Raw genomic sequence first — 55,593 nt, 5'->3', positions numbered from 1 at the left:
AACTCCGCCGAATACACCTTCATCACCATGCGTGACATCTCTTCCTCTGGACCCTCAAGGTCCAGTGTCCAAGGTGTCCACGCCCAAGGGGAAAGGCCCAACGACTGGTGTCCGCCCCGGCCTGCGGCGGCCCGAACCCGCTGCCCTGCCCGGCGTCCACCGAACCCGGCGGCCGGCGCACCCGCCTGATGATCGCCCGCCTAGTCGACCGCGAGCCCGTGCACCGCCGGCCGGCCGCGACCGCCTCCGACACGGTGCCGTGGGGCACGCCCTACGTCCCGGGCAGCCCCGTCCCGCAGCGGCCCTACCCGCCGCAGGGCACCTACACCCTGCGCGGCAAGGCGTCCGGCAGCGCGCGGGTCGCCATCGCCTGGGACGACGCGCGGACCGCCGTCCGCACGGTGTCCGTGCACTACACGCGCTACTCGGACGACGGGACGGGCTTCCTCGACGGCACCGAGAGCGTGACCCGCACGAGCGTCACCCCCACGCTCACTGCCCTCGACTGGACCTCCGACCTGGTCACCACCGGGCACGGCGGCAAGGTCCTGGCCACCAAGAAGACCAGCCCCGACGGCTTCCACCTCACCATCGACCTGTGGCAGACCGTCTTCCAGGCGACCGGCGCCCTCACCACGACGGTCGGCCCACGGACGTACACCCAGCCCGCGAACGGAACCTGAGCACCATCACCCGCGCCGGTCCACCGGCTTCACGGCCCGGCGCGGGGCGGGGTCGGCACCGCGGGCGGCGCAGGGTCCGCTCACCGATGAGGCTCGCGCGGTGGCCGCGGCTTTCCCGTCCCGCTGATCGTCGTTCCTGTGCGGCACGGCCGTCGGCCTGTGGGTCACTGCCTGCCCTGGTGGGTCTGGCGGAAGGTGCCGGGGGTCGTGCCGGTGTGGCGGGTGAAGAACTTGCCGAAGTTGGTGGGTTCGGCGAAGCCGAGGCGGCGGGCGACGGTCGCCACCGGCTCGTCGGTGTGGGCGAGCAGGCGCTGGGCCTCCAGGGCGACACGGGCGTCGATGACGTGTTTGACGGGCCGTCCGGTGGCGGCGGTGCAGGCGCGGGTGAGGGTCTTGACGGTGTAGCCGAGGCGGTGGGCGTAGTCGGCGGCGCGGCGGGTGGTGGCGTAGGAGCGTTCCAGTTCGGCGCGGAAGCGTGTGTAGACCTCGCCGCCCGCCTGCGGGTCGCCGCCGTTGCCGGGACGGGGCAGCCGGTGGATCTGCAACAGCACGGTGGCCAGGAGGAGTTGGAGGATCTCGGCGGACACCGCCTGCCGGGGGCGGCCGTACTCCGCCCGCAGTTGGCCGAGCAGGGTGGACAGGGCGGCGTACTCGGGGCGGGCGCCCAGCTGCCAGCACCCCGGGCCGTACCACTCCTTCGCCCACCGGTCGGCGCTGCTGGTGTGGGGCGGGAAGGCCGGCGTGAACAGCAGGTGCGTGCCGTTCGTGGTGCCCGGTCGTACGAAGCTCTGCACCTGGCCGGGCTCGACGCCGAGGGTTGAAGCCGAGCCGAAGGATCGCGTCGCCCGGTGCAGGGGCACCGCCGCTGTTCCCCACGGGAGGCATCACCATCTCCAGATGTCCTCGAATTACCATGCCCCGCCGTCAGCACATCTCGTCTGCCTGCGGCTTCGCGACGAGCGTGGAGGCACCAAGAAGGCGCAAGGCCGCCGCTACCACTACTGCACGGCCAGGTGCACCCCATGAACGGCACGGTGACGGGCCTCGGCAAGCCGCTGGACCGTCTGATCGTCACCCACGCCCATCCAGGCCACTAGAACAGCGGCGACGGCCGAGACCTGCTGATCGTCAACTTGCGGTTCCAGACCACTGATCCGGTGCTCCCGTTCGACGGGGTGGGTGCTGGGGCAGGTGCGGAGGTGGCGGAGGTAGGTGCGGGCGCGGTTCAGGCGGGTGAGTTGTTCCGCGCAGTCCGCGAGACGGCGCTCGGCGAAGGTGTGCCAGTCCTGGTCGTCGCGCCCGCCCGCGATGAGCGCGGCGATGTCGGGCAGGCTCATCATTCCCGGAAGGCCCGGGTTCCCTCGGCCGCGTCGGGGCCGCTGAGCGTCTCGTCGGCGAGGGCGGCTTGGACGGCTGCCAGGCCGTCGGCGTCCTCGTCGTGGACGGGGGGCGAGGGGTTCCGGACCGTCGGCGTCGAGGGCCGCTTCCGTGACTCCGTAGGTCCGGCTCCCGTGCGGTGGCCGACTCCCCCCTACACCGCCGTGATGCCCTCCATGCCGGATTCGGCGAAGGCGGGAAGCCCGGTGACGGTCGTGACCTTCGTGAGGGAGCCGTCGCGGCCGATCCGGAAGCCGTCGACCGTGCCGGAGGTGGCGTTCTGCACGTACAGGAACCGGGCGTCGGCGGTCACGGCCAGGTCGATGACGCCCTGGGAGCGGGGCGAGGGGGGTGTGGCGACGCCGGTCTTGTCGGTGAGGGCGAGTTTCCCGGCCCGGTCGGTGCGGTAGCCGGTGACCGTGGAGTTGCCGGTGTTCCCGCCGTAGAAGAAGTCGCCCGCGCGCTCCAGCCAGCACAGGGTGTTCTGGCCGTTGGGGAGGGGCTTCTGGACGACCTTGAGGGTGCCGTCGTGCCGTACCCGGTAGGTGCTGACGGTCGACTTCTCCGCCTCCGCGACCAGCATGCGGCCGGCCTTGTCGAAGGTGATGGCGAACGGGACGCCGCCGGCCGAGGGGGTGGTCACCGCCCGGTGCGCGGGGCGGCCGTCCTTGCGCAGGGGGAACACCTCGATCGTGTTGGCCGACTTGGTCGTCACCACCAGCTCGTGCCCGCCCGGGGTGAACGCGATCTGGCCGGGCGAACCGGTGAACAGCGGGACCTTCTCGTTGCGCAGTCCCAGGGAGCGGTGCGAGCCGCTCAGCGGGGTGAGTCCCCGGGCCGTGAGGCGGAAGCCCTGGACGCTTCCCTCGCCGCCCGCGTTCATCACGTACGCGAGGCCGCCCGACACGGTGATCGACGCCGGGAAGTCGCCGCCCGAGCGCACCACTTGACGGTCGGTGAGCTTCTGGCCCGTGACCCGGAACGAGGTGACCGTGCCGCTGCCCGCGTTGACCGCCAGCAGCCGCCCCGACGGGGCGTCGTAGACCAGCGAGCCCTGGGAGGCGAGGGAGTCGGTGGGGGCGTCCACCTGGTCGCCGCCCTTGCCCCCGGTGGCGTAGGTGCCCGCACCGGTCAGGGTGCCGTCGTCGCCCCGCCGGAAGACGTGGATGGTGTTGCCGGCCAGCTCGTTGCCCTGGACGAACACGGCGTGGTCGGCTCCGGCCCGCGCCGGGGTCCCCTCGCGGTGCGCGGGCTCCCCCGCCGAGGCGAGGTTCATCGTCGCGACCGCCGCGCCCGTCGCGAGAACGGCGGCTCCGGCGATTCCCAGCCGGGTCTTGAGAGGTGAACGACGCCTGGTGTGCCTGCTCATGGGGATTCCTCCAGTCCTGGCCGGCCGCCGATGGCGAGTGGCCGGCGGAGCCAGAGTGGCCTGTGCGACGGGGGAAGTTCGAGGATTCCGGGGCCGCGTCATGCTCTCGTAAGAAGTGGTGAGGAAGACACGGAACGCGTCGGGGCCCACGGCGACGGGACCTACCAGGCCCTCAGACACCCGTACGCCCTTGGCCGCTCCGGTCAGGGAGGGCGGGCAGGGGGCGGTCGACGGCACGCTGTCGGTCACGGCCGGGGCCAGGAGGAGGACATCGATCGGGTGCTGGTGACCGTGCCCTACACCGACGCCCAACTCGACCAGTTGCGCGCGGCGTTCGCGCCGGCGCGGTTCATCACGGTCTCCGCGCGGGACGACGGGGCGATCAGCGCTGCTCCGCCCAGGTCCGTGGCCTGCTCGGCACCGCCTTCCACGCCCCGTCCCGGTCCGTGGCATTTCGGTGGACCTGGCCACCGGCCGCGCAGCGCTGCACGCGCCCGCACCGCGCACCGGCGTACCGCTCTCGCGCGGCGGGAATGTCCGTGTTCCGTAAGGGTTCGGTTGTTCCGGTGCGGCCGTGGGCGCAGTGGGATGGAGAGTATGAAATTCAGGCTCTCCCCGCCGGTGTTCAAGGGCGCTCTGCACGACGCCCGTACGGCGACCTCGATCGGCCGGTGGCTGGGCGCGGCGTTTGCCGTGTGCTTCGTCACCGGGTTGGTCAGTCATGTCATGCAGCATCCGCCGGGCTGGCTCGCGGGCGGTGTCCCGAGCCGGCCGTCGTGGGGGTACCGGCTGACGCAGGGACTGCACGTCGCTTCGGGTATCGCGGCGGTGCCGCTGCTGCTGGTGAAGCTGTGGGCGGTGTATCCGCGGCTGTTCGCGTGGCCGCCGGTGAGGTCGGTGCGGCACGCTCTGGAGCGGGTCTCGGTCGCGGTGCTGGTGGCCGGTGCTCTGTTCCAGCTGGCGACGGGGCTGCTGAACACGGCGCAGTGGTATCCGTGGCCGTTCTCCTTCGTGCCGGTGCACTACGCGGTCGCGTGGCTGGTCGCGGGGGCGTTGCTGCTGCATGTCGCGGTCAAGGCGCCGCAGATCGCGGCGCACTGGACGCGCCGGTCGCCCGGAACGGTGGCCCTGCCCGCGCCGGACGGGCCCGACCGGCGCTCGTTGCTGGCCGCGGTGGGTACGGCCGTCGGGGCGGTCACGCTCACCACGGTGGGCCAGTCGTTCACCCCGCTGAAGGACTTCATCCTGTTCGCGCCCCGGCACCCGGACCACGGTCCGCAGGGGCTGCCGGTGAACCGGACGGCCGCAGCGGCCGGGGTGGGCCGGATCGCCGCCGAGGGGTACCGGCTGACGGTGGCCGGTCCGACGCCGTACACCCTGACGCTGGACGACCTGCGTGAACTGCCGCAGTACCAGGCCGAGTTGCCGATCGCCTGCGTGGAGGGCTGGAGCGCGTCGGCGCACTGGTCCGGCGTACGGGTCGTCGATCTGCTGGAGCGAGCCGGGGCGCCGGCGGGGGCGCGGGTGCGGGTGGTGTCGTTGCAGGTGCGGGGCGCCTACCGGGTGTCCGAGCTGGGGCACGAGCACGCCCGTGATCCGCTGACCCTGCTCGCCCTGCGCCTCAACGGCGAGGACCTCGACCCCGACCACGGCTACCCGGTGCGGCTCATCGCCCCGAACCGGCCGGGCGTGCAGCAGACCAAGTGGGTCGGCCGGCTGGAGGTGCTGGTGTGAGGACGCTGCGAGTGACGGCGGGTGTGGCCGGCGTCGTGCTGATGGGTGTCGGGGTGTCGTTGCTGGCGGAGGTCCGTGAGCTGCCGGACGTGCTGCTGTGGCTGGGCGGGGCGGTCGTCCTGCACGACGCGGTGGTCGTCCCTGCGGTGCTGCTGGCCGGGCTGCTCCTGGTGCGCGGCGGTGTGCGCGGGCCCGTCCGGGGTGCCCTGCTGGTCGCGGGCGCGTCGACGGTGGTGGCGCTGCCGGTGCTGCTGCGGCCGGGGCGGACGGCGAACGCGTCGGTGCTGCCGCTGGACTATCCGCGCAACTGGCTGATCGCCATGGCGGCCGTGGCGGTGGGGACGGTCCTCGTGCCGGCCGTGCGCGGGGCCGTGCGCCGTCGCCGGTCGTCCGGTCGCGAGAGGAAAAGGGTTACGAACCCCTGACGTCCCCGGTGCGCACGGCCCACGGGCGGGGTCGCGGCCCTACGGTCGGGGGCATGCTGATCCTGGTCACTGGAGGTGCGGGCTTCATCGGCTCGCACATCGTCACCGCTCTCACCGGCGCCGGGCACGAGGTGCGCGTCCTCGACGCCCTGCTGCCCGCCGCGCACCGTACGCCTCCGCCGGTCCCCGCCGGGGTGGACTGGCGCCACGCCGACGTCCGCGACGGGGCGGCGGTGGCCGACGCGCTGCGCGGCGTGGACGCCGTGTGCCATCAGGCCGCGATGGTCGGCCTCGGCAAGGACTTCGCCGACGCCCCGGAGTACGTCTCCTGCAACGACCTCGGCACCGCCGTCCTCCTCTCCGGCATGGCCGGGGCCGGGGTGCGGCGGCTGGTGCTGGCGAGTTCGATGGTGGTCTACGGCGAGGGGCGGTACGTGTGCGCGCGGCACGGCGTCGTGCGCCCCGGGGCGCGCCGGGTGCCGGACCTGGAGGCGGGGTGCTTCGAACCCCCCTGTCCGTCCTGCGGCGATCCGCTGGTCTCCGGGCTGGTGGAGGAGGACGCGCCGGCCGATCCGCGCAATGTGTACGCGGCCACGAAACTGGCCCAGGAGCATCTGGCGGCGTCCTGGGCGCGGGCGACCGGCGGCCGGGTCGCGGCCCTGCGGTACCACAACGTGTACGGGCCGCGGATGCCGCGGGACACGCCCTACGCCGGGGTCGCCTCCCTGTTCCGGTCCGCGCTGGAGCGGGGCGAGGCGCCGCGTGTCTTCGAGGACGGCGGGCAGCGGCGGGACTTCGTGCACGTCCGGGACGTCGCCGGCGCGAACCTCGCGGCCCTGGACGGTGTGGCCGGGGTGCCGGGGGGCTCTCTGCGGGCGTACAACGTCGGCAGCGGGGACCCGCGCACAGTGGCGGAGATGGCCGGCGCCCTGGCCCGGGCCCACGCCGGTCCGGAGCCCGTCGTCACGGGCGAGTACCGGCTCGGCGACGTCCGCCACATCACCGCCTCGTCGCAGCGGCTGCGCGAGGAGCTCGGCTGGCGGGCGGGCGTCGGTTTCGCGGAGGGGATGACGGAGTTCGCGGCGGCGCCCCTGCGAGCGGGGTGATCCTTGCGCGCAGCGGCGACCCTGCGCGCGACGTGATCCTTGTGCACGACAGCACCCCTGCGGGCGGGACCGGAGCCGGTGCGGGCCGGTCCCGTTCGCTCGCGGTCAGACCGCCGCGGGCAGGCGTACCTCGAACCGGCAGCCGCCGGGCACGTTGCGTACCGCCGCGCGCCCCTGGTGGGCCTCCACGATGCCGCGCACGATGGCCAGTCCGAGTCCGGCGCCGGCCGGCGGGGTGCGGGCGTCCGTGCCGCGCCAGCCGGTGTCGAAGACGCGGGGCAGGTCCTCGGGGGCGATCCCGCCGCAGCCGTCGGTCACCGACAGGACGACGTGGTCGGCCTCGCGGCGGGCGGCCACGGCGACCGTGCCGTCGGCGGGTGTCCGGCGGATCGCGTTGACCAGCAGGTTGGCCAGGACGCGGGACATCTCCCGGCCGTCGACCTCCACGGGGACGGGTTCGACTCCGTGGCCCACGAGCCGTACGCCGTGTTCCCTGGCCAGCGCGTCGACGCCGGCGATGGCGTCGCCCACGAGGTCGTAGACGGACATCCGGGCGAGGGACAGGGCGAGCACGCCGGCCTGGATGCGGGAGAGTTCGAACAGGTCGCCGACCATGGCGCTCATGCGTCCGACCTCGGAGCGGATGCGGGCGAGGTAGACGCGGGGGTCGTCGGCGATGCCGTCCTCCAGGGCCTCGGTCATCGCCTGGAGGCCGGCCAGCGGTGTGCGCAGGTCGTGGGAGATCCAGGCGACGAGTTCCCGCCGGGAGGCTTCCAGGGTCCGCTCGCGTTCCCGGGAGGCGGCGAGCTTGCTGCTGGTCGCGGCCAACTGGTGGGCGAGGTGGGCGAGTTCGCTGGTGGGGGCGGCGGGGGGCGGGGTGAAGGCGCCGTGGTCGCCGAGGGCGCGGGTGGCTTCGGCGAGTTCCCGGCTGCCTTGTACGACGCTGCGGCCCAGCAGGAACGCCACGGCGAGCGAGACGACCGCGGCCATGGCGCACACCATGGTCACGACCCACAGGTCGTGGTCGGAGAGGAACATCGCGTGGGCCACCAGCATGGTTCCGGCGAGCATCGCGGCCACGGTGACGCCGGCGACGACGGCCAGGGAGGCGGCGACGGACCGTCGGCGCAGCGCCCGCAGCAGCACGGCTCCGACCAGGCCGGCGCTCACGGCGCCGATGGCCGCGTAGAGGGCGATGAGGAGGGTGTCAGCGATCATGCCCGGGCTCCGTCCCGTGTGCGTGGGGAGGGTCGAAGCGGTAGCCGACGCCCCACACCGTGCTGATGAGGCGGGGGTTGGCCGGGTCGTCCTCGACCTTCTCGCGCAGGCGCCGCACGTGCACGGTGACGGTCGACAGGTCGCCGAACTCCCAGCCCCACACCCGCTGCATCAGCTGCTCCCGGCTCGTGGCCTGCCCGGGGTTGCGCAGGAAGAACTCCAGGAGGTCGAACTCCCGGATGGTCAGGGACAGTTCGCGGCCGTCGCGGGTGGCGCGGCGGGCGGCGGGGTCCAGGGCGAGCGGGCCGGACCGCAGCCAGGGTCCCGCTTCCGGGGCTGGGGCCGCGCCCGCCCTGCGGAGCACGGACTCCACGCGCAGCACGAGTTCGCGGGGGCTGAAGGGTTTGGTGACGTAGTCGTCCGCGCCGACCTCCAGGCCGAGGATGCGGTCCTCCTCGTCGCCGCGCGCGGTGAGCATGATCACCGGTACGGGGCCGGCGGTGCGGATGCGGCGGCAGACCTCCAGCCCGTCCATGCCGGGCAGCATCAGGTCCAGCACCACGAGGTCGGGGGGCCGCGCGGCGGCCCGGGTCACGGCGGTGGGGCCGTCGTCGGCAACGTCGACGGCGAATCCGGCCCGGCCCAGATATCCGGCGACGACCTCGGAGACCGTGGGGTCGTCGTCCACGACGAGTACGTGTTTCACGCCCCGAGTCTCACATTGGCGGAGCGCGCTGACGGGCGGCCGGGAGCGACGTCAGGGTTCCGTAAGGACACCAAGTCCGTTATGCACCTTTCGGGTTCGTAGGGTGAGTGACGTGACCGAGACCCCCTCTTCTTCCGTGGACGTCGTGCTGCCCTGCCTCGACGAGGCCGAGGCCCTGCCCTGGGTGCTGGAGCGGATTCCGCCCCGCTGGCGCGCGATCGTCGTCGACAACGGCTCCACCGACGGTTCCCCGGACATCGCCCGCCGCCTGGGCGCCCACGTCGTCCACGAGCCGCGGCGCGGCTTCGGCGCCGCCTGCCACGCGGGCCTTTCCGCCGCCACCGCCGACACGGTCTGCTTCTGCGACTGCGACGCCTCCCTCGACCCCGCCCTGCTGCCCGCCGTCGCCGGCCCGGTCCTGGACGGCACCGCCGATCTGGTCCTCGGCCGCCGCCGGCCCACCACGCGCGGCGCCTGGCCGGTCCACGCCCGCCTCGCCAACCTGGAGCTGGCCCGCCTCGTCCGCCGCCGCACCCGGCTGCGCCTGCACGACCTGGGCCCGATGCGCGCGGCGCGCCGGGAGGCGCTGCTGGCCCTGGAGCTGACCGACCGGCGCTCCGGCTACCCGCTCCAGATGGTGGTCCGCGCCGCCGACGCCGGCTGGCGGGTGACCGAGACCGACGTCCCCTACCTCCCGCGCACGGGCCGCTCGAAGGTCACCGGCACCTGGCGCGGCACCTGGCAGGCCGTACGCGACATGCGCGGCGTCCTCGCCGAGCCCCCGGCCGCCCGCACCTCGGGAGCCGCCCGGTGAACTCCCCTTCCGCGACCGCGAGTCCGCTCACCCTGCTGGTCATCGCCAAGGAGCCGCTCCCGGGGCGGGTGAAGACCCGCCTCACCCCGCCGTACTCCCCCGAGGAGGCCGCCGCTCTCGCCGAGGCCGCGCTCACCGACACGCTCCACACGATCCTCCGGGTGCCCGCGCGGCGCCGGATCGTCGTCCTCGACGGCGCCCCGGGGCCGTGGCTGCCGCCCGGGTTCGAGGTCGTGCCGCAGGCGCCCGGCGGTCTCGACGAACGCCTCGCCGCCGCGTTCGAGGGCTGCGCGGACGGTCCGGCGCTCCTGGTCGGCATGGACACCCCGCAGCTCACGCCCGGTCTGCTGGCCGGCGTGGGCGGCGCCGGGCACGACGCCTGGTTCGGCCCGGCGGCCGATGGCGGGTTCTGGGCCCTCGGCTTCGCCGACCCCGCCCGCTACGGCGCCCTGATCCGGGGCGTGCCCATGTCCACCGACCGCACCGGCGCCGTCCAGCGCCGCCGGCTCGTGGCGGCGGGCCTGACGGTCGGCGACCTCCCGATGCTGCGCGACGTGGACACCGCCGCCGACGCCGCCTCGGTCGCCGCCGGCTGCCCGTCCCGGTCCCGGTTCGCCACCGCGTTCACCTCGCTCGCGGCGGCCGTCCGATGACCGGCGCCGCGCCCGTGGCCGTCCCCGGGAGAACGGCACCGCGGGACGTCCGGGAGGAGCACGGCCCGGCGAACCCGGCGGCCACCTGGGCGGAGGACCTCTACGGCCACGCCCTGCGCACCGGCCGGGGCCCGCTGTTCCTGCGCCGCCTGCCCCCGCGCCCCGCCGACGCGGCGGACCTGCTGCCGCTGGACGTGGAGCGCTTCTGCGCCCCGCCCGACGCCGCCGACGAAGGCGTACTGCGCCGCTGCGACGGCCCGGTCCTGGACGTCGGCTGCGGCCCGGGGCGCCTGGTGGCCGCCCTCGCCGCCAGGGGCGTACCGGCGCTCGGCGTGGACGTCAGCCCGGCCGCCGTCGCCCGCACCCGCGGGCACGGCGCGAGTGCCCTGCTGCGGTCCGTCTTCGAGCGGCTGCCCCAGGAGGGCGGCTGGGCGACGGCGCTCGTGATGGACGGCAACATCGGCATCGGCGGCGACCCGGCGGCGCTCCTCGCCCGGCTGCGCGCCCTCCTGCGCCCCGGCGGACGCCTGCTGGCCGAGGCCGCCGCGCAGGACGTGGACGAACGCCTCGTGGTCCGGGTCGAGGACGGGGCCGGCCTGTACGGGTCCGCCTTCCCCTGGGCCCGCGTCGGTCCCGGAGCCCTGCTGCGTACGGCCGAGGCCGCCGGGTGGGTCCTCACCGGCCGGTGGACCGCAGCGGGCCGCCCGTTCCTGGAACTGCGCAGCCCCTCCCGGGCCCGCGTGCCGTACGGAGGGCCGGCCCGCCCATGACCGACGCCGCCACCCTGCCCCGGCCGCAGCCGCTGGCCCCGCCCACGCGCAAGGCGCACCTGCGCACCGCCGTGGTCGCGCTCCTGCTCGCGGCGCTGACCGCCGTGGTCGCCGTGACGCTCCAGGCCGGGGACAGCAGGAGCGCCCCCGGCCGGCTGCTGGCCGGATACGCCGTGGCCTGGGCCTTGTTCGCCGCCGCCGTGTGGGCCGTGCGCGCGGTGCCGGTGCGGGCGGCGACCACGCTCGTGGTCATCGGTTCGGCCGCCGTCGCCCTGGCCGGGCTCGCCGCGCAGCCCCGCACCAGCGACGACATGTATCGCTACGCCTGGGACGGCCGTGTCCAGGCCGCCGGGATCTCCCCCTACGCCCATCCGCCCGCCGCGCCCGAACTCGCCCGCCTGCGCGACCCGTGGCTGTTCCCCACCAGGGAGGACTGCGAGGGCTGGGGGCTCACCCGCACCGGCAGCGGTCTGTGCGTCCGCATCAACCGGCCCGCCGTCCCCACGATCTATCCCCCGGTCGCCGAGGGCTGGTACCTCGCCGTGCACACCCTGTCCCCGCCCGGCAGCCGCCACAAGCCGCTCCAGGTCGCGGGGGCGGTCCTGGCCCTCGGTACGACCCTCGCGCTGCTGCGTGTCCTGCGCCGCCGTGGTGATCCGCAGCGGGCTCCGGCCCGGGCCGCGCTGTGGGCCTGGTGTCCGGCGGTCGCCCTGGAGGCGGTGAACAACGCCCACATCGACACGCTCGGCGTCCTGCTCCTCGTGCTCGCGCTGGGCACGGCCACCGCTGGGGTCCGGCGCGGCGCGCTGCTCGGGGCCGCGATCGCCGTGAAACTCCTGCCCGTCCTCGCCCTGCCGGGAGCGCTGTCGGGGGCGCTGTCGGGCCGGCGGGGACCTGCCCGCGTCCTGCGCGTCGCCGGGGCCGCGCTCGCCGCCGTCACCCTGGCCTACGTCCCCTATGTCGTCGCGTCCGGTCCCGACGTGCTGGGCTATCTGCCGGGCTACCTCCACGAGGAGGGGTACCAGCCCGGCGACGTACGCCGCTTCGCGCTGTTCCAGCTCCTGCTGCCGGGCGTCGCCGCGGAGGTGGCCGCGGCCGGTGTGCTCGTCCTGACCGCCCTGTACGTGGTGCGGCGCGGGGACCCGGACCGGCCCTGGCGGGGCGCCCTGCTGGTCACCGGCACCGCGCTGCTCGTCCTGTCCCCCAACTACCCCTGGTACTCCCTGCTGGTGATCGCGCTGGTCGCCCTGGACGGCCGCTGGGAGTGGCTGACCGTCTCCCTGGCCGGCACGGTCCTCTACCTCGCGGGCCCTCTCCTGCCCGGTTTCCCCGTCCAGGCCACGGCCTACGGCGTCGCGGCGGCATCGGTCGCCGCCGGCGCGTGCCTGCGCTTCGGCTCCGGCGGGGTACGCGGGATGCTCCGGAAGCCGTGAGTTGAGGGGTGCCCCGCCGTGTGCCGGGACGATCGGAGGCCGGGGGGATATCTGCGTGCGCACTCCGGACCCGGTGAGGCCCTGTGCGGCCCGGCCTGCTGTGGCGCCTCGACGCGGACGCCTGGCTGTCCAGCAGGGTCTTCAGCGCGGCCTCCTGGTCCTCGATGCCGGGGACGCGGACGGTCTCACCCAGGCGCAGGCCCGCGAGGCCGGCGGCGGCGACATCCTGCGGGGACGTGGCCGAGGGGACGCCGTGGCCATAGCCGTCGTTCCACTCCGTCGCCACGATCCCGGGGCACACGACGAGGGCGCGCACCCCGGTGCCGGTGAGTTCGCCGGCCAAGGTGCGGGTGAAGGCGACGGTGGCCGCCTTCACGGCGGCGTACAGGGTGCGGCGCGGCATGTGCGGGTTGTCCTGGCCGGCGCTGAACGCCAGCAGCGAGGCGACGGTGACGACGGCGCCCTCGCCAGCGGCGAGCATGCCGGGCAGCGCCGCGCGGGCCAGCTGGACGGGGGCGACGGCGTTGAGAGTGAGCAGCCGGTCGGCCTTGTCCGGGGCGACGTCCGCGAGCGAGGCGTAGCTGCCGACTCCGGCGTTGCTGATCAGCAGCCGTACGTCCCCGGCGGCGAGGCGTGCGGTCACCGTGGCGAGGCCGTCGCGGCAGGAGAGGTCGGCGGCGAGGACCTCCGCCTTGGCGACGGCCATACGGACTTCGCCGGCGAGGTCGTCGAGGCGGTTCGTGCGGCGGGCGACCAGACCGAGGGTGTGGTCGGGCGCGAGGAGGCGGGCGAACCCGTGGCCGCCGACGCCCTGGAGCGCGTGATCTGGGCCCTGCGCCGGACCGAGGTCGCGGTGCAGGGGCTGAAAGAACAGCGGCTGCGCCTGCTCGGCATGGCCGTCGCGCACTACCAGTTGCTGGTCCTCGTCTACTCCGAACCCGGCCTGACCGGAGCGGAGGCGGCCCGCCGCCTCAACGTCACCCCCAGGCCGTGGCCTCCCTCGCCGCCCGCCTGGAGAGCCGCGACCAGATCGAGCACCGCGCCCACCCCCGCCACCGCCACGTCCAGGAACTCCACCTCACGAACACCGGCCGCCCGGCACTGCGCGCGGCCGAGGCCGAGATCACCGCCGTCGAACAGCGGGTCACCACCGCGCTCGGTCCGGACGGATCCGCACGGCTCCGGACCCTCCTCGACCAGGTGACGGACACGGTCACCGGGCTCTGAGGGGCCCGCCTGCACGACCCCGGCAGCGCCGGACAGGCGGACGCGGGGGGTCACCTCAGCTGTCGGCGGACCTGTTTCACCTCGCCGTCGACGGCCCAAGCGTCGGCGACCGGTCCGAGGTGGCCGAGCTTGTCGGGGTTGATCACGGAACGAATGGTCTGGATCTGCCCGTCGAGCACGTCGAGGGCGAGGGCGTGCAGGACCTTGCCGTCCCGGTCGCGGAAGATCGCGCCGGGCTGGCCGTTGACCTCGTGCGCCTCGAACGTCACATCGATCCGCGCCAGCAGCGGGACGACGGACGCCAGCAGCTTGGCCACGTTCCCGGCGCCGGTCACGGCCCTGGCCAGCTGTGGCGCCTTGCCGCCGCCGTCCCCGGCGAACTGCACGTCGGCGGCCAGCAGATCCCGCAGGCCGTCGACGTCGCCCTCGCGCAGGGCGTCGAAGAACCGCGTCGCCAGTTCCTGCCGCTGCCGGCGGTCCGCTTCGAACCTCGGCCGCCCGGCCTCCATGTGCCGCCGCGCCCGTACCAGCAACTGCCGGCACGCCTCCTGCGAACGCCCCACCGCCGAGGCGATGTCGTCGAACCCGAAGCCGAACACCTCCCGCAGCACGAACACCGACCGCTCCAGCGGGCTCAGCCGCTCCAGCAGCAGCAACGCCGCCATCGACACCGAGTCGGCCAGCTCGGCCGAACGCGACGGATCCTGGTACGGATCGCTCAGCAGCGGCTCGGGGAACCACGGGCCCACGTACGCCTCCCGGCGCACCCGCGCGGAGCGCAGCACGTCGATCGAGATCCGCGTCACCGTGGCGGACAGGAACGCCTTGAGCGACGTGGGGACGGTCGTCGAGCCGTCGAAGCGCAGCCATGTCTCCTGCACCGCGTCCTCGGCCTCGCTCACGCTGCCCAGAATCCGGTAGGCGATCGAGAACAACAGGGGCCGCAGCTCCTCGAACTCCTCGGCCTTGTCCATTCAGCGTCCCCCTCGAAGCTTTCCTGTACGGCACATTCTGCTGATCCTTCTGCAGGGCTGTACGACATCCCGTGCCCGGGGCCTGCCCCAGCGCCCCGGGCGGGTCGTCGACCGCCGTTCAGTGGAACTGCCCGACCTCGTAGTCGCCGGCCGGCTGCCGGGCGATGATGTTCAGCCTGTTCGCCGTGTTCATGAAGCCCACCAGGACCACCAGGGCGGTGAGCTGCTCCTCGTCGTAGTGCTTCGCGGCACGTGCCCAGACCTCGTCACTGACCCCGCCGGCGGCGTCCGCGACCCGGGTCCCCTCTTCCGCCAGCTCCAGCGCGGCACGCTCGGCCTCGGTGAAGACGGTCGCCTCCCGCCACGCAGCGACCAGATGCAGCCGCACCGGCGTCTCGCCCGCCGCCGCGGCGTCTTTGGTGTGCATGTCGATGCACATGGCGCAGCCGTTGATCTGGCTCACGCGCAGGGCCACGAGTTCCTGCGTCGCGGCCGGCAGCGGCGACTCCTTGAGTACCTTGCCCGCCGACATGAGGTGCTTGAGGGCCTTGGCCGCGGTCGGGCTGGCGAAGTAGTTCAATCGCGCTTCCATCGTGTTCTCCTCGCTCGTCGGTGACTACACCCCCTGGGACGAGACAGCCCGGCCCCCTGTGACACGGGCCCATGTGATCCACGTCTCCCCGACCCCGGGCCCGCGTGCGAGACTGCGCGGATGACAGAAGTGGCCTTCACGAGCGTCGCCCCCGTCGTCCCCGTCCGTGATCTCGACGCCGCTCTGGAGCGATACCGTCGCCTGGGCTTCGCGGCGCACGCCTACGAGGGTCCGGATCGTTACGGCTTCGTCGAGCGGGGGTCGGTATCGATGCACCTCACCGAGTGGGCCGAGCACGATCCCGCCCGTACCGGTGCCGTGGTCTACCTCTACGTGAGCGACGCCGACGCGGTCCATGCCGAGTGGCGGAACTCCGGTGTCGAGGGCCGTTTCGGCGAGCCTGAGGACACGCCGTACGGGCTCCGGGAATTCACGTACGTCGACGCCGACGGAACGGCTCACCGCGTGGGGTCACCGCGGTCGGCCTGACGGGTGCCGGCCCGGCGCCCTCGACGGCTTCGCGGCGGGTACCGCGCCGATCGCCGTCGTCCTGGGCGGCCGGAGTCAGTGGGTACCGGGCTCGGTCCGGGTGAGTGTGCCCGCGATGAGGGTTGTCAGCGTCTCCTCCAGGGTGGTGGTGAAGTCCATGCGCAGGGCGGCGAGTGAGGGGTCGGCCTCGTAGGCGGTGAGCATGGCGGCGGACGGCCGGGCGTGGGTCCACACCGCGCCGCTCACCATGACGGCCTGGGCGCAGAACCGGTCGGCGTGGTCGCCGAGTTCGGGCAGGTGGCGGCGGGCGAGCGCGGAGAGGGCGGCGACGTTGTCGAGGGCCGCTCGTTTATAGCGGGCGGCCACGTCCGGGGAGACGTTGTGCTCCAGGACGCCCGCCTGGGCGCTGAGCAGGTCGCACAGCACCCGGTGGTGCGCGAGGGAGTGCGCCAGGACGGCGGCGAACTCCTCACCGCGCCGGATCAGCGGGGCGCCGGGGGTGACGGAGGCGGCGAACTGGTCGGGAAGGGTTGCCGTCCACTGTCGCCAGTCGCGGTCCAGCAGTTCCAGCAGGACGGCTTCGCGTGACTCGAAGTAGCGCAGCACGTTGGACTTCGCCAGGCCCACGCGCCGGCTCAGCTCGTTCAGGCTGAGCGCGCCCACGGGCATCTCGTCGAGCATGGCCGCCGCGGTGTCGAGGATCGCCCGCCGCCGGATCTCCCGCTGTTCCTCGCTGCGCGCCCGCTGGAAGGTCGTCATGCCCCCATGTTACAGACTGCCGGTCTTTTGACATCAGACCGATGGTCTCTTACTCTCAACGCAAGAGACCGGCGGTCTCCTGGAGGGGGATCGCCGGCTGCGCTCCCCTGTCCGCGAGAGAGGTCCACCGTCATGAGCGTTTCCAGCGTCGCCCTGGTCACCGGTGCCACCACCGGCATCGGCAAGGAGACCGGCCTCGCGCTGGCCCGCGCGGGCCACGCCGTCGTCGTCTCCGGCCGCCGCGAGGAGGCGGGCGAAGCCGTCGCCCGCGAGATCCGCGACAACGGCGGGCGAGCCGCCTTCGTCGCCGCCGACGTCGACTCCGAAGAGTCCGTCGCCGCGCTCGTCGCGGCCACCGTCGAGCGCTTCGGCCGGCTCGATGTCGCCGTCAACAACGCCGGGATCTCCCTCGACGCCGGCCGCATGGCCGACGAGCCCACCAGCCGCTTCCGGCAGATGCTCACCACGAACGTGCTCGGCGTCTTCTGGGGCATGAAGTACCAGATCCAGCAGATGCTGGCCCAGGACACCCCCGGCGGCTCCATCGTCAACCTGGCCTCGATCGCGGGCCTGGGCGGCATGCGCTACGCGGCCAACTACTCCGCCACCAAGCACGCCGTGGTCGGCCTCACCAAGTCCGCCGCACTGGAGTACGCCACCGACGGCATCCGCATCAACGGCGTCGCCCCCGCCGCGATCAAAACCGACATCCTCAACACCGCGATCGAGGCCGGCACCTGGGACGAGGCCGGCATCGCCGCCCTCCAGCCGCTCAACCGCATGGGCCGCCCCACCGAGGTCGCCGAAGCCATCACCTGGCTCGCCTCTCCGGCCGCGTCCTTCGTCACCGGAACCATCCTGAACGTCGACGGCGGCTACAAGGCGCGGTGACGGCCCTGCGGCAGCGCGTTGTGCGCGGCCCCGCCGCACGCGCGCCTTCCGGCGTCGGTACGTTGACCCGAGAGAGCGAGAACAGGGGGACGACGAGGATGCAGCCGGAGGTTTCCGAGGCGTACCGGAGTGCCGTCGACCGCTTGACCGGACCGGATATCCGTGAACACCGCCCTGCGTTGCGGGAGTTGGAGGAACTGGCCCAGGCGCGTCCCGCGCAGCGGCAAGCCGTGGCCGACGCCGTCTGCGCCTATCTGCGGACTCCGGTCGTACGAGCCGCTGAACAGGCCGCGGCAGCCGCCGCGCTCGCCGACCTGACACGCCGTCCGACCACCGACGACGCCGACCGCGACGACCATGGCGTCTGCCTCGACATCGACCTGACCGGCGCCGTACTGCCGGACGTCGGCTTCGGCGGCTGCCGTTTCGGCCGGGCCCGTTTCACGGACGCCCACTTCCGCGGCGTATCCGTGTTCGACGGCGCCCGTTTCGCCGGGGAGGCGCTGTTCGAGAGGGCGGTCTTCGAGGGCGATGCGCGCTTCGCGGGGGTCCGGTTCGGCGGCGCGGCCGTCTTCGGGCGTACCCGGTTCCGGGCGGGTGCCGATTTCTCGGGTGCCGTCTTCCAGGGGCTCGCCTGGTTCGGCCGGGGCGAGGAGACGCTTCCCGAGGACGAGGAGGCGTGGGAGGAGGCCGAGCGATGGCGTCCCGTCGTCTGGGACGAACTCAACGAGGACGACCCGCTCTGGCCTGTGGCCGTACCGGAGGAGGACTACCAGAGCTGGGAGGAGGGCGGCGACGGGGCCCGTTTCCACGGCCGGGTGTCGTTCGCGTACGCCCGGTTCGAGGCAGCCGCCTGGTTCTGGAAGGCCCGCTTCGGCGGTGAGGCGGTGTTCCACGCGTCCGTCTTCGGTGGCCGGGTCCACCTCGTGCAGCCCGCGGCCGACCTCACCGCCGCCAGGCTCTCCGACACGGCACGCGGCGAGGACCAGGTCTGGCCCCTCGACTGGACCACGGTCGGCGACGGGGGCAGCCTGGTCCCCGACGAGTCCGTCGCGCCGTACCACCGCCAGCTCGCCGACCCCGGGACCCGCCTCACCGGACTCCGCCTTCTCGGCGAACTCGGGGACGCGAAGCCCGAGTTGAGGCAGCGCGTAGCGGACACCGTGTGCGCGTACCTGCGGACGCCGCTGCCCTTCGACCTCCGCACGCCCACCCCGTCCCAGTCCGCCGACGTCCGGACACGGCAAGAGGCCCAGCGCCTCCTGACCGGCCGTACGCGCCCCTCCCCCGGCCGCCCGTTCTGGGAGGACCTCCACCTGCACCTCTCCGGAGCCACACTGATCGACTTCGACGCGCGTGCGTGCCGTCTGGCGTACGGGGACTTCACCGGTACGCAGTTCCACGGGCGCACGACCTTCGCGGGCGCGGCGTTCGGCCACGTGTCGTTCACCCTGCCGCACACGCGCGACGGGCGCGCCTCCTTCCACGGCCCCGCCGACTTCTCCGACGCCCTCCTCCCCCACGGCCCCCTGCACCACTGCCTCTTCCACGCGGACAGTGCCGTACGAGCGACCGGCACCGCCCAGGACCTGGTCCGGACTCTCCTGGCAGCCAGAGCCGCCCCGGCCCCCGCCGACCTCACCGCCGCGTTCCGCGCGGCCCTGCTGGCGGCCGGCTCGCAGACCCCGGACAACCTCGCCGCCGCCCGGCACCTGGAGTACGGCACGGTGCCCGGCCCCTCGTACGCGCCCGAGCGGGAGAGGTCCGGGCTGAAGCTCACCGGCACCGACATCCTCGTCTCCGACCTGGCGTGGCGCATCGAGAACCTCCCCATCCCGCCCTCCGTCACCGAAGCCCTCCCCGGCCTCACCTCCGAACAGTGGTCCGCCGCGACCCGCGTCATCACCCTCCTCCTGTCCGCACTGGAAACGGACTGACCTGCGGACGGCAGGCGACACCGGGCTCATGACGTGTCGTCTCGTGACGGTGCACGGCCGACCGATCGGGCCTGTGCGCCGGTGTTCTGGAGGCGGACCGGCCCCGGGCCCTGGCGGCCGAGCGTGTCGTCGGGATTGAGCAGCAGGCACGCCTTCATGGACAGGCATCCGCATCCGATGCACCCGGTGAGTTCGTGTTCCAGGGCCTCGATCGCCCGGCGGCGCTCTTCCAACTGCCGTTTCCACGCGAGCGAGACGCGTCGCCAGTCCTCGTGGGCGGGGGCGCAGTCGGCGGGGAGTGTGGCGAAGACCACGGCGACGTCGCGGAGCGGGATGCCGAGACGGCGGGCCACGATGATCAAGGAGATGCGGCGCAGCATGTGGCGGGGGTAGAGCCGCTGGTTGGCGGCGCCCCGTGCGGAGAGGATCAGGCCCTTGCGCTCGTAGAAGTGCAGCGCGGAGGCGGATACGCCGGTCCGGCGGATGACGTCGCCGATGGGGAGGTGGTCCTCGGGACCGTGTTGTCACGTCGGCACTCAGGCCGCCCGCTGCCGGGCGCGGTGGCCGTGGACGAGCACCGCGACCACGGCCGACAGGACGAGGCACAGCAGGCCGATGCCCAGTTGGGTGACGTGCCATGACCAGGTGAGGGCGGCCAGCTCGGCGTCCCGGTGAGCGTCGGTGAGCCGTCCGGCGCCGACGGCCGCGGCCCGGCCGCCGTCCCCCAGGCGATGGCCGAGGAGACCGAGCAGGGCGGCCCCGAACCCGGCGATCACCACGGCCTCGGCGGCCCCGCGCAACGTGTTGAGGAAACCCGCCGCCGTGCCCACGGATCCGGCGGGCACGAGGGCCATCGCCTGTCCGTCGGCGATGCCGAAGGACACGCCCATGCCGATGCCGATCAGCAAGAGCGGGCCCGCAGCGACCAGGACCGTGCCGTCGGGTCCGAGCGCTGTCAGCGAGAGGTTTCCCGCAGTGACCAGGAGGAGGGCCGGCACGATCAACAGGCGTGCCGGGGCACCCTTGTTGACGAGCGCGACCGCAGCGAGGGGCGCGGCCAGGACAGGAGCGGTCAGGAACAGCATCGCCGCGCCCGCCGCCGCGGGGGTGAGGCCGGCGGCCGTCTGGAGATACGTCGGCAGGAAGACCAGTACGCCCAGGAATCCGGCCGAGGTCGTCAGGGTGGCCAGACTCCAGCCCAGGAAGCCGCGGTTCGCGAGGAGGGCCGGGTCCAGGAGAGGGGAGGCGCCGCGGCGCTGTACGGCGGTGAAGACGGCGAGCGCGCCGAGCCCGCCGACTGCCGCGGCGAGGACCCCGGGGTGGGTCCAGCCCAGCGCGGGGGCCTCCAGCAGCGCGGCCATCAGGAGGGTGAGCGCGGCCACGAACAGGACGCTGCCCAGCCGGTCGGCGCGGCCCGTGACGGAGCGGGACTCGCGGGTCCGGGTCGCACCCAGGGCCACCAGCAGGCCCACAGCGGTGAACACGGCGAAGCTTCCCCGCCACCCGGTCGCGGAGATCAGCAGGCCGGACAGGGTGGGTCCGACGGCGATGCCGGCCCCGGCCATGGTGCCCATGAGCGCGAACGCCCGGTTGCGGGCCGCCCCCGCGTAGGCGGAGGCGAGGACCGCTCCCCCGGCGGCCATGATCCCGGCGGCGCCCGCGCCGGAGACGACGCGCGCGGCGTCGGTGACCACGATCGACGGGCTCGCGGCGGTCGCGAGGAATCCGCCGGAGAAGACCAGCGCCGAGGCGATGAACGTCCGGCGGTGTCCCACCCGGTCGGCGGTCGCACCGGCGAGGAGCGTCATCGCCGCGAACGCCAGGTTGTAGCCGGCCACGACCCAGTTCAGGGCCGAGCCGGAGGTGTCCAGCTCACGGCCGATGGCCGGCAGGGCCACCGCTGTCCCGGAGATCGACATGGCCACGAGGGCCACGCCGGCCAGGACCACCGGAAGAGTCAGGGCCGACGGCCGTGATCCGGTTTCGGGCGTGCCTGTTTCGGCTGCTGCGGCTTCCACGTCGACTGCTCGCTCTCCTCGGCGGACGGGGTGGCGAGCAGCCCACCAGCTCAACCACGGTTGAGGGCAAACGGCCTGGCTGACCGCGGTACTTGGGACCCGTTGCCGTGTTGCAGGCCGTTAGCCTGTCGGTATGTCGGAGCGTGTCATGCCCGGTCGCACGGACGGCCTGATCCCCCTGGCTGCCGCGGACGCGCTGTGGGTCCGTTTGACGGCCGCCAGTGCCGTGCCGACGGCTTCTGGGGCGTTCACTCATGCCCGGGTGGGGTACGTCCTGCTCGGCAGCCGGGTGGTGGCGACGGTGGGGGCGAGTGCCGGTCCGTGGAGCGTTCGGGAGGACGAGGTGCGGCGGGCGGCAGCGGAACTGGACGCGGTCGAGATGGATCGGCGGGACCTGGTCCGTGTCGGTCCGTTTCGTGAGGCGCCGGGGCGGGAGTGCGACGAGGGGACGCCGCTGCGTTGGCGTCAGCGCATCTCGGGGGAACTGGGCGGCCCCGAGCGGGCTGAGCGACGTGACGTCCACCTGGCGGGGATCGACTGGCGCCAGATGCTCGTGGAGCGGACCCGCGCCGGGACGCAGCGCACGTGGTGGTTGCCGCGCGCTGTGGTGAGGCTGCTGGACGCGGCCGAGCACGCCGAAACGCAGTGGGTACGAGCCGCGCGGACCCGCCAGGCAGGCGCGGCCGTCACCGAGGCCCGAGAAGACGCCGACGGTCGGCGGGCGACGGGCCCCAGCACCTCACCGCGCCCGTACGACAAGGAACTGGAAGGCCAGCTGTACTCGGTGCTCAGCAGGAAGCCCGGCACCTCCCGCAAGGTGGCGCAGTGGGCGTGCGCCGTCTGCCGTACCGCGCCCGCCACCGTCCTCGACCACTGCCACGAACACGGCTACGTCCGCGCCCCCGTCTGCCAGTCCTGCAACACGCAGGAACGCCCCGACCACCTGTACAGCAACGACATCCGCGTGGCGAACCGCTACACACGTCTCTTCGACACCGACGCAGGCGACTGGCTCCGGCACTGGCACCGCTGCCCCGGCTGCCGCGCACGCACCACCCTGCCCCTGCCGCACCTCGCCGCGTGGACCGCCCACATAGCCTGCCGGTCGCTGCGCCCGACCCACCGCGCCCCTCGCGGGCGCAAGCCCTGCGGTGTCCTGCGCGTGTCCTGGACGGGCAGTCAGAACGCGCCCCGTTCCTGCCTGCTCACTGTCTCCGTCGACTTCTGTCCGTCGGGCGAGCACCGTGTCCTGGCGCGAGTCCCCTACCGCGAAGCCTCCGACCGGTTCCGTGCCTGGCTGGCCGAGACGGCCCCTGCCGTGGCCGCCGCAGCTGGTCCCGACCGCTTGGACGGCCTCCCTGCCCAGTCCCGGCCGGTCGTCGCGGACACCAACGGCGGGGACCTGGAACTGTTTTGAGCGGACGTCCGGAGAGAACTGGCCGCGGGGCGGTAGCTGCCGGAGCCGCTCTCCGATAGCGTACCGACCAGGCGGTACGACGGGGCGTGCCCCACGCGCCGTCGTGTGCTCGATGAACAGCGACACTTCATCCACCACAGGACGGCAAACCCCGCATGACGCAGAACACGGACCACGACAGCCTGGCCTTCGCACGCCAGACCTGGAGAATTCTCGAGCCCTACCACGGGGCCGTCTACTTCTCGCCCGAATCCGCAGCCCAGTACGCCGAGTTGGGCGTGGACGCCAGGACGGGCTACTTCGCGTCCCGCTCCGCCGCGCTCGGCGCCGCTCCGGCGGAGCTGGTCATCGCCACGTTCTACAACTTCAATCCCCACCTGGTACGCCGCGCCATACCCGCGGCATGGGAAGCCGCCACGCCGCAGCAGTTCACCGCCGCCCGGCTCGCCGGGATCGACGCCACGCTCCGCCGCATCCTCGGCGCGGACATCTCCTCACCGGCGCTGGCCCGCGCGGCGGAACTGGCCCGTACCGCCGCTGAAGCGACCCTGCGCCATCCACAAGGCCGCCCCCTCTTCGCCGCGCACGCCGCGCTGCCGTGGCCGGACGCCCCCCACCTCGTGCTCTGGCACGCGCAGACCCTGCTGCGGGAGTTCCGTGGCGACGGCCACGTGGCAGCGCTGCTGGCCGGCGGACTGAGCGGGCTCGACGCCCTCGTCACACACGCCGCCACCGGCGACCTCAGCGCGGCGACGCTGCGCGACTCGCGGGCCTGGACGCCGGAGCAGTGGGAACAGGCCGTCCAGGACCTGCGCGAGCGCGGCTGGCTCGACGACGGCCCCGACCTGGCCCTGACCGAGGACGGCACGCGGCGCAGGGCGGAGATCGAGCACACCACCGACAAGCTGGCCGCCCTCCCCTACGTCACGCTCGGCCCTGCCGCCTGCGCCGAACTCCGTTCCCTGGTCCGGCCGTTCAGCCTTGCGCTGGCCAAGGAACTTCTGCCGTGGGCGGTCGCCCGGCTCAGCGAAGAGAGCGCATGAAGGAGCTGCCGCATGGACAAGCGTGACCGCGGTCCTCAAGCCGTTTCGAGGAAGGGGTAGTCGGTGTACCCCACGGCGCCGGGCCCGTAGAACAGTTCCGGTCGCGGCTCGTTCTGCGGGTGGCCGCCCCGCCGGCGCTCGACCAGGTCGGGGTCGGCAATGAGGGACCGGCCGACGACCACGGCGTCGGCGTGCACCGCCTCGAACACCCGCTGCCAGCCGGCCGCCTGCTCGTCGGTGGCGATGCCCGGCTCACCGACGTACCCCTGCGACGCGTGCCCGGACCCGGGTTATCGGCGCCAGGACGATGCCGGGTCGACATCGGTGAGCACGGTCGGTGCGATGAACAGGTCGTCGCGGTCGTACCGGCCTCCCACCGCCGCCCGGCCGGAGTCCAGCAGAGCGGTGAGCCGGTCGAAGTGCCGCTCGTTGATGATCCGGCCGAAGTCGGCCGAGGTCTGCGGGCTGGTGCCGAACTGAGCCTCGATCGCCGCACGCAGGGCGGGAACCAGCGCGGCGGCGGTGGCGGGATCGGCCAGCACGTAGTCCGGGGCCACGCACTGCTGCCCCGCGTTGCCGAACTTGGCGCCGACCAGCCGCTTCGCGGTCTCGTCCACGTCGGCGTCGGGCGCCACGAAGACCGGCGACTTGCCGCCGAGTTCCAGCGTGACCGGGGTGAGGTGCTTGGCTGCCGCAGCCATGACGATCCGGCCCACCGTGCCGTTGCCGGTGTAGAAGATGTGGTCGAAGCGCTGCGCCAGGAGGGCCGTCGTCTCCGCGGCTCCCCCTTCGACGACGGTGAGTACATCGGCGTCGAAGTACTGCCGCAGGAGGCGTGACGCCACTGCCGAGGTGTGCACCGAGATCTCGCTCGGCTTGGCCACCACGATGTTTCCGGCGGCCAGCGCGCCGATGATGGGGTCGATGAGGATGTGCAGCGGGAAGTTCCACGGGGCGATCACCAGGACGACCCCGAGCGGGTCGTACGTGGTGTCGGCCGTGGCCGTAGAACCGAAGTGGGCGGTGTACTCCGTTCCTAATGCGAACCACGCGCCGGCTGCCTGCCAGCCGGGCACGGCCTCCAGCGTGCTGGACGATCCGGTATTCACCCAGGTCACGGCTCTATGCACCTCCGCTGTGCCTACCACTGGCTGGTGCAGGCTGATGTGCGTCCGACCGGGGATACTCGGAGGCATGGACGAACACCCCGAACCGGTGTACGAGCCCGCCGGCGGCGCTCTGGACCCGCGTGCCGAGCTCAGCGAGTTCCTGCGCACCCGGCGGGCCCGGCTGAAGCCGCAGGACGTGGGCCTGCCGGACTTCGGGCGCCACCGGCGGGTGCCGGGGCTGCGCCGTGAGGAGCTGGCGCAGCTGGCCGGGGCGTCGGTGGGGTACTACACGCGCCTGGAGCAGGGCAACGGGCAGTACGTGTCGGCGGAGGTCCTCGACGCCATCGCCCGCGCCCTCAGGCTGAGCGACGCCGAGCGCGCCCACCTCACGCACCTGGCGAAGCCGAAACAGAAGAAGCCGCCGGCCGGGCGCATCCAGCACGTACGGGGCCCTCTGCGGACGCTGCTGGACACGATGGAAGGCGGCCCGGCGGTCCTCGTGGGGCGGCGCTCGGACATCCTCGCCTGGAACCGGATGGCCGCGGCGGTCTTCGGCGACTGGGCCGAGTTGCCCGAGCACGAGCGGAACTGGGCCCGGCTGGTGTTCCTCAGGCCCGAGTACCGCGACCTGTTCGCGGACTGGGATCACAAGGCGAACGACGTCGTCTCCCAGCTGCGCATGGACGCCGGCTCCCATCCCGACGACCCCCGGCTGTCCGCGCTGGTGGACGAACTCTCCGTTAAGAGCGAGGAGTTCAGGCGGCTGTGGGCCGCCCACGACGTCAAGGACAAGTGCCACGGCGTCCAGCGCCTGCGCCACCCGCTCGTCGGCGAGCTCGAACTCCGCCTCGAGTCGTTCCACCTGGCCGACGACCACGAACAGACCCTGGCGACGTACCACGCCGAACCCGGTTCCCCGTCCGCCGAGGCACTCCGGCTGCTGGCCAGCTGGGGCACCGACGCGACAACGACGGGAGCAGGGCTGCCGCCGTCACGGACGGCTTGAGCAAGTCGATCACTGGTGGTCGGCTGTCAGCCACGCCCAGCGTTCGTTTTCGAGGGCCAGTCGGCGGCCGGGGCACGGACGGCGGCGACTCCGGCGCCCTCCATATCCACACGGTGGACAACACCGAGACGGTTCCGTGGATCGTCATGCGTTCAGCCTCGGCCCGTGGCACGACGGCAGCCAATGCCCCGGGCGACAGAAGGACAGCCAGTACCAGGTACAACGGCTGTCCCACGGACACAATGGGCGAGCAACCTTTGGTGGGGCGTTGAACCACCTGCCCGCCCCATGCATCGCATCCTGTCCACGGAGGTCCAAGTGCTCGACATGGCCGAGGAGTTGAACCACCGGCTGGAGGAGGGGCGGGAGTTCGTCCTGGCCGGCGTCGTCGGCGTCAGCGGTGGGGCAGGGGCCGCGCTTGCCGTCGACGGCGAGGGCATCGCGATCGGGTCGGTCTCCGGCGGTTGCGTGGAAGGAGTCGTCCAGGACCTGTGCGCGCAAGCGCTCGATGACGGCGGGACCGTGGTCGAGTGGTTCGGCTACCACGACGAGGACGCCTCCGCCGTCGGTCTCACCTGTGGCGGGGTCATCGACGTCCTGGTCAGGGCGGTGTTCCGGTCAGCCCTGGCCGACGCCCTTCGGGGCGAACCGGTAGCCCTCGCCCGGGTGATCCGCGGTCCGCCAAACTCCTGGGCAAGAGCCTGCACTTACGCCCCCACGGCACCAACGAAGGAGCGTACGGAGGCGACCGCGCCACCCTGGACCGGACCGTGGCCGCCCAGGCGCGTGCCTTGCTGGAAGCCAGCCGTACCGGCACGGTCGAGATCTCCGCGAGCGAAGCGAGATGGAGGCTCTTCGGGACGGAGTCCTGGGGAGGATCCCACCGGCCCGACGGCCTCACCCTGCTCGGCGCGGTGAACACGCCTTCGCCCCGCGTGATCGACTTCGCTGCGGCACTGGTCCGGGCAGCACATTCCTCGGCTATCACGTCACTGTGTACGACGCCCGCACCTCCTTCGCCACCCGGGATCGCACTGCGCGAAGCCGGTCTGGGTGAACGGGAGTTGGCCCGGCTCTGCTCACCCATCGGGGCTCGCCCCGGGGTCCCGTACCCCCGACGTGTCCACCCTGTCCATCACCGCCGAGTTCATCGCCGCCCGGCACGGCATCCCCCTCACCGGCACCCAGACGCCCCACCACCGCGCCGGGGCGGGAGTCGACTGAAGGCCGAGCCCCATCTCCACGAGCGACTGCACCACCGCGTGCCCGCGCCCCAACCATCCGTCCCCCACGAGGGAGTGGACATGTCCACCGAAGTTCCCGCCCCATCTCCATCAGCCGAATCCGCCTCGGCGCCGACCCGGCGTACCTTCATCGCGGCGACCACTGTGGCCGGCGGTCTGATCACCGCGCCGCCCGCGACCGCCGCCGCCGAGGCGCCGCCGGGCAGCCGGGTCTCCCTGACGGTCAACGGCGTCCGGCGGACCGTCACCGTCGACAACCGCACCTCGCTGCTGGACCTGCTGCGCGAGCACCTGGACCTCACCGGCAGCAAGAAGGGCTGCAATGCCGGTGCCTGCGGGGCCTGCACCGTCCTGGTCAACGGACGCCGGGTCAATTCCTGTCTGACGCTGGCCGTGCGGCTGGAGGGCGCCGAGGTCACCACGGTCGAGGGCCTGGCCGACGGCGACGAACTCCACCCCCTGCAACAGGCGTTCATCGACCAGGACGCCTACCAGTGCGGCTACTGCACCTCCGGCCAGATCGTGTCCGGTACCGCGTGCATCCAAGAAGGACATGCCGGCTCCACGGACGAGATCCGGGAGTGGATGAGCGGCAACCTGTGCCGCTGCGGCTGCTACGTCAAGATCGTGCGCGCGGTCGAGCAGACCGCCGCGCGCGGGAAGTGAGGCCCCGGTGTACCCCTTCGCCTACAGCAAAGCGTCCACGACCCGCGAGGCACTCGACGCGGGCACGCGGGGCGGCCGGTACATCGCCGGCGGCACGACCCTGGTCGACCTGATGCGCGAGACCGTCGAACGCCCCGGGACGCTGGTCGACATCAGCGCCCTGCCGCTGCGCGAGGTGACGGCCACCGGACGCGGCGGGCTGCGGATCGGCGCCCTGGTGCGGATGGCCGAGGCCGCCGCGCACCCCACGGTCCGCGCCCTGTTCCCCGTCGTCTCCCAGGCACTGGAGCTGAGCGCCTCGCCCCAACTGCGGAACATGGCCACGATCGGCGGCAACCTCATGCAGCGCACCCGCTGTGCGTACTTCCGCGACGTGTCCGCGGCCTGCAACAAGCGCGAGCCGGGCTCCGGCTGCGCGGCCCGCGAGGGCGTCAACCGTACCCACGCGATCCTGGGCACGTCCGAGGCCTGCGTGGCCACGCACCCTTCCGACGCCGCCGTGGCCTTCGCGGCACTGGAGGCGAGCGTGCACCTGCTGGGCCCGGACGGCGCACGCACCGTCCCGCTCGCCGCCTTCCTCCTGAAGCCCGGCAGCACACCGCACCGCGAACAGGCCCTGCACGAGGGCGAGTTGATCACCGCCGTGGAGATCCCCGCCCTGCCGCGCCCCCTCAGGTCCGGCTACCTGAAGGTCCGTGACCGGCAGTCCTACGAGTTCGCCCTCACCTCCGCCGCCGTCGCCCTCCACATCCGCGGCGGCGTGATCCGCACGGCGAAGGTCGCCGCAGGCGGCGTGGGCACCGTCCCCTGGAAGCTCCCCGCCGTCGAACGCCGCCTCGTCGGCGAGCGGCCCTCGAAGGCCCTGTGGGCAGAGGCGGCCGGACACGCGGCGGACGGAGCCCACCCTCTCCAGCACAACGGTTTCAAGGTCGAGTTGCTCAAGCGCACCGTCGAACGCCAGCTGCGCACCGTAGGAGGCACCAAGTGAGCCAGCCCCAGGCAGCCGTCGGCGCGTCCGTCGCCCGGGTCGACGCACGGCTGAGGGTCACCGGCAGAGCGAAGTACGCCGCCGACAACAGCCCCCACGGGGTCGTGCACGCGGTCATCGTCAACAGCACCGTCAGCCTCGGCCGCATCACCGGTATCGACGCCCGCGCCGCCGAAGCCCAGAGCGGCGTTGTGAAGGTGCTCAGCCACCTCAACGCGCCCAAGCTTCCGCCCCCGCAAGGGGGTGGATTCCCACCGGGTGAGCCGCTGCGGGCTTTCCAGGACGACCGGGTCCGCTTCTTCGGACAGCCCGTCGCCGTCGTGGTGGCGGCCACCCTGGAGGTCGCCCAGCACGCCGCGAGCCTGGTGAAAGTCACCTACGACGCCCGGCCCTCCACGACCGACATGGCCGTCGCCGACTCCGAGAACGAGCCCGAGACCTATGCGCGCGGCGACGCGGCCAAGGCCCTGGAGACCGCCGACGTCACGCTGGACCTGACCTACAAGACGGCCCGCAACCACCACAACGCGATGGAGGCATTCGGCACCGTCGCCCGCTGGGACGGGGACCGGCTCACCCTCTGGGAGAAGACCCAGTGGGTGTTCGGCACCGTGAACGCCATGGCCGCCGAGTTCGGCATGGCACCGGACAAGGTCCGTGTCATCGCCCCGCTCGTCGGCGGCGGCTTCGGCAGCGCCGGGCATACCTGGGTGCACTCCGTCATCGCGGCCATGGCCGCCCGCGAGGTGAAGCGCCCTGTGAAACTCGCGCTCACCCGCAAGCAGACGTACGCCGGTGTGGGCTACCGGCCCGCCTACGAGTACGCGCTGCGCCTCGGCAGCGACCGGCGGGGCCGCCTCACCGCGTCGGCGCACGACGTCCGCGGCGAGACCTCCCGCTACGAGAATTACAGCGAACTCGTTCTCGTCCCCGGCCGGATGCTCTACAGCACGCCCAACGTCCGCCAGGTGTACGCGACCGTGCCGCTGGACGTGAGCACCTCGTATTTCATGCGCGGCCCCGGGTACACCAACGGAGCCTTCGTCATGGAGACGGCGATGGACGAACTCGCCCACAATCTGGGCATCGACCCGATCGAACTGCGGCTGCGCAACGAACCCTCCGACGACGAGTCCACCAACCTGCCGTTCTCCACCCGCCGCCTGCGCGACTGCTACCGCGTCGGCGCCCGCGAGTTCGGCTGGCACCGCCGCAACCCTAAGCCCCGCTCGACGCGCGACGGCGACTGGCTCATCGGCATGGGCATGGCCGCCGACGTCTACGACACCCAGCGCGGCGAGGCCCAGGTCTCGGTCCGGCTCGACGCCGACGGCACCGCCCTGCTCCAGTCCGCCACCAGCGACATGGGCCCCGGCACCGCCACCTCCATGACCCAGGTCGCCGCCGACGCCCTCGGCCTGCCCATGCGCAAGGTCACCTTCCGCCTCGGCGACTCCCTCATGCCCCCGACCACCTTCCACGCCGGCTCCCGCACCATGGCCAGCGTCGGCTCCGCCGTCCAGGACGGCTGCGACAGACTGCGGGGCCGGGCCATCGCGCTCGCGGTCGGGGACGAAGCATCACCGCTGCACCGGGCAGATCCCGCCGACGTCGTGGTACGCGGCGGCCGGCTGTACGCCAAGGACGACCCCGCGCGCGGGGAGACCTACCGGCAGTTGCTGGACCGCCACCACCTCACCCACCTCGAAACGCTCGGCTCCTACGCCGGCGCGCCGCAGACAGAGAGGTACTCCCTGTACGCCTACGCCGCGACCTTCGCGGAGGTCGCGGTCGACGCGCGGCTCGGGCTGGTCCGGGTGCGGCGCATGGTCGGCGTGTACGACGCGGCCCGGATCATCAGCCCGAGACTCGCCGACAGCCAGGCCATCGGCGCCATGGTCGGCGGCATCGGCCAGGCCCTCCTGGAACACACCGTCACCGACCACCGCGACGGCCGCATCGTCAACGCCAACCTCGCCGACTACCTCGTACCCGTCCACGCCGACACCCCCACCGACCTCAAGGCCGTCTACATCGACGGGGAGGACTACAAAGCCGACCCCATCGGCGTCAAAGGACTCGGCGAGATCGTCATCGTCGGCGTGGCCCCCGCCATCGCCAACGCCGTCTTCAACGCCACCGGCCGCCGCATCCGCGAACTGCCCATCACACCGGAGGCGTTGCTCTGAGCGTCGGCCGCCGTGCGGCAACTCCGCTCCCCCAGCGCCGGAATCGTCAACCGCCCGTGCCTGGAGGATGTCCTCCACACGGTCCTTGGCGTCCCCGCACAGCATCGCGCTGCTCTCGCGGAAGAAGCAGGACAGTCGGTGCGCGCCGGAACAAGCCGCCGGCCGGGCCGATCCGGCCCGCTCACCGCACGGAGCCGAGGTGAGCGTGATCGGCGGGTGAGGAGACCGCTGGGACGGCACAGCCGCTGGCCTCTACCAGTCGATGGACAGCCTGCCCGGCCACCACCTCACCCCACGCACCACGGCGCGGCGGCTCACCGGTATCCCCTTCGCCGGCCGCACTCACCGGCCGGCGAAGGGGATGCCGAGGGGAGCCGTCAGTGTTCCTCGGGGCGGGTGTCCGCCGGGACCGCCGCCGGGCGTGCGCAGTCGCTGGAGACCGTGACCGAGGAGCCGCTGTCGGCCGCGGCGAGCAGGGACTCCATGATGTCGAGGACGTGGTAGGCGAGTTCGCCGTCGGCGCGGTGCGGTTCGCCCCGGGAGAGGGCGCGGGCGAGGTCGGCGACGCCGTAGCCCCGGGCGGCGTCGCGGTAGCCGCCGAGGACCGGAAGGTCCGCCCACTCCTGGGCGCCGGCCCGGAAGAGTTGGACCGGTCCGTCGAACCGGTTCGGGTCGGGTACGGACAGCGAGCCGTCCGAGCCGTGGACCTCGATGCGGGGAAGCGTGCTGCCCCACACGTCGAAGCTCATCACCAGCGTGGACAGGGCGCCGGAGCGGTGTTCGAGGACTCCGGTGACGTGGGTGGCGACCTCGACGGGGAATCTCGTCCCGGCCCGGTACCCCTGGCCGATGAAACGTTCGGTCTGGGGTGTCGAGGACATGCCGACGACGCGGTGCACCGGCCCCAGCAGGGTCACCAGCGAGGTCAGGTAGTAGGGGCCCATGTCGAGGAGCGGCCCGCCGCCGGGCTGGTAGTAGAACTCCGGGTCCGGGTGCCAGCGTTCGGGCCCCGAGCTGACCATGAACGCGTTCGCCGCGACCGGCACCCCGAGGTCCCCCGCGTCCAGTGCCGCCCGGGCGGTCTGTACGCCGGTGCCGAGGACCGTGTCCGGCGCGCAGCCGACCCGGACGCCGGCCTCGGCGGCGGCGTCCAGCAGCGCACGGGCGGCGGGGGTGGTGGTCGCGAGGGGTTTCTCGCCGTAGACGTGCTTGCCGGCGGCTATGGCCGCGTGGGCGACCGTCGCGTGGGCGGCGGGGATCGTCAGGTTCAGGACGAGGTCGACGTCCTCGGCGTCGTACAGCTCGTCGAGGGTCGCCGTACGGGCGCCGGGTGCCTTCGCGGCGGCGGCGCGGGCGCGTTCGGGGTCGAGGTCGGCGACGGCCGTCAGGCGCAGGTTCTTCAGCTCCGCGAGGGTCGTGAGGTAGGCGTCGCTGATCTTGCCGGCGCCGACGAGGCCGACGCGGAGCGCGGGGTGCGGGGTCAGCGGGTCGCCCATGTCATGCCCTTCGTGATCATCGAGTGGACCTGGGGTACGGCCAGGTCGTCCAGGGTGTGGCCGATCGCGGTGACGAACACGCGGCCCGCGCCCCAGGAGCGGGTCCAGGTGACGGGGACGACGGTGCCGGCGAGTTCGGGGTGCTCGGGGTCGTCGAGGTAGTCGGTCACCGCGAGGACCTCCACGGCCGGGTCCATGTGCAGGTAGTACTGCTCGGTGGTGACGAGGAACGGGGTGAGCCCCTCGACGACGGGATGGCCGGCCGCCCCGGGCAGCGGCCTGACCTGGTAGGTGCAGTACTCACGCGGGTGGTGGACGAACTGGCCGCCCGTCATCAGGTGGTATCGCGGCTCGGCGCGGAACGCGTCGACGATCCCGCCGTGCCAGCCCGCGAACCCCGTCCCGGCGCGGACCGCCCGGGACAGGCCGGTCATCTGGTCGCGGGTGATCTCGCCCATCGTCCAGCACTGCACGATCAGATCGGTGCCGGCGAGGAGGTCCTCGTCGAGATAGCTGTCGAGGGAGTCGGAGACGGTGACCTGGTACCCGGCTTCCTTGAGGTCGGCGGCGCGCAGATCGGTGGCCGGGACCGGGACGTGCCCCTCCCAGCCGCCGCGGACGACGAGGGCGTGCTTGGTGGTCACGTCAGCCGTCCTTCAGGCCGCTGAGGAAGCCGAGGCTCCTCGCGACCGGGTCGAGGATGTCCCCGTCGAAGTCGTCGAGTTCGACGACGCGCAGCGCGTCCGGGGCGGCGGCGAGGATCTCCTCGACCGGGAGTACACCGTCGCCGACGGCCACCTGCGCCTTGGTGTTCAGCGTGCGGTCCCCGTCCTTGACGTGCAGGGCGGCGACCCGGTCCCCGAGCCGGCCCAGCAGCGCCGGTACGTCCGCGCCGCCGACGGCCGCCCAGTACGTGTCGACTTCGAGGACCACCCCGTCCGCCAGGCGGTCGGCGAGGATCTCCAGGACGTGCGTGCCGTCCTGGTGGAGTTCGAGTTCGAAGTGGTGGTTGTGGTAGCCGACGGTGAACCCGTGGTCGGCGGCCTCGACGGCCACCCGGTTCAGGTCCGCGGCGAGGCCCTCGATGCCCTCCCTGGTCCGCCAGCGCTCGGGCGCCACCATCGGCACGACGAGCGTGCCGACGCCCAGGCGGCGTGCGGCGGCGTAGACGGTGGGCCGGTCGTCCGACAGCAGCGGCACGTGCGCGGTCGGCGCGGACAGCCCGTGCGCGGTCAGCGCGTCCGCTATTCGCTCCGCCCGGTGGACGAAGCCGTAGGGCTCGACGGTGGTGTAGCCGATCTCGGCGACGCGGGCGAGCGTGCCCTCCACGTCCTCTTCGAGGAGGGAGCGAAGTGTGTAGAGCTGAAGGGATACCTCACGATTCGACATGCGACTCCTCAACAGTGTTGATCTGCAAGGAGGTTCACACGAACCGGGGATCCCGCGACAGAGGGCGCCGGATACCCGCTGCCGTTGGAGCGGGACCTTGACTCGGAGCGGCCCGGCGCCCGTGCAGGGGCGCCGGGCCGCGATGTGCCAGCACCTCAGCTCACCGCGAACGTCAGTTGATGTTCCACACGGTCGGCAGAGGGGACGGAGCCCTGAGGAAGTCGATCCGCAGTGCCGATCCGGCGCAGTCCCTTCCGTGCCACTCGAAGGACAGGTTGTCACCCGAATTGATACCCATCCTGACCGTGACGCTCCTGCCCTGTGTAAACCGGACACCGCCCGCGTTGGCGGTTGCACCGGTCGTAATGTCCGTCACGTAAACACAGGCCGCCCCCTGAGGCATTCGATTGGCGGCGACGTTGATGGAGACCGAAGCGGCCGACGCGGGAGCAGCGGTCAGAGCGACGGCGGCTATCGCGGATGTGAGGGCCATTGGCACGAAAAGACGTTGAGCTATGTTCTTCTTCATCGTTTACCTAATCCTTCTGGAACCGATTTCCCGGCATGTTCAGTATGGAAATTCCACACCCCGAAAAATAGAGTCATTCAACTCTTTTTTTTCGTGCGCACACAGGACCGGGTCGAGCAGGCTGCGGAAGGCGGCGGCCTCCGTCGGGACGGAGTGGCGCAATTTTTCACGTACGTGCACAATCGGCTGGCGTCGCCGTAAGCAGGTGACACGGTAGGTGAAGGTCGTTGGGGGAAAGACATGGGGCGGCGCGAGAGCCGTATCGATCCGACGCTGGGGGTCCTGGAGCGGTTCGCTCACGACCTGCGTGGGCTGCGGCGGCAGGCGGGGTCACCGTCCTACCAGCACCTGGCCGCGCACACGCATTTCGCCGCCTCCACCCTCGCCGCCTGCGCGTCCGGCAAGCGGCTGCCGAGTGCCGCCGTGCTCGCGGCGTATGTGGGGGCGTGCGGGGGTGATGTCGAGGAGTGGGAGGCCCGGCGCGTCCGTACGCGGGTGGAACTGGAGACGGGGAGGCACGCGGAGCCCGTTGTGGTCGCCGGGTCCGGGCCTGTCGGGGAGCCCGCGGAGCCGTCCGCGCGGGTGGTGCCGTTTCCCGGTGGTGCGCGCGGAGCGGGTGCGTTGGGGTGGCGTTTCGCCGTGCTGGGGCTGATCCTGTTCGGCTGTTGCGCCTCGCAGGCGCACGCGGTGCACAGCCCGTCCGCGACGGCGCCGGCGATCACGGCGCGGGCGGCGGCCCCGGCCGACGACGCCAGGTGGCTGAATCCCCGGGCCGCGATACCGGCCCGGTTCCGGCCCGCCATCGTCCGCGCCGGGACCATGTGCCCGGTCCCGCAGATCACCCCCGCGCTGGTCGCCGCCATCCTCGCCGCCGAGAGCGGCTTCGATCCCGATCTGGCCGATCCCGCCGCCCAGGAGTACGGCATCGCGCGCTGGACGCCACGCGTCCTGCGGTACTACCTGCCCCCGGACCGGCAGGACCGGGTTCCGGTGCCGCCGCTCGACCCCGAGGAGTCGATCCTGGCCCTGGGCCGCATGCTGTGCACGCTGGCTCCGCAGCTGGAGGGCGTCGCCGGGGACCCGGCGCTGAACCTGGCCGCCGCGTACCGGACGGCGACGTTCGTCGTGCAGAAGGCGAACGGCGTACCGAGCCGTCTGCTGCCGTACATCCGCCGTGTACGCGGCCACCTGCTGGACTACGCGCCCGTGCCCGGGACGTGTCTGCCCTACGAGGTCGAGCAGAGTTCGTACCCGGCGCCCTGTGGGGGCGCCGGCGCACGGAGCTGATGTCCCGGGACATCAGAGGAGGTCAGAGCATCTCGGGCGGGTTGCCGGGACGGCTGATCCCGCACGACGGTACGCCGTCGAGCCAGGCCGGCCCCTGGATGTAGATGTTGTTGACCCAGCCGCCGAAGTCCGGCAGGTAGGACCACGCGCTGTTGGTGATTCCCTCGGCGGTCACCGACTCGCCGCGCTCCTGGCAGCGGATCCGGACGTTGGTCGGCCCGCTGAAGGTGTGCACGGTCGCGGTGGACGTCGAGGAGTCGGCGTGCACCTGCACTCCGGAACCCCAGGTGCTGAAGCCGGGGTCACCGACCGGGGCGCTGCTCGGCCCGCACGGCGGGACGCCGTCGAGCCAGGCGGGGCCCTGGAGGAAGATGTTGCTGATCCACGCCTTCTGGTCGGGCAGGTAGGACCAGGCGTCGTTGGTGACGCCCGCGGCGGTCACGGACTCGGCGTGCTGCTGGCAGGAGACCGTCACCTTCGTGGGGGCGGCGAAGACGGGTCCGAGCGGTGCCGAGGTGCTGGGCCGCTGGCGGGTGTTGACGTCGGTGCCCCAGGTGGAGAACCCGCCGCTGCCCGCGCCCGTGTTGCCGTCGCACGCGGGCACGCCCGCGAGCCAGTCGGCTCCCTTGACGTAGATGTTGCTGATCCAGCCGCCGTAGTCGGGCAGGTAGGACCAGGCGTCGTTGGTGAGGCCCTCGGCGGTCACGGACTCGGCCCGCTTCTGGCACTGGATCACCACCGACATGGGCGCGGAGAAGGTGGCCACGGGCGTTCCCGAACGGGCCGGCAGCGGACGTACGTTGACTCCGGTGGCCCAGGTCTCGAACCGTCCGGCTCCTCCGGTCGCGCCGCCCTCCGAGCCGTCGCAGGACGGTACGCCGTCGAGCCAGGCCGGGCCCTGGACGTAGATGTTGCTGACCCAGCCGCCGTAGTCGGGCAGGTAGGACCAGGCGTCGTTGGTGTAGCCCTCGGCGGTCACGGACTCGCCGTGCTGCTGGCACTTGACCTTGATGGCCGTGGGGCCGTCGAAGGTGACCACGACGGGGGCGGACAGCCCGGCCGAGGCGCGCACGTTCACGTGGTCGCCCCACGTGCTGTGGTCACCGCCGCCGCCCGCTCCGCCGGAGGCGGCGAGGCGGATGGCCCCGGTGTAGCCGTTGTGGCTGGAGAACTGCGACACCATGATGTGGGTGTCCGACTCGCGCGCCTCGACGATCTTCCCGTCGCCCAGGTACATGGCCACGTGGTGGATGGGTGAGCCGAAGAAGACCAGGTCGCCGGGTTGCAGCGGCGCGGTGCCCTGGGCCGCGGAGAAGCGGTTCGTGGCCGGCAGCTGGAACTCCTGGGCGGCGGTGCGCTGCCCCATGACGTCGTACCCGACGGCCTTCGCCCAGGCGTAGCGCACGAAGCCCGAGCAGTCGAAGCCCTTGCGGCTGGGGTCGTTCCTGCTGCGCTCGGGGTCGGAGCTGTCCACGAATCCGTACGTCGGGCCGGGCGCCGGGCCGTGTCCGCCGCCCCAGCTGTACCAGGTGCCGACGCTGACCTCCCGGCACGCCCAGTCGACGGCCCTGGCGGCGGCGTCGTTGGGCGCGACCACCGTCATGCCGCAGTCGCGGCCGGGGTTCCAGGCGGGCGCGGGCGGCGGCCCGCTGATCCCCTGCATCTGCCGGGCGAACCAGCTGCCGAGGCTCCGCTTGTGGTCGATGCTGCCGCAGCAGGACTGGTAGCTGCCGTGGATCTCGGAGCCCAGTGCGGCGCTCTCGCTCTGATGCGGGTCGCAGATGATGTCGCCGACGATGCAGAAGTCGAGGCTGCGCCCGGCGATGTCGGACGGCAGGACGCGCGGTTCGAGAAGGCCGCCCTCCGTCGTCTTGCCGGCCTCGCCGGTGCGGTAGTCCACGTGCATCGCGTACGAGGTCTGCCCCGCCGCGCTGTGCGGGTCCGCCAGCATCAGTACGGCGCCGATGTGGCCGCGTTCGTCGACGGAGAGGTTGTCGAGCGCGTCGTGCACCACGTTGGCGCCCTGGGAGTACCCGACGAGACCGATGCGCGAGGTGGGGCACATGCTCTCCCACTTGCGCACCACCTGGATCAGCTGCTTGGTCCCGGTGTTGCGCGAGTTGACCCAGGTCGAACTCCACAGCATGTTGTCGGCGCTGACGTCCGCGGCCTCGTAGGGCAGCGGGTAGTACGCGGTCGACGATCCGCTGAGGCCGGCGATCTGGGCCTCGCGGAGGTAGGCACCCACGCGGTTGCCCATGTGTTCGAGGCCGGGCAGCGGGGGGTTCTCCGGTGAGTTCTCACCCGATCCGCGCGCCCCGATGACCAGGTTGTCCGAGCAGAACAGGGGAAGTCCCTGGTCCCACGGCTGGGCGTCCACGGGACTGAAGCTGGCCGCCTGTGCGGGCGGGGCCGCGACGAGCGGCAGCAGGGTGAGGGTCAGCGCTGCCAGGAGCAGCCTCGTGACCCGTCTGACAGACATGGTGAGGGGAGGTCCTTTCGGGACATGAGTCGCAGTGCGGCGGCCGTAGACGCCGCGGGCCATGCAACCCGTCCCCGGGCTCCTCACCCCAGGGGATAGAGAATCCGCAGACAATCCGTCGACAACGAGAAACCCGAGGAGAACCGAGGAGCCGTGCGGGGCATCACGTCGTGCGCGGTGTGTTCCACGGCTACCATGCGACATGAGATTGAAGACTTCTTCAATTAGCTAGTTCATTGATCGAGCATGGCATGGAGGGACTGTCCGGGGTGGGTGGGTTCGTGGAGGCGGTGCGGGAGCGGGTCCGGCAGGCGCGGATCAGAGTGAGGGCCGCGGAGCGGTCGGGTGACGCGTACGAGAGGGCGGTCGCCGAGGACGAGCTGGACGACGCGCTGCGGATCGCGCGGGCGCACGGGGTGGACGCGGAGGAGGAAGGGGACGGCGATGGTTCCGCTGTATGAGGCGAAGGCCGAGTTCTTCCGGATGCTGGGGCATCCGGTACGCATCCGGGTCCTGGAGCTGCTCCAGGACGGGCCGCGTCCGGTGCGGGATCTGCTCGCGGAGATCGAGATCGAGCCGTCGAACCTGTCCCAGCAGCTCGCGGTCCTGCGCCGGTCGGGGATCGTGACCGCGACGCGTACGGGTTCGACGGTGGTGTACGAGCTGGCCGGAGGCGACGTGGCCGAACTGCTGGCCTCGGCGCGGCGCATCCTCGCCACCCTGCTCACCGACCGGCAAGGCCTCCTGGACGAACTGCGGTCGGCGGAGCGGACGGGATGACCGAGCCCCAGGGCGGATTCCGGCTGCCGCAGCGGCGGGTCCGTACGGAGACCGCGCCCGAGCGCGTCCCGCCGGTCCTGCTGTGGCAGGTCGCCTCGGTGCCCGGGGAACCCAGGGCGGCACGGGGGGCCAGGGAGGCGATGACCGCCTGCCTTCCCGCGGCCGGGGCCGCGCCGGGTTCCGTGTTCGCGGACGCGCCGCGCTCGCCCGTGACGGACGTGCGCCGCTCGGTCGCGGCCGGCCATCTGATCGTCAGCGTGGCGGACACCGAACCGCTGCTGCCCGACCTCACCCCGGAGGGGCCGCCGCCCACGGCGACGGGCGGAGCGCGTCCCGCCGACGGCCATGACGGCAAGGTCGTCTTCGTACGGTTCGGCCTCCCGTCGTACGACGGGAGCATCACAGGAAGCGGGAAGGGCACCTCATGACGGACCAGGTACCGGACCGGCCCGCGCGCCGGTGGCGCAAGGAGCGGGCTCAGGACCGGGACTCGCGTGTCCAGCGCGGCGTCGCGCTGCGCGCGTTCATCTACATCTTCGGCACGCACATCATCGCCGGGTGGGTCATGCTCCTCTTCTACCTGGGTGAGCACGCGAACAAATGAGCCACCGAGCCGCGTGGAAGGACCTGGTGCAGCGGCTGCGGACGGCTTCTGCCGTGAGGCCGGTACGGATCTCCCGCGCCGCAAAGCCTCGGACGGGAGGCAGTCCGGCGTGAGCGACGCCGCGGGTCCGGTCCTCGGCGCATCGATCGGGAACGGGCCGACGCGCCCCGTCGCCGAAGCCGTCCGAGCGTGGCCGGAGGGTGGAGGGAGGGCCCGGCCGCTCATCGGGTGTTGCCGAACCGGCAACAAGCGTCGCGTGCTGCCCGTCGTCCGCCGGATGATCGGTGGTGCCGTCCCTGGCGGCAGACTCCGCCCCGGCCCGGAGACCTGGCTGGGTGCACCCGCGCGGCGGCCCCCGGAAGGAACGACTCATGGCCCGACTCCCCCTCGCCGACACCGTGCACCGCCTGGTGCCCTCGCCGGCGGGCCGTACGCATCTGGTCGAGCGGGGCGAGGGACCGCTGGTGCTGCTCGTGCACGGGTTCCCCGAGTCCTGGTACTCCTGGCGGTATCAGCTACCCGCGCTGGCCGCCGCCGGCTACCGGACGGTGGCTGTCGACGTCCGTGGTTACGGGCGTTCCTCCCGGCCGGCGGCGGTGGACGCCTACCGGATGCTCGACCTGGTGGCGGACAACGTCGCCGTGGTCGAGGCGCTGGGTGAGCGGTCCGCGACGATCGTGGGGCACGACTGGGGTGCGTCCATCGCAGCGGCCTGCGCCCTCGTACGGCCCGACGTGTTCCGCGCGGTCGGACTGCTGAGCGTGCCGTACACACCGCCCGGCGGTCCCCGGCCCGGCGAGACGTTCGCGCGGATGGGCGGTGCCGAGGAGTTCTATGTCTCGTACTTCCAGGAGCCCGGCCGGGCGGAGGCGGAGATCGAACCCGATGTCCGGGGCTGGCTCGCGGGGTTCTACGCCGCGCTGTCCGCCGACACCATGCCCGGACCCGGCGCCCCCGACCCTCACTTCGTCGGCCCGGGTGGCCGGCTCCGTGACCGCTTCCCCGCCGGGCGGCTGCCTGCCTGGCTCGGCGAGGGCGAACTCGACGTCTACGCCGAGGAGTTCGAGCGCACCGGCATGACCGGCGCCCTCAACCGCTACCGGAACATGGACCGCGACTGGCAGGACCTCGCCGGCTTCGCCGGAGCCCCCCTCCCCCAGCCGTCCCTGTTCCTCGGCGGCGGTCTGGACGCGTCCACCACCTGGCTGGCCGACGCCATCGCGGCGTACCCCACCACGCTGCCCGGCCTCACCGCCTGCCATGTCCTCGACGGCTGCGGCCACTTCGTCCAGCAGGAACGCCCCCGGGAGACCAACCGGATCCTCACCGACTGGCTCGCCGCGCTGCCCACCTGATGCCCGGCGGCAGGGTGTTCTACGGCCCGATGCCCAGAGCGCGCCGGACCGCGCGCAGGGCGCGGCGTTTGAGGGGGACCTGCGGCAGGTGGTGCTGGACGCGGAGCAGGAAGCCGACCGGGGAGCCCTTGATCTGTGCGTCGCGTGCTTCCGCCATCCCCGTGCGCATCGTCGCGAGGCCGAACGTGACGCCCGCGGCGGTCACCGGTCCCTGGCCCAGCGTGCCGGCCATCGCGGTGGTGAGCGTGCCGAGTTCGAACTTGAAGTTCAGGACGGTGTCCGCCGTCCTGAGGCCCAGGCCGCGCAGGGCGCCGCGCAGGTCCTCCAGCGGTTCCTCGACGGTGCGGGCGAGTTGCAGCCGCAGGTACTCGCGCAGGGCTGCCGCGTCCTCGATACCGGCGAGGTGTTCCTCCAGGTCGGCGGCGGCTGCGCTGACGGCGTCGGTGAAGGCGGTGAACTCGCCGGCGTACTCCTTGCGGACCTTGACGATCTTCTCGGCGGGTACGTCGGCGAGGCCGGCCGGCAGGGCTCCGGCGACGGCCAGGGTGCCCAGGCGGCCGGCGAAGTCCGTGGCCGGGTCGAAGGGGACGATGTACCGGTCGTCCTCCATGCACGTGCTGATGACGGCCTTCTCGTCCCAGTGGCCGATCATGTCGTGAGCGCGGTCCTGGTCGGTGGCCGGCACGTAGCCGGTCCTGCGGGCCAGCTCCTGGGTCAGCATGCCCTTGTAGGTCCACCCCAGCGCGGGAGGCATCGCGAGCCACTTGCGCCCCCGGGCCGGAGCCAGCACCGAACGCTCCGTCGCCACGGCCAGGTTCGCGTCGATGAGGGCCTCGCGCAGCCGCGGATCGACCTCCTCCCAGTGCAGGCCGGTGAGCCGGCGCTCGGGTACGGGTGTCCCGGTGGGAGTGAACGGCCAGGGTTCCTCCTCCACCACGGGCGGGTCCCCGCCGACGCGTACGTATCTCGTGTCGTCGCTCGGCACCCACCCCGAGCTGTATCCCCAGGGTCCTTCGGTCACCAGGAACATGTGGCGCAGCCGGTTCCTGTTCCATTCATTGTCGAGAATGCGCAGGAAGACGGCGGCCACGGCCGTGGCGGCGTCCTGCGGGTCGACGTCCACGACGAAGTCCAGCTCGTCCCGCAGGGTCCGCACCAGGAGCGGGTCGTCGACCGGGTAACCCGGCGGAACCACGCGTGCCATACGCGGCCAGTACAGGGCAGCCGCCTTGAGCCATGCGTCGTCGCGGAAATGGACGTACGGGTAGTAGAGGCCGATCCTCTGCATCGCGAACCCCCTGCGGAGCGCCGCCGCGCACTCCTCGTCCGGTCGTCACCGCCACCGTAGCCACCCAACCGCACACCCGGCTTCGCCGGTGAGCCCTGGACGGCACCTTCGAGCGGATGCTCCGGGCCGCCCAGGCGTCGAGCGATGCGTCAACCGCCTGAAGCAGTGGCTCGGAGTTATCGCGGATGTCTCGCCGCCGGGAGAAGAGCGGGAACCGGCCAGAGCCGCTCCGCCGGGCCGGTGTCGTCCGCACCCGCCTGGAGCTTCCACAGCATGGCGTAGAGGCCGCCCTGGAGGAGCAGTTCGTCGTGGGTCCCCTGTTCGGTGACCACTCCGCCGTGGTCGAGCACGTGGATGTGGTCGGCGGTGCGGACCGTGGTGAGCCGGTGCGCGATGACGATCATCGTGCGGTTGCGGCCGAAGGTCCGCAGCGCGTGCTGGATGACCGCTTCGGTCTCGTTGTCGACCGCCGAGGTGGCCTCGTCGAGGAGGACGACCGGCGGATCGCTGAGGATCGTCCGGGCCAGCGCGATCCGCTGGCGCTGCCCGCCGGACAGGGCGACGCCGCGTTCCCCGACCCGGGTGGCGTACCCCTCGGGCAGGGCGGCGATGAAGCCGTGCGCGCCGGCCGTGCGGGCGGCGGCCACCAGCTGGTCGTCGCCGGCGCTGGCGGTGCCGTACCGGATGTTGTCGGCGATCGTGGCGTCGAACAGGAACGGCTCCTGGGGCACGTATCCGATGGCACGGCGTACGTCGCGCAGGGCCAGGTCCCGTACGTCGGTGCCGTCGAGGAGGATGCGCCCCCGGTCGGGGTGGCGCAGGCGCATGAGCAGCTTGGCGATGGTCGTCTTCCCGGCGCCGGTCGGCCCGACGATGGCGGTGACCTGCCCGGCGGGGAAGTCGATGGACACGTCGTCCAGGACCCGGGACCGCCCCGGGTAGGCGAAGCCGACCCGGTCGAGGGCGATGCCGCCCCGGATCCGGTGCCGTGGCAGGGGTGTGCCCTCGGTGTGCGGTTCGACCGGCAGGTTGTGCAGGCGTTGGACACGCTCGACGGCGGCGACGGTCTGCTGGTACTGGTCGGCGACCGCGCCGAACCGGGACAGCCGCCACAGGGCCTGCCCGGGCATGTCGAGGAGCGGACTCAGCTTCGTCACGGGCAGCGTGCCGCTGAGCACCGCGCGCCCGCCCAGCAGCATGGTGAGGGGCAGCGCGGCCATGGTCGTTCCCCGCACGATCTGGTCCTCGGTGACGGCACTGCGGTCGGAGCCGCGGTTGTCGGCGCGGTGGGCCTCGCTCTGCTCCGTCAGCGCCTGCGTCTCGTACTCCTCGGTGCAGAACGCCTTGACGGTGGTGGCGGCCTGGAGGGTGTCGGCGACGCGGCTGCCCATGCGGGCGCGGCGCTCGCCGGAGCGGACGTGGTCGGTCACCGCGCGCTCGTGGTAGCGGAAGGAGAGCCACGTCATCAGCGGGATCGGGGCGAAGGCGACCCAGGCGAGCTGCGGGGCGAGCAGCAGGAACGCCGGTACCAGCAGGGCGATGCTGGTGGCCAGTTGCACGGCTTCGTGCGGGGCACGGGTGAAGAAGGCGCCGATCTGGCCGATGTCCTCGGTGAGCACCGACGTGACGCGGCTGGTGCGCTCGCCCTCCAGGTCCGCCGGGGAGAGCCGCTGCACGCGCGCGTAGGTACGGGTGCGCCAGTCGTGCTCGATGGTCTGGCCGAGGCCGCGCCAGGCGATGCCGGCCGCGTAGCCGAGACCGGCCACGGCGAGGGAGGCGACCGCGGTGGCTCCGGCGAGGAAAGCCAGTTGCGTACCGGTGCCGGCGATACCCAGGGCGGTCAGGGCCGCGTTCTCTCCCCGTACCAGGAGCAGCAGGCCGGACGTGGCGGACATGTACAGGACCGTCTCGACGGTCTGGCACAGCACCGACAGCAGGACGGCCCGGCCCGCCTGCCGTCTGTAGGGGCCGATGAGCTGCCGCAGCGGGGAGACGCGGTGGCCCTGGGGATCGCGCGGATGCCGCTCGGCGGAGCGCCGCCAGGCGCTGCGGACCACGGCGGCGGTGACCGCCGCCGCCGCGCCGATGCTCACCAGCGGCTGCGCGAGAAGCGTCAGGCACGCCTTGCCGCAGCCCACGAGGAGGGCGGCTCCGGCGCCGAGGGCGAACAGGCCCCGCCGCCTGGCGCGTGGGGCGGCGGGGCGGGGCTTCGGTCCGTGGGGGTTCACCGCGCGCGCGGGTGCCGGCTCGGTCCGTGGGCGCTCTGCCGTGCGCTGGGCGTCGGTGACGGTGCGGTGCAGGATGCGGGCCACGGCGAGGGGGGCCAGTCCCCGGTCGTGCCGGACCAGCACGCGACCGGTGACGGGACTGGCGCGGACGTCCTCGATGCCGTCGGCCTTCGGCAGGGTCAGTTCGAGCAGCCGGGCCAGAGCGGGGTTGCCGAGCAGGCCGTCCACCAGCCAACGCTGTCGGCCGGGCACGACGGATGTGGCCGACATGGCCAACGGAAGGGACAAGTGATCACCTGTGCGGGGCGGGCCGGCGGCACCTGTACGGAGCGCTTCACAGCCGCTGGACGTTGAGCTCGGGCAGCTTGCTCACTGTCTGGCGGCCGGCCCGGCCTTCTCCGTTGCGGAGAGCTCCTGGCTCATCACCTCGGCCGTCACCTCCGCGGCCATGTCCTGCAACCCCTCGCCGACTTCGTGGACGGCCTTCCGGAGATCCATGGCCAGGCCCACCGATGTCTTGATGGTGCCCTGGACGAGGGGCTTGACGACGCGCTTCGCGATCGGGGCCGCGACGATTCCCAGGAGGAAGGGAGCGATGAGGGGCAACACGGTTGTGGACTCCCGATGTTCTCGCGGTGGCAATCCCGGCAGCCGAGAGCGCACACCGCACGGCACGGGAAGAAGGTCTCACGCTAACCGAATCGCGGGGCCACGAAGGATGTTTGGCCGCATATCCACTCGCGAGGGTGAAGCGTGACGATTCGGCCTGACCCGCCGGGAGAAGTCCGTGCCCCGCGTTCAGCCCCCTGCCCTCACCACCGCAGCCCTCCGCTCACCTCCAGCACATGCCCGTTGACGTACCGGCTCTCCGCCCCCGCGAGGAAGACCGCCGCGTCCGCCACCTCCTCCGGCCTGCCCATGCGTCCCATCGCGAGCTTGGCCTCGTAGTGGGGCCAGATGTGTTCGTTGCGGGGCAGGAGGCTGCCCATGCCGGCGTCGATGAGCCCTGGGGAGAGGCAGTTGACGGTGATGCCGCGGGGGCGAGTTCGGCGGCGCAGACGCGGGTGAAGGCTTCGACGGCGGCCTTCGAGGAGTTGTGGACGCAGGCGCTGGGGGTGACTTGGCCGGCGAGGGCCGAGGACATGGTGATGACGTGGGCGTGATCGCTGCTGGACAGCTACGCGGTGAAGCTGGAGGAGGCGCGGCTGTCCGCGCAGGTTCTGCGGGTGGACGCGTGTCTGGGCCAGGGCTGCGACCTCCAGCTGCTGCCCGACCTGAACTCGCTGGCCGCGCTGCACCCACTCAACGAGAAGCTCCAGTACCAGCGGATACTGGCGCTGTACCGGTCGGGTCAGGTCGCCGACTCGCTCCAGAGCTACCGGGGTTTCTACTCGGCTCTGATGGACCAGGTAGGTATCGAGCCCTCGACGCAGTTGCGGGAGCTCCAGGAGGCGATCCTCCTGTCCCTGCCCGCCCTGTCCGAACCGTTCCCTTCGGAGGAGACCCGGAAGGTGGTCTCCGAGCAGATCCGGCGCAGCCCATGACGGTGTGACGTACCGATGTGCGAGGAGAACCCCCATGCCCTTACCGGAACCGGCCCCCGCAGTCCGCCGGATCACGCTCGACGCCTCGGGTGTCGCGCTGTCCGCGCTGCTGTGCGAGCCCGTCGGCGCGCCGCCGCGCGCGGTCGTCGTGGCGTTGCACGGCGGCGGGATGAACGCCGGCTATTTCACGGCCCCGGCCGACCCGTCGCTGTCGCTGCTGACGACGGCCCGTGCCCTGGGGTTCGGCGTGCTGGCCCTGGACCGTCCCGGCTACCGCGCCTCCGCCGCCCGGCTGCCGGAGGGGCTGGGCCCGCGCGCGCAGGCCCCGCTGGTCCGGGCGGCGCTGGCCGGCTTCGCCGCCCGCCACCCGACGGGCGCGGGCCTCTTCCTGCTGGGGCACTCCTACGGTGGCAAGGTCGCGCTGGTCACCGCCGCCGAGCAGCCGCCGCCCGGCCTGCTCGGCGTGGACGTCTCGGGCTGCGGGTACACGTACGCGCTGGACCCCGCCGAGGTGGCGCGGGCACTGGAGCGCGGCCGGTCCTCCCGGAGCTGGGGTCCGCTGAGGCTGTACCCGCCGGGCACGTTCACCGCGATGCGGGACCTGGCCGAGCCGATGCCCCGCGCGGAACGGGAAGAGCTGGCGCACTGGCCCCAGCTGCTGCGGGCGACGGCGCCGAAGGTGGGGGTTCCGGTGCGGTTCACGTTCGCCGAGCACGAGGCGCTGTGGCGGCACGACCCGGCCGCGCTGGCCGATCTGACGGCCCTGTTCGCGGCCGGTACGCCGGTCACCGTCGACCGGCAGGCCCACGCCGGGCACAACATCGGCCTGGGCCGCTCCGCCCGCGCCTACCATCTGCGGGCCCTGGCCTTCCTGGAGAACTGCCTCATCGGCCTGGACGCCCCCCGGATACGTACGGCGGCCCCGGGCGGGCGGCGGTGACCTCGGGCCGGGGCATGTTCCGCTCCCTGAAGGTCAGGAACTTCCGGCTCTTCGCGACCGGGCAGATCCTGTCGGTGACCGGCACCTGGATGATGGTCACCGCCCAGGACTGGCTGGTCCTGGGCCTGACCGACAACCCGGCGCTCGCCCTCGGACTGGTCACCGCCGCCCAGTTCGGCCCGATGCTGCTGCTCACCCTCTACGGCGGGACCCTCGCCGACCGCCACGACAAACGCCTGCTGCTGACGGTGTGCAACACAGCCTCGGCCGCCGGGGCGCTGGGGCTGACGCTGCTGGTGTCGCTCGGCGCGGTCCGGCTGTGGCACGTCTTCGCGTTCGCGCTCTTCCTCGGCACCGTCAACTCCCTCGAAGTGCCCACCCGGATGTCGTTCGTCGGAGAACTGGTCGGCGGCGACCTGCTGCCCAACGCGTCCGCGCTCAGCGCCGCCTACTTCAACCTCGCCCGCGTCGCCGGCCCCGCGCTGGCCGGGCTGGCGATCTCCCTCGCCGGAGTCGGGCCGGTCATGGCGTTCAACACCGCCAGCTACGCCGCCGTCCTCGTGTGTCTGCGCCTGATGCGCACCGCCGAGATGCGGGCCCCCGTGGCACGGCGGCGCGGGGGAGTCCGCGACGGGCTGCGGCACATCCGGGAGCGCCCGGACCTGGCGGTACCCCTCCTGCTGGTCCTCGTGGTGAGCGTGTTCGCGCTCAACTTCCAGCTCACCCTGCCCCTGCTGGCCAAGGACGTCTTCGACACGGACGCCCGCGCCTTCGGTCTCCTCACCGCCGCGTTCTCGGCCGGCTCCCTGTGCGCGGCGCTCGCCACCACCCGCAGAACCGGACGCCCCCCGGCCCGCACGGTCGTCGTGTCGGCGGCGGCCCTCGGAGGGCTGGAGGCGCTCGCGGGCTTCTCCCCCGGCTTCCTGGCCGCGACGGCCTTGCTGGCCGCGACCGGATGCGCGTCCGTCTACTTCGGGCAGGCCGCCAACCACCGCGTCCAGCTCGGCGCCGACCCCGGCTACCGGGGACGCGTCCTGGCCGTCTACACCCTCATCATGCAGGGATCCACACCCGTGGGGGCGCTCTTCACCGGATGGCTGGTCTCGGGACACGGCGTGCGGATGAGCCTGTGGCTCGGCGGCGCCGTCGCCCTGCTCGCGGCAGGAGCGGCGGCTCTGCTGGAACGCGCCCGGACCAGGGGCGTCAGGAGATCGTCCCGTCCGGCAGAACCGGGAACGCCGTCAGGAGGTCGTTGCGCTGCTTCAGACCGAGCTTCCGGTAGATCTTCGTGAGGTGCTGCTCGACCGTGCTGACCGTGACGCACAGGTGCTCGGCCATCTCCCGGTTGCTGTGGCCGATGCCGGCGAGCCAGGCCACCCGCCGCTCGGCGGAGCTGAGGACGTCGGCGCTGAGGGTCCCCTCGGGCTCCTCCCACAGGTCGTCGGCGAGTTCCGGCCCGCCGAAGCCCGCCGGGATCTGGTCGCCCGGCAGCAGGAGTTCGAACCCGCAGTACCTGGCCATGTTCCAGGCCCGGCGCACCAGCACGCGTCCCACCTTCGTGTTGCCGAGGGCGTACTGGGTACGGCCGAGTTCGTACAGGCCCATCGCGAGGTCGACGCGGAACGGGGAGTCCTCCAGGAGTCCGACCACGTCCCGCAGGAGGTCGGCCCTGAGGTCGGTCGGCCGGGCCAGCGCGAGGACCCGCAGCGCGGTCGCCCTCCCCCAGGGGGGAGCGGACCCGGCGACCACGGCCTCCGCGCCGCGCACCGCCTCGTCCTTGCGGCCCAGCTGGAGGTTCGCCATCGCGGCCCACGCCTGCCAGGGGCAGACGGGCGAGGCGGGGACACCGAGGCGGCGCTCGATCTCGCCGCACCTGAGGAAGTCGCCGAGCGCCGAGGAGGGGGTGCCGGTCGCCAGCCGGTACAGGCCGCGCGAGTGCAGGTAGAGGCGGCCGAACTCCGACTCGAAGAGGGGGTCGGGCACAGGCGTGCGCAGCGTCGCCTTGGCCTCCTCGAACCTGCCCTGCTGGACCTGGGCGAGGATCAGGACGCTGAGCGGGAGGCCGACGTGGATGCCCCAGTCGGCGGGGTCGGCGAGGCGTCCGGCGTTCAGCGCGTCGACCGCCTGGAGGCAGTGCAGGATCAGCTGCCGGAAGGGGCTCATGGTGCCGTGGCCCTCGTCGGCGAGGCCGTCGCAGGGGATGTCCGGGAGGGTGAGGCAGACGCGGCGCAGGAGCCGGGTCGTGAAGCGGGCGACGTCCACGACCCAGTTCGACTGGTCGGCGTCGAGGAAGTAGGAGCGGATCACCTCCCTGCTCGGGAGGCCCGTCCGCGCGTCCTCGACGACGCTGTCGCAGGCGTCGCCCGACCACAGGGCGAGGTCCACGGCGGCGCTCGACTGCCCGGAGGGGCCGGAGAGGTCCGGCCGGCCCCGGACCCGGTCGAGTTCTTCGCGGTCGGGTTCGCCGAGGAGGCCGAGGATCTCCTCGGCCGTGCCGCGGTGGCCGCTCCAGGTGAGCATCGCGGAGACCGCGGAGACGCTCTGGCCCGACAGCCGCCCCTGCCGGGCGTGGGCGACCAGGTCCGGCAGGTGGCTCAGGGCCGCGGAGACGTCCACCCGCCAGGTGGCGCAGGCGAGTTCCACGAGCACCTCGGCCTGCTCGTCCGCGCCGGAGGCGAAGTCGTACGCGAGGTCCAGGCAGCGCACCGCCTCGGTCCAGCGGCTCTCGGCCTGGGCGTGCCGTGCGGCGTCCCGCAGCACCGACCGCTCCCACGGCTGTGCCCCGGCCTCGGCGGCGACCAGGCAGCGAGTTCACGCACCGCTTCCTCCGCCGTGCCGGGCAGCTCCAGCAGGGTCCCGCGCAGCGCGGGCACGCTCTCCAGGAGTGCGGCCAGCAGGGTGCCCCGGACGCCGCTCCAGTCGTAGCCCTCGACGAGCGAGGGGGCCAGCAGCCTCGTCTTGCTGCTCATCCACTCCTGGAAGGACTCCGACAGCGCCGGTCGGCGGCGAAGTCCTCACCCATCGGGAGCCCGAAGAGGCGCTCGTAAGACCGGTTCGCCGGTGCAGGATGCCCCGGGAGACCTCGTCGATCCGCGCCTGCGCGCTGCCGAGGTCCAGGGACGACACCAGCCCCGACGCGTGGCCCTCCCGGAGCGCCTCGGAGAGCACGGTGCCGAGGAACCTGCCGTCGGGCACCCCGTGCCGGGACAGCAGCCTCAGCAGCCGGTGCAGCGCGTCCGCGTCGGCCCCCACCCGCTCCGCCGCCCGCGCCGCGGACAGTGCCTCGCCCGCCAGCAGGTCGGGCAGCCGCAGCGTCACCGCGGCGCGGATCGCCCACGGAGTGACGGTGTCGGTCTTGGCCAGCAGCCGAGTGACGAGAGCCTCAGCGGTCTCCTCCCGGAACTCGACGGCCACACCGTACGGCCCGACGCCCCGGAACCCCTCGCCCATCACCACCGGACCGCCTCCGCCCTGCCCCCTCCACGTCCCCGACCCGCACGGTCAGCACCCCGGCGTCCAGCGGCACGGCCACCGTGACACCCTCCGGCGCGACCACCACCGTCCCCTCCTCGGGCCGGAACACGACCTCCCCCGGCAGATACCACTCCCAGAACGAGGCGTCCCCCTCACCCTGCGCCGCCGCCAAGCGCCCAGTCCGGTCATTCGTGATCGACATTGCCTCTCCTCGGTGATGTCACGCCCCGACGACTGCGGAGCCAGGTCCTTCGACCGACGCATCGATCATGTGGCGGCAGGCCTCAGAACCGGCTCGGAGAGGGCTCGGAACACCTGACTCCGAAACTGTTCCCCCCCTTGCGCCGCCCGGACGGCGGGGGCGAGACCCGTGTCGTGTTCGGGTTACTCAGGGCGGTGGCGCAGAGCGCCGCGAGCCGCATGCTCGCCGACTGCCCGGTCAGAAGCGGATGGCCGAGCGGTCGCTGCCCTCAGCCGTTGTACGCCCTACGCAGGTGCCAGGAGACATCAGCGACGTCCGTGAGCCCGTTGCGCTGCACGGAGAGGACTTCGGTACGCAATCGACATGGTCCGCGTACACCTCCCGGGCGCCCAACTCGCCGACGGAGGACCGAAGCTCCGTCGCCCTTCTCCACCGGCCCTCTCCTACCGGCTCTCCGACTGTCGCCGGGTGTGCAGAGAGCTTGCCTGCTCGCAGAGTTCGCCGAGTTCGCGGTCCGGGAGCATCAGAGCACCATCCTGCATGGCAGCCACCGGAGGGGTCGATCATCCACGACGGCCAATTCACCCGCCGCCGACACCCTGCACCAGCTGGCACCCCAGGGCGAAGCCCTCCAACCCCGGGGAAGTTCGACGGCAGGCCTCGCCCCGACTGCCTGTACGCGGAGATCTTCAACCGCTGGGTCTCCCGCACCCGCGACCACACCAACACCGACCTCACCAGCACGGCCCCGGAAGGGTTCACGCACCGCGATCTCAACGGCGTCGGGCTGATGTGCACTTCGCCGCGTACTTCTCCTTGAACGAGCTCGTTTGCCGAGTTCCTCGGGTGCGAGCGCCACCTCCATATGCTCAAACGCACGAGACCCGAGACGGGGCGAGTCGTAGTCAGGCATCCCGCCGGACATCCGGCCTAACCACCTGGGCATCACCCGTCACTCCGGCTCCCGACAGCCGTTGTGCCGATCATGGCAAATCATCGCCTTCCCGACCCCATGCCGGACCCATCGAACAACCCCTACCAGACCTGGGCACCACCGGCCAACTCGGTCCACCTCACTACGTACCCCTCCAACCTATTCACCCAGCACGGCAATTGGTTCGGCTGGATGCCCGCCTCCACTCTGGCGCACCTGGCGGAGTTGCCCGACGCCGCTGTGACGCTCAACAGCCGGAGGGGTTTCCTGCACGACAGCACGCAGAACGAACACCTGGCTGACCTGGTACGCCACTGTCCCGAGGACGTCGGTGTCGCGGGCGAAGCCATCGTGCTCTGGGCCGACCACGTCACCCCCATCCCCCGACCCGACGGCCGGGTCACCCTCCAGCTCCACGCACCACAGTGCGTGAACGGTTTCCAGACCCTGGCCGTCATCGCCCGCCTCAACCGCGAACGGGATCTGCCTCCGAGGCATCTCGACCGTGCCCGTCCGCGCATCGAGATCCACACCGGCTCCGCTGCGGACCTGGCCCGGCTCAAGCGCCTCTTCCACGAATCCTCGCTCTACATGAACCCGGCCTGCCCACAGGACAACCTGTCGCTGTGCAATGAACTTCCGCGTATCCGTGAGGAGTACAAGAAAGAGGACATCACCGTCGACTGGCGCCGGGGCATCGTCACCGGCCCCCACGCCGCCGGACACGGCATCACCACGATCTTCCGCTCCCTCGCCTGCTTCCACCCGTCGAACACCTCTGCTCTGGCACACCAGGTCGCCACGGAGGAGGGCCTTTCCACGGTGTGGTCGAACATCCTCGGCCCTGCCTACCGCTCCCTCATCAACGAAGGAGTACACGCCTTCGGCATCCAACGGGCCGTCGAGTCCTACGACATCGCCCGGCGGGAACTCTCCGGACTCAACAACTCTGCCCTCATGGGCCACAAGCTACTGATCAAATACGTCACCGGCCTCATCGTGTGGGTCTCAGCCCGCCGCCTCCCCCTGACGGAGATGCATGCGGACCCCAACAGCCTGTACGGCTGGCACACCGACGCCCACGCCGACGCATTCCGGCGCATCGTACGGACCGCGGCCATCGACGTCATCGACGCATACGTGACGCTGTACCCGAAACAGGCGGGACAGCGACGATGGAACTACCAAGGGAACGCCGACACCCACGGCACGTGGCAGGCCATCGCCGACCACCTGCACCGCACCAGGAAGCTGTAACCTGACGCCCGTTGCTTCAACAGCCCTCCTCCGGTTGACCGTTCCGGGAGAGGGCTGACACCCGACCCTCAGGATCGACTCTTCGCGCTGAAGGCGACGCATACGAAGATCACTCGAGTACCTGCCCGTACCTACGTGCATGAACTCGCCAATACTGAGCATCCAACTCCCGTGCCCGATCGGGCAAAGGGTCGTCACCATCGTTCGCATCCTCGTCAGCCAAGGTCTCGCCGACCGCATCCGGGTGATGGTGCACCAGAGTTCGACCGACCGCAGCAACGCTACGGGGGCTCCGGGCCACCGCGCTGGTCGCTTACACAGCGCTCGCCGTCCCGCCATCTGAGCCGGCGCCCGTCCGGCATCCCGCGCAGGCAATACCGCGGCCCTGACGCCTCGGCACCCCGAGCGGCGCCCGAGGCTACAGAACTGCAAAAGACAGTCCCCGGGGAAGTGGCCACAGCACTCAGCACGGCGCCTTCGACGACAACCTGAACTGCGGGGCGCCCTACAAGATCCGGTGCGCAGCCGGTGACAAGTACCGGTCCGGGAGTCCAGCAATCGCTTCGACCTCTCCGAGCCACAACTAGGGCCTGAACTGGCAGTCGAAACCCAGGAGCGCGGGCCTGGCCGAGCCGACGGTGCCGGCGAGTACCGAATCGCCGGACGCGATCTTCCTGAGCATGCGGGACAGCGGCTCACCTGCCGCCGTGCTCCCGTCACGCGACGGGGTGCCCCCTACGGGATCCGGGGCCAGAGGACGAGGCCGCGGACGCGGAATTGCATGATGCGGTAGGGCCATCCCTCCCCGGTGTTCCACTGGCTCACCGACAAATAAAGGCCGTCGGGCGTCGACCCGGAGATGATGTAGCCGCCGTGCATCTGTGCCACGTAGGTGTTGTCCTCGGGGCCCAGGCCGCCCCTGAATCGTCCGACCGCCAGATCTCGGTGCGCACCACGTTGCCGAGCCCCTTGTTGACCATGACGTGCAGGTACATAGTGTCGCCCAGGGTGATCACGTCGGACGGCAGGACAGCGGAGCACTCGGGGTTGTCGTGGTCGTAGGGCCACAGCTGCCAGGCGTTCCGTCCGCCCACCGCCCCGGTCCAGACGACCGGCCGGGACGGTCGAGGCGCCCGTACAGCGCCACGGGCGAACGCCACCACCCGCCGCCAGCTCTGACCTCCTCGAAGGTGTCGCCGAAGACGAACAGGAGCTGGCCGTCCGGCGTCCGCGCGGGTACGCCCAGGTCGGTGGCCTCCATGCGGAACCGGGTGGCGGGACGGAGGGCCGGTGAGGTCGGCGGCCTTGGAGACACGAAGGGGGACGGAGCGGCGAGAGGGGCCTCGGTGCCGCGGGGTGCCGGCGCGCATGGCGGCGGCACCCCGCGGCGTCGGTGCGGGCGGTGTCGTCAGCAGCCGTCGAGGTACGCCGAGTGGATCCAGACGCCGGTGCGCCCGTTCACCAGGTCTCCCTTGACCCAGTCGCCCACCGTGTCGAGGTAGACGAGCTCCTGGCCCCGGTTCACCTGGCCCAGGACCTGGTACTCGGGGCCGGGGCCGCCGCGGAAGTTGACGCCGTTGTCGTTGACGGTGCAGACGAACGCCTGCCGCACGGCGTGGGAGGGGGCGGCGGACCCGGCCGCCTGACCGGTCTGCGCGAGGGGGCCGGCGACCAGCGCGATCCCGCTGATCACGAGGGACGCGGCCAGCATTCGCTTCTTCATGGGATTCCTCTTTCCGTTCGTCGTCCGGTCCTCGGTGCGGGACCCGACGCACCTTTTGTAGCCGCTAATCTGTTGTTCGAGGCCGGTCGGCCGAGGGTGAACAAACGGATGCCGAACAATCCGCTGGGCCGGGGAAAGGGTGGGCGTGTGCCACGGGGAGAGAGCCCGCTGGACCCGGACGGCGGTCCGCTGTTCGAATTCGCGGCGCGTTTACGGAAACTGCGGGAACAGGCCGGCCGTCCCACCTACCGGGAGCTCGCGCGGACCACGCACTACGGGATCGCGACGCTCTCCTCGGCCGCGGCCGGACGTCAACTGCCCAGCCTGGCCGTCACTCTCGCCTATGTCCGGGCCTGCGGCGGCGACGAGCGGGAATGGAGGCTGATCTGGCAGCGGACGGCCGACGCGTGTACGGGCACGGAGGACCGGAAGCAGACGGACACCAAGGCGCCCTATGTCGGTCTGGCCGCTTTCGGGGAGACCGACGCCGGTTTTTTCTTCGGCCGCGAGAAAATCACCGGAAAACTCGTCGAACATCTGAAGGAAAAGCGGCTTCTCGTTCTGTTCGGGGCCTCGGGGTCCGGAAAGTCGTCGCTGCTGCGCGCGGGTGTGATCCCCGCATTTCCCGGTGTTTCCTCGCTGGTTCTCACACCCGGCGCGCATCCGCTGGAGGAATGCGCCGTCCGGCTCGCGGCCCGCGCCGACACCGGTTCCGGCCCGGTGCGCGCCGGCCTCGCGGACGACCCGGGCACCTTCCACCGGACGGTGCGGCGGATCCTCGCCCGGCAGCAGGAGGCGGGCTCGGCGGCGGACGGACTGCTCGTCGTCGTGGACCAGTTCGAGGAGGTGTTCACGCTCTGCCGCGACGCGCGGGAACGGGAGCGGTTCGTCGCCGCGCTCCTGCACGCGGCGCAGGTTCCCGACAGCCGTACGCGGGTCGCCATCGCCGTGCGGTCCGACTTCTACACGCACTGCACGCGGCTGCCCGGTCTCGTCGACGCCCTGCCCCACGCCCACCATCCCGTCGGCCCGATGACCGCCGAGGAGCTGCGGGCGGCGATCGTCCAGCCCGCCGCCCGCGCCCGGCTCACCGTGGAGAGCGCCCTGCTGGCCACGGTCACGGCGGACGCCCACGGCCGGCCGGGAGCGCTGCCCCTGCTGTCGCACGCGCTGCTGGAGACCTGGAAGCGGCGGCGGGGCAACGCGCTGACGCTGGCCGGCTACCGCGCGGCGGGCGGCTTCGA

At 72.4% G+C, this 55,593-nt stretch carries 52 protein-coding genes and 7 pseudogenes (1 of these 59 cut by a window edge); 31 read left to right on the top strand and 28 right to left on the bottom strand.

The genetic code is table 11. The features are described from left to right. Positions 1 to 107 precede the first annotated feature (107 nt). A complete protein-coding gene (locus tag PV682_RS33440) occupies positions 108 to 683 on the top strand; it encodes a hypothetical protein (RefSeq protein ID WP_319735516.1) in 576 nt (191 codons plus the stop codon). Positions 684 to 847: 164 nt separating this feature from the next. Here PV682_RS33440 and PV682_RS33435 read toward each other — a convergent pair. From PV682_RS33435 to PV682_RS33420, 4 genes and pseudogenes are all read right to left on the bottom strand, one after another. Continuing rightward, positions 848 to 1,498 (bottom strand): annotated as a pseudogene (locus PV682_RS33435) (helix-turn-helix domain-containing protein); the annotation flags it as partial. Positions 1,499 to 1,681: 183 nt separating this feature from the next. Further along, the gene (locus PV682_RS33430; RefSeq protein ID WP_319735515.1) at positions 1,682 to 2,020 is read right to left on the bottom strand and encodes a MerR family transcriptional regulator; all 339 of its coding nucleotides are present in this window, start codon (positions 2,018 to 2,020) and stop codon (positions 1,682 to 1,684) included. A gap of 194 nt (positions 2,021 to 2,214) precedes the next feature. Next, complete coding sequence (locus PV682_RS33425) at positions 2,215 to 3,429, bottom strand: lactonase family protein (protein ID WP_319735514.1); 1,215 nt, start codon at positions 3,427 to 3,429, stop codon at positions 2,215 to 2,217. A 296-nt stretch (positions 3,430 to 3,725) separates the two neighbouring features. Next, positions 3,726 to 3,860: a hypothetical protein gene (locus PV682_RS33420; RefSeq protein WP_319735513.1), complete on the bottom strand. Its 135-nt coding sequence runs from the start codon at positions 3,858 to 3,860 to the stop codon at positions 3,726 to 3,728. 166 nt (positions 3,861 to 4,026) lie between these two features. Here PV682_RS33420 and PV682_RS33415 point away from each other — a divergent pair, with 166 nt between their 5' ends. The 3 genes from PV682_RS33415 to PV682_RS33405 are packed head-to-tail and all read left to right on the top strand — an operon-like array spanning position 4,027 to position 6,694. Then, the gene (locus PV682_RS33415) at positions 4,027 to 5,163 is read left to right on the top strand and encodes a molybdopterin-dependent oxidoreductase (protein ID WP_407705782.1); all 1,137 of its coding nucleotides are present in this window, start codon (positions 4,027 to 4,029) and stop codon (positions 5,161 to 5,163) included. Further along, the gene (locus PV682_RS33410; protein ID WP_319735511.1) at positions 5,160 to 5,588 is read left to right on the top strand and encodes a hypothetical protein; all 429 of its coding nucleotides are present in this window, start codon (positions 5,160 to 5,162) and stop codon (positions 5,586 to 5,588) included. Before PV682_RS33415 ends, PV682_RS33410 begins: the two co-directional genes overlap by 4 nt. Positions 5,589 to 5,641: 53 nt before the next feature. Continuing rightward, positions 5,642 to 6,694, top strand: a complete 1,053-nt coding sequence (locus PV682_RS33405) for an NAD-dependent epimerase/dehydratase family protein (protein ID WP_319735510.1) — start codon at positions 5,642 to 5,644, stop codon at positions 6,692 to 6,694. A 105-nt stretch (positions 6,695 to 6,799) separates the two neighbouring features. On the opposite strand, the gene PV682_RS33400 is transcribed toward PV682_RS33405, so the two are convergent. Continuing rightward, positions 6,800 to 7,912, bottom strand: coding sequence for a sensor histidine kinase (locus tag PV682_RS33400; RefSeq protein WP_319735509.1), 1,113 nt, complete (start codon positions 7,910 to 7,912; stop codon positions 6,800 to 6,802). After that, positions 7,902 to 8,618: a response regulator transcription factor gene (locus PV682_RS33395; protein ID WP_319735508.1), complete on the bottom strand. Its 717-nt coding sequence runs from the start codon at positions 8,616 to 8,618 to the stop codon at positions 7,902 to 7,904. The genes PV682_RS33400 and PV682_RS33395 overlap by 11 nt, the downstream gene beginning before the upstream one ends. A gap of 112 nt (positions 8,619 to 8,730) precedes the next feature. On the opposite strand from PV682_RS33395, the gene PV682_RS33390 reads away from it, so the two are divergent. The 4 genes from PV682_RS33390 to PV682_RS33375 are packed head-to-tail and all read left to right on the top strand — an operon-like array spanning position 8,731 to position 12,288. Continuing rightward, positions 8,731 to 9,432, top strand: a complete 702-nt coding sequence (locus tag PV682_RS33390; protein ID WP_319735507.1) for a glycosyltransferase family 2 protein — start codon at positions 8,731 to 8,733, stop codon at positions 9,430 to 9,432. After that, positions 9,429 to 10,085: a TIGR04282 family arsenosugar biosynthesis glycosyltransferase gene (locus PV682_RS33385; RefSeq protein WP_319735506.1), complete on the top strand. Its 657-nt coding sequence runs from the start codon at positions 9,429 to 9,431 to the stop codon at positions 10,083 to 10,085. The genes PV682_RS33390 and PV682_RS33385 overlap by 4 nt, the downstream gene beginning before the upstream one ends. Beyond that, positions 10,082 to 10,855 carry a class I SAM-dependent methyltransferase gene (locus tag PV682_RS33380; protein WP_319735505.1) on the top strand — a complete coding sequence of 258 codons (774 nt, stop codon included), beginning with the start codon at positions 10,082 to 10,084 and terminating at the stop codon, positions 10,853 to 10,855. Before PV682_RS33385 ends, PV682_RS33380 begins: the two co-directional genes overlap by 4 nt. Then, positions 10,852 to 12,288: a glycosyltransferase 87 family protein gene (locus tag PV682_RS33375; RefSeq protein ID WP_319735504.1), complete on the top strand. Its 1,437-nt coding sequence runs from the start codon at positions 10,852 to 10,854 to the stop codon at positions 12,286 to 12,288. Before PV682_RS33380 ends, PV682_RS33375 begins: the two co-directional genes overlap by 4 nt. A gap of 316 nt (positions 12,289 to 12,604) precedes the next feature. Here PV682_RS33375 and PV682_RS33370 read toward each other — a convergent pair. Further along, a pseudogene (locus PV682_RS33370) lies at positions 12,605 to 13,195 on the bottom strand (SDR family NAD(P)-dependent oxidoreductase); the annotation flags it as partial. Positions 13,196 to 13,278: 83 nt separating this feature from the next. Here PV682_RS33370 and PV682_RS33365 point away from each other — a divergent pair. Further along, a complete protein-coding gene (locus tag PV682_RS33365) occupies positions 13,279 to 13,515 on the top strand; it encodes a hypothetical protein (RefSeq protein WP_319735503.1) in 237 nt (78 codons plus the stop codon). A gap of 50 nt (positions 13,516 to 13,565) precedes the next feature. Here PV682_RS33365 and PV682_RS33360 read toward each other — a convergent pair whose 3' ends face one another. Together PV682_RS33360 and PV682_RS33355 are read right to left on the bottom strand one after the other, a co-directional pair. Beyond that, complete coding sequence (locus PV682_RS33360) at positions 13,566 to 14,489, bottom strand: RNA polymerase sigma-70 factor (protein ID WP_319735502.1); 924 nt, start codon at positions 14,487 to 14,489, stop codon at positions 13,566 to 13,568. Between the two features lie 118 nt (positions 14,490 to 14,607). Further along, positions 14,608 to 15,081, bottom strand: a complete 474-nt coding sequence (locus tag PV682_RS33355) for a carboxymuconolactone decarboxylase family protein (RefSeq protein WP_319735501.1) — start codon at positions 15,079 to 15,081, stop codon at positions 14,608 to 14,610. Positions 15,082 to 15,201: 120 nt separating this feature from the next. On the opposite strand from PV682_RS33355, the gene PV682_RS33350 reads away from it, so the two are divergent. Beyond that, positions 15,202 to 15,570 (top strand): bleomycin resistance protein, encoded by a 369-nt coding sequence (locus PV682_RS33350; protein WP_319735500.1) that lies wholly within the window; start codon positions 15,202 to 15,204, stop codon positions 15,568 to 15,570. 75 nt (positions 15,571 to 15,645) lie between these two features. Here PV682_RS33350 and PV682_RS33345 read toward each other — a convergent pair whose 3' ends face one another. Then, complete coding sequence (locus PV682_RS33345) at positions 15,646 to 16,329, bottom strand: TetR/AcrR family transcriptional regulator (protein ID WP_319735499.1); 684 nt, start codon at positions 16,327 to 16,329, stop codon at positions 15,646 to 15,648. Positions 16,330 to 16,461: 132 nt separating this feature from the next. On the opposite strand from PV682_RS33345, the gene PV682_RS33340 reads away from it, so the two are divergent. Beyond that, complete coding sequence (locus PV682_RS33340) at positions 16,462 to 17,220, top strand: SDR family NAD(P)-dependent oxidoreductase (protein ID WP_319735498.1); 759 nt, start codon at positions 16,462 to 16,464, stop codon at positions 17,218 to 17,220. A gap of 143 nt (positions 17,221 to 17,363) precedes the next feature. Further along, positions 17,364 to 19,157 carry a pentapeptide repeat-containing protein gene (locus tag PV682_RS33335; RefSeq protein WP_319735497.1) on the top strand — a complete coding sequence of 598 codons (1,794 nt, stop codon included), beginning with the start codon at positions 17,364 to 17,366 and terminating at the stop codon, positions 19,155 to 19,157. Positions 19,158 to 19,183: 26 nt separating this feature from the next. Here PV682_RS33335 and soxR read toward each other — a convergent pair whose 3' ends face one another. Next, positions 19,184 to 19,654, bottom strand: a complete 471-nt coding sequence (soxR, locus tag PV682_RS33330) for a redox-sensitive transcriptional activator SoxR (RefSeq protein WP_319735519.1) — start codon at positions 19,652 to 19,654, stop codon at positions 19,184 to 19,186. 39 nt (positions 19,655 to 19,693) lie between these two features. Further along, positions 19,694 to 21,175, bottom strand: a complete 1,482-nt coding sequence (locus PV682_RS33325) for an MFS transporter (protein ID WP_319735496.1) — start codon at positions 21,173 to 21,175, stop codon at positions 19,694 to 19,696. A gap of 133 nt (positions 21,176 to 21,308) precedes the next feature. On the opposite strand from PV682_RS33325, the gene PV682_RS33320 reads away from it, so the two are divergent. Together PV682_RS33320 and PV682_RS33315 are read left to right on the top strand one after the other, a co-directional pair. Continuing rightward, entirely contained in the window at positions 21,309 to 22,592 is a 1,284-nt protein-coding gene (locus tag PV682_RS33320; protein ID WP_319735495.1) for an endonuclease domain-containing protein, read from the top strand. 155 nt (positions 22,593 to 22,747) lie between these two features. Then, positions 22,748 to 23,635: an SCO6745 family protein gene (locus PV682_RS33315; protein WP_319735494.1), complete on the top strand. Its 888-nt coding sequence runs from the start codon at positions 22,748 to 22,750 to the stop codon at positions 23,633 to 23,635. Positions 23,636 to 23,670: 35 nt separating this feature from the next. On the opposite strand, the gene PV682_RS33310 is transcribed toward PV682_RS33315, so the two are convergent. Continuing rightward, on the bottom strand, positions 23,671 to 23,832 hold the full coding sequence (locus tag PV682_RS33310; RefSeq protein ID WP_407705781.1) for a hypothetical protein: 162 nt from the start codon (positions 23,830 to 23,832) through the stop codon (positions 23,671 to 23,673). A 108-nt stretch (positions 23,833 to 23,940) separates the two neighbouring features. Next, a pseudogene (locus PV682_RS33305) lies at positions 23,941 to 24,666 on the bottom strand (aldehyde dehydrogenase family protein); the annotation flags it as partial. A gap of 163 nt (positions 24,667 to 24,829) precedes the next feature. On the opposite strand from PV682_RS33305, the gene PV682_RS33300 reads away from it, so the two are divergent. From PV682_RS33300 to PV682_RS33280, 5 genes and pseudogenes are all read left to right on the top strand, one after another. Beyond that, positions 24,830 to 25,750 carry a helix-turn-helix transcriptional regulator gene (locus PV682_RS33300; RefSeq protein ID WP_319735493.1) on the top strand — a complete coding sequence of 307 codons (921 nt, stop codon included), beginning with the start codon at positions 24,830 to 24,832 and terminating at the stop codon, positions 25,748 to 25,750. Positions 25,751 to 26,068: 318 nt separating this feature from the next. Then, positions 26,069 to 26,974 (top strand): annotated as a pseudogene (locus PV682_RS33295) (XdhC family protein). 80 nt (positions 26,975 to 27,054) lie between these two features. Beyond that, complete coding sequence (locus PV682_RS33290; RefSeq protein WP_319735492.1) at positions 27,055 to 27,660, top strand: (2Fe-2S)-binding protein; 606 nt, start codon at positions 27,055 to 27,057, stop codon at positions 27,658 to 27,660. Positions 27,661 to 27,667: 7 nt separating this feature from the next. Continuing rightward, complete coding sequence (locus PV682_RS33285) at positions 27,668 to 28,648, top strand: FAD binding domain-containing protein (protein WP_319735491.1); 981 nt, start codon at positions 27,668 to 27,670, stop codon at positions 28,646 to 28,648. Then, positions 28,645 to 30,837 carry a xanthine dehydrogenase family protein molybdopterin-binding subunit gene (locus tag PV682_RS33280; protein WP_319735490.1) on the top strand — a complete coding sequence of 731 codons (2,193 nt, stop codon included), beginning with the start codon at positions 28,645 to 28,647 and terminating at the stop codon, positions 30,835 to 30,837. The genes PV682_RS33285 and PV682_RS33280 overlap by 4 nt, the downstream gene beginning before the upstream one ends. 377 nt (positions 30,838 to 31,214) lie before the next feature. Here the strand turns inward: PV682_RS33280 and PV682_RS33275 are convergent, their stop codons facing one another. From PV682_RS33275 to PV682_RS33260, 4 genes are all read right to left on the bottom strand, one after another. Further along, entirely contained in the window at positions 31,215 to 32,333 is a 1,119-nt protein-coding gene (locus PV682_RS33275; protein WP_319735489.1) for a Gfo/Idh/MocA family protein, read from the bottom strand. Further along, the gene (locus PV682_RS33270; RefSeq protein ID WP_319735488.1) at positions 32,318 to 32,977 is read right to left on the bottom strand and encodes a ThuA domain-containing protein; all 660 of its coding nucleotides are present in this window, start codon (positions 32,975 to 32,977) and stop codon (positions 32,318 to 32,320) included. The genes PV682_RS33275 and PV682_RS33270 overlap by 16 nt, the downstream gene beginning before the upstream one ends. Before the next feature lies 1 nt (position 32,978). Further along, entirely contained in the window at positions 32,979 to 33,722 is a 744-nt protein-coding gene (locus PV682_RS33265) for a sugar phosphate isomerase/epimerase family protein (protein WP_319735487.1), read from the bottom strand. 172 nt (positions 33,723 to 33,894) lie between these two features. Next, a complete protein-coding gene (locus PV682_RS33260) occupies positions 33,895 to 34,251 on the bottom strand; it encodes a hypothetical protein (RefSeq protein WP_319735486.1) in 357 nt (118 codons plus the stop codon). A gap of 240 nt (positions 34,252 to 34,491) precedes the next feature. On the opposite strand from PV682_RS33260, the gene PV682_RS33255 reads away from it, so the two are divergent. Next, positions 34,492 to 35,538 (top strand): helix-turn-helix domain-containing protein, encoded by a 1,047-nt coding sequence (locus PV682_RS33255; RefSeq protein WP_319735485.1) that lies wholly within the window; start codon positions 34,492 to 34,494, stop codon positions 35,536 to 35,538. A 22-nt stretch (positions 35,539 to 35,560) separates the two neighbouring features. On the opposite strand, the gene PV682_RS33250 is transcribed toward PV682_RS33255, so the two are convergent. Next, on the bottom strand, positions 35,561 to 38,020 hold the full coding sequence (locus tag PV682_RS33250; protein WP_319735484.1) for a cutinase family protein: 2,460 nt from the start codon (positions 38,018 to 38,020) through the stop codon (positions 35,561 to 35,563). 251 nt (positions 38,021 to 38,271) lie between these two features. Here PV682_RS33250 and PV682_RS33245 point away from each other — a divergent pair, with 251 nt between their 5' ends. The 5 genes from PV682_RS33245 to PV682_RS33225 all read left to right on the top strand — a co-directional run bounded on the left by PV682_RS33245 (position 38,272) and on the right by PV682_RS33225 (position 40,759). Then, positions 38,272 to 38,481 (top strand): hypothetical protein, encoded by a 210-nt coding sequence (locus PV682_RS33245; protein WP_109362706.1) that lies wholly within the window; start codon positions 38,272 to 38,274, stop codon positions 38,479 to 38,481. Next, positions 38,465 to 38,800, top strand: coding sequence for an ArsR/SmtB family transcription factor (locus PV682_RS33240; RefSeq protein WP_109362695.1), 336 nt, complete (start codon positions 38,465 to 38,467; stop codon positions 38,798 to 38,800). The genes PV682_RS33245 and PV682_RS33240 overlap by 17 nt, the downstream gene beginning before the upstream one ends. Continuing rightward, a complete protein-coding gene (locus PV682_RS33235; protein ID WP_319735483.1) occupies positions 38,797 to 39,228 on the top strand; it encodes an ATP-binding protein in 432 nt (143 codons plus the stop codon). Before PV682_RS33240 ends, PV682_RS33235 begins: the two co-directional genes overlap by 4 nt. Next, complete coding sequence (locus PV682_RS33230) at positions 39,225 to 39,404, top strand: DUF6126 family protein (RefSeq protein ID WP_319735482.1); 180 nt, start codon at positions 39,225 to 39,227, stop codon at positions 39,402 to 39,404. The genes PV682_RS33235 and PV682_RS33230 overlap by 4 nt, the downstream gene beginning before the upstream one ends. Positions 39,405 to 39,775: 371 nt before the next feature. Then, complete coding sequence (locus PV682_RS33225; protein ID WP_319735481.1) at positions 39,776 to 40,759, top strand: alpha/beta fold hydrolase; 984 nt, start codon at positions 39,776 to 39,778, stop codon at positions 40,757 to 40,759. A gap of 19 nt (positions 40,760 to 40,778) precedes the next feature. On the opposite strand, the gene PV682_RS33220 is transcribed toward PV682_RS33225, so the two are convergent. From PV682_RS33220 to PV682_RS33205, 4 genes and pseudogenes are all read right to left on the bottom strand, one after another. Beyond that, on the bottom strand, positions 40,779 to 42,047 hold the full coding sequence (locus tag PV682_RS33220; protein WP_319735480.1) for a DUF6236 family protein: 1,269 nt from the start codon (positions 42,045 to 42,047) through the stop codon (positions 40,779 to 40,781). A 176-nt stretch (positions 42,048 to 42,223) separates the two neighbouring features. Next, a complete protein-coding gene (locus PV682_RS33215) occupies positions 42,224 to 44,545 on the bottom strand; it encodes an ABC transporter ATP-binding protein/permease (RefSeq protein ID WP_319735479.1) in 2,322 nt (773 codons plus the stop codon). Between the two features lie 99 nt (positions 44,546 to 44,644). Beyond that, the gene (locus PV682_RS33210; protein WP_319735478.1) at positions 44,645 to 44,884 is read right to left on the bottom strand and encodes a DUF5132 domain-containing protein; all 240 of its coding nucleotides are present in this window, start codon (positions 44,882 to 44,884) and stop codon (positions 44,645 to 44,647) included. Between the two features lie 203 nt (positions 44,885 to 45,087). Next, positions 45,088 to 45,419 (bottom strand): annotated as a pseudogene (locus PV682_RS33205) (SDR family oxidoreductase). 40 nt (positions 45,420 to 45,459) lie between these two features. Here PV682_RS33205 and PV682_RS33200 point away from each other — a divergent pair. The 3 genes from PV682_RS33200 to PV682_RS33190 are packed head-to-tail and all read left to right on the top strand — an operon-like array spanning position 45,460 to position 48,051. Then, on the top strand, positions 45,460 to 45,819 hold the full coding sequence (locus tag PV682_RS33200) for an AfsR/SARP family transcriptional regulator (protein ID WP_319735477.1): 360 nt from the start codon (positions 45,460 to 45,462) through the stop codon (positions 45,817 to 45,819). Positions 45,820 to 45,853: 34 nt separating this feature from the next. After that, on the top strand, positions 45,854 to 46,759 hold the full coding sequence (locus PV682_RS33195) for an alpha/beta hydrolase (RefSeq protein ID WP_319735476.1): 906 nt from the start codon (positions 45,854 to 45,856) through the stop codon (positions 46,757 to 46,759). A gap of 14 nt (positions 46,760 to 46,773) precedes the next feature. After that, entirely contained in the window at positions 46,774 to 48,051 is a 1,278-nt protein-coding gene (locus PV682_RS33190) for an MFS transporter (protein WP_319735475.1), read from the top strand. Here the strand turns inward: PV682_RS33190 and PV682_RS33185 are convergent. Next, the gene (locus PV682_RS33185; protein WP_319735474.1) at positions 47,963 to 49,519 is read right to left on the bottom strand and encodes a helix-turn-helix transcriptional regulator; all 1,557 of its coding nucleotides are present in this window, start codon (positions 49,517 to 49,519) and stop codon (positions 47,963 to 47,965) included. The two genes, PV682_RS33190 and PV682_RS33185, sit on opposite strands and share 89 nt — an antisense overlap. A 51-nt stretch (positions 49,520 to 49,570) precedes the next feature. Next, on the bottom strand, positions 49,571 to 50,209 hold the full coding sequence (locus PV682_RS33180) for a methyltransferase family protein (RefSeq protein WP_456154981.1): 639 nt from the start codon (positions 50,207 to 50,209) through the stop codon (positions 49,571 to 49,573). Between the two features lie 293 nt (positions 50,210 to 50,502). Here PV682_RS33180 and PV682_RS44430 point away from each other — a divergent pair, with 293 nt between their 5' ends. After that, positions 50,503 to 51,255: a hypothetical protein gene (locus PV682_RS44430; RefSeq protein ID WP_407705780.1), complete on the top strand. Its 753-nt coding sequence runs from the start codon at positions 50,503 to 50,505 to the stop codon at positions 51,253 to 51,255. Between the two features lie 306 nt (positions 51,256 to 51,561). After that, positions 51,562 to 52,626: an AIPR family protein gene (locus tag PV682_RS33175; RefSeq protein ID WP_319735472.1), complete on the top strand. Its 1,065-nt coding sequence runs from the start codon at positions 51,562 to 51,564 to the stop codon at positions 52,624 to 52,626. A 735-nt stretch (positions 52,627 to 53,361) separates the two neighbouring features. Here the strand turns inward: PV682_RS33175 and PV682_RS33170 are convergent. The 3 genes and pseudogenes from PV682_RS33170 to PV682_RS33165 form a co-directional block, all read right to left on the bottom strand. Continuing rightward, a complete protein-coding gene (locus PV682_RS33170; protein WP_319735471.1) occupies positions 53,362 to 53,514 on the bottom strand; it encodes a hypothetical protein in 153 nt (50 codons plus the stop codon). Continuing rightward, positions 53,448 to 53,887 (bottom strand): annotated as a pseudogene (locus PV682_RS44425) (DUF4185 domain-containing protein). Before PV682_RS44425 ends, PV682_RS33170 begins: the two are co-directional and overlap by 67 nt. 147 nt (positions 53,888 to 54,034) lie before the next feature. Beyond that, positions 54,035 to 54,349 (bottom strand): SH3 domain-containing protein, encoded by a 315-nt coding sequence (locus PV682_RS33165; protein WP_055722994.1) that lies wholly within the window; start codon positions 54,347 to 54,349, stop codon positions 54,035 to 54,037. 108 nt (positions 54,350 to 54,457) lie between these two features. Between PV682_RS33165 and PV682_RS33160 the strand changes: the two are divergent. Next, positions 54,458 to 55,593 (top strand): annotated as a pseudogene (locus PV682_RS33160) (nSTAND1 domain-containing NTPase); its annotated part runs 1,573 nt beyond the window's last position; the annotation flags it as partial.

The organism is Streptomyces niveiscabiei (assembly GCF_033794345.1).
Taxonomy (GTDB): Bacteria; Actinomycetota; Actinomycetes; order Streptomycetales; family Streptomycetaceae; genus Streptomyces; species Streptomyces niveiscabiei.
The sequence above is the reverse complement of the archived record's forward strand: the minus strand, read 5'-3'. Positions and strand labels throughout refer to the sequence as shown.

Coding starts and splice junctions, on each gene's coding strand:
- PV682_RS33415 (WP_407705782.1), top strand. CDS start 4,027: ATGAAATTCAGGCTCTCCCCGCCGGTGTTCAAGGGCGCTCTGCACGAC.
- PV682_RS33290 (WP_319735492.1), top strand. CDS start 27,055: ATGTCCACCGAAGTTCCCGCCCCATCTCCATCAGCCGAATCCGCCTCG.
- PV682_RS33190 (WP_319735475.1), top strand. CDS start 46,774: ATGTTCCGCTCCCTGAAGGTCAGGAACTTCCGGCTCTTCGCGACCGGG.
- PV682_RS33400 (WP_319735509.1), bottom strand. CDS start 7,912: ATGATCGCTGACACCCTCCTCATCGCCCTCTACGCGGCCATCGGCGCC.
- PV682_RS33350 (WP_319735500.1), top strand. CDS start 15,202: ATGACAGAAGTGGCCTTCACGAGCGTCGCCCCCGTCGTCCCCGTCCGT.
- PV682_RS33255 (WP_319735485.1), top strand. CDS start 34,492: ATGGGGCGGCGCGAGAGCCGTATCGATCCGACGCTGGGGGTCCTGGAG.
- PV682_RS33345 (WP_319735499.1), bottom strand. CDS start 16,329: ATGACGACCTTCCAGCGGGCGCGCAGCGAGGAACAGCGGGAGATCCGG.
- PV682_RS33230 (WP_319735482.1), top strand. CDS start 39,225: ATGACGGACCAGGTACCGGACCGGCCCGCGCGCCGGTGGCGCAAGGAG.
- PV682_RS33260 (WP_319735486.1), bottom strand. CDS start 34,251: ATGAAGAAGAACATAGCTCAACGTCTTTTCGTGCCAATGGCCCTCACA.
- PV682_RS44430 (WP_407705780.1), top strand. CDS start 50,503: ATGTGGCGGCAGGCCTCAGAACCGGCTCGGAGAGGGCTCGGAACACCT.
- PV682_RS33355 (WP_319735501.1), bottom strand. CDS start 15,081: ATGGAAGCGCGATTGAACTACTTCGCCAGCCCGACCGCGGCCAAGGCC.
- PV682_RS33195 (WP_319735476.1), top strand. CDS start 45,854: ATGCCCTTACCGGAACCGGCCCCCGCAGTCCGCCGGATCACGCTCGAC.
- PV682_RS33315 (WP_319735494.1), top strand. CDS start 22,748: ATGACGCAGAACACGGACCACGACAGCCTGGCCTTCGCACGCCAGACC.
- PV682_RS33165 (WP_055722994.1), bottom strand. CDS start 54,349: ATGAAGAAGCGAATGCTGGCCGCGTCCCTCGTGATCAGCGGGATCGCG.
- PV682_RS33235 (WP_319735483.1), top strand. CDS start 38,797: ATGACCGAGCCCCAGGGCGGATTCCGGCTGCCGCAGCGGCGGGTCCGT.
- PV682_RS33220 (WP_319735480.1), bottom strand. CDS start 42,047: ATGCAGAGGATCGGCCTCTACTACCCGTACGTCCATTTCCGCGACGAC.
- PV682_RS33275 (WP_319735489.1), bottom strand. CDS start 32,333: ATGGGCGACCCGCTGACCCCGCACCCCGCGCTCCGCGTCGGCCTCGTC.
- PV682_RS33425 (WP_319735514.1), bottom strand. CDS start 3,429: ATGAGCAGGCACACCAGGCGTCGTTCACCTCTCAAGACCCGGCTGGGA.
- PV682_RS33215 (WP_319735479.1), bottom strand. CDS start 44,545: ATGTCGGCCACATCCGTCGTGCCCGGCCGACAGCGTTGGCTGGTGGAC.
- PV682_RS33300 (WP_319735493.1), top strand. CDS start 24,830: ATGGACGAACACCCCGAACCGGTGTACGAGCCCGCCGGCGGCGCTCTG.
- PV682_RS33405 (WP_319735510.1), top strand. CDS start 5,642: ATGCTGATCCTGGTCACTGGAGGTGCGGGCTTCATCGGCTCGCACATC.
- PV682_RS33320 (WP_319735495.1), top strand. CDS start 21,309: ATGTCGGAGCGTGTCATGCCCGGTCGCACGGACGGCCTGATCCCCCTG.
- PV682_RS33380 (WP_319735505.1), top strand. CDS start 10,082: ATGACCGGCGCCGCGCCCGTGGCCGTCCCCGGGAGAACGGCACCGCGG.
- PV682_RS33225 (WP_319735481.1), top strand. CDS start 39,776: ATGGCCCGACTCCCCCTCGCCGACACCGTGCACCGCCTGGTGCCCTCG.
- PV682_RS33175 (WP_319735472.1), top strand. CDS start 51,562: ATGCCCGCCTCCACTCTGGCGCACCTGGCGGAGTTGCCCGACGCCGCT.
- PV682_RS33340 (WP_319735498.1), top strand. CDS start 16,462: ATGAGCGTTTCCAGCGTCGCCCTGGTCACCGGTGCCACCACCGGCATC.
- PV682_RS33250 (WP_319735484.1), bottom strand. CDS start 38,020: ATGTCTGTCAGACGGGTCACGAGGCTGCTCCTGGCAGCGCTGACCCTC.
- PV682_RS33245 (WP_109362706.1), top strand. CDS start 38,272: ATGGAGGGACTGTCCGGGGTGGGTGGGTTCGTGGAGGCGGTGCGGGAG.
- PV682_RS33240 (WP_109362695.1), top strand. CDS start 38,465: ATGGTTCCGCTGTATGAGGCGAAGGCCGAGTTCTTCCGGATGCTGGGG.
- PV682_RS33180 (WP_456154981.1), bottom strand. CDS start 50,209: ATGGGCGAGGGGTTCCGGGGCGTCGGGCCGTACGGTGTGGCCGTCGAG.
- PV682_RS33265 (WP_319735487.1), bottom strand. CDS start 33,722: ATGTCGAATCGTGAGGTATCCCTTCAGCTCTACACACTTCGCTCCCTC.
- PV682_RS33430 (WP_319735515.1), bottom strand. CDS start 2,020: ATGAGCCTGCCCGACATCGCCGCGCTCATCGCGGGCGGGCGCGACGAC.
- PV682_RS33360 (WP_319735502.1), bottom strand. CDS start 14,489: ATGGACAAGGCCGAGGAGTTCGAGGAGCTGCGGCCCCTGTTGTTCTCG.
- PV682_RS33375 (WP_319735504.1), top strand. CDS start 10,852: ATGACCGACGCCGCCACCCTGCCCCGGCCGCAGCCGCTGGCCCCGCCC.